The organism is Pseudomonas fragi, assembly GCF_002269505.1.
GTDB lineage: Bacteria > Pseudomonadota > Gammaproteobacteria > Pseudomonadales > Pseudomonadaceae > Aquipseudomonas > Aquipseudomonas fragi_D.
This window is the reverse complement of sequence record NZ_NQKQ01000004.1, coordinates 170,637-215,850: the sequence shown is the minus strand read 5'-3', so window position 1 is coordinate 215,850 and position 45,214 is coordinate 170,637. Positions and strand designations below refer to the sequence as shown.

Here is a 45,214-nt window from a genome sequence, read left to right as displayed (position 1 = left end):
AGGCGGGAATGCCCAGTTTCGTGATTAGCATGCTCAGAAAAATTAACTGACTGTTGCACTTGTTCCTTGAGACCGCCATACCGTAGGCGGCTCTCACAATTCGAGAGCGCAGGCTGAATTTGCGCTACTCAAAGAAATACAAGAACGTGAATATGAGGGCACTAACACCCTGACAAAAATCGATGGCGTGTTTTTGCTCATTTGGTTTGTGGCTCAAATCCTGCTTTTCGTCATAGCTTATAGCGCTTTCAAAGACTCATCATTACTAGCCGGATTCTTCTTTGGTGGCCTTGGCTTGCTTTTGTCATTTGCTGGTTTCAAATTCTTTTTTAGCACAATGCCGTCTTTCAGAGAGAAGATGTATTTTTTGATTGTCGGAATTATGATTGTTGCTTATTTCATTCAAAGAAATTTCAATCTAATTTAGAAACCCAACAAAATGGTATAATAAGAGCAATCAATAAATTTATATAAACATGAGCAAATCAAGAATAGAAAGAGAACTTGAAACGATAAAAATGGCGAATGGCTTTGCAAGAATTAGAATACTAAGCGATGAAGAATTAAACGTCCTACAAAATATACAAAAGCAAAGCTTTCATGCAGAAGACGAAATGATGACTTTCGATGAGTCAAACCAACATGAAAAAACGTAAAACAAATTTAAAGATTTTGACCGCAAATAAAAGTCTCTTTTGAGGCTTTATTTGTTTTCAGCGTACTATAATAATATACTTGACAAAGATATTTAATTCGATCTACATTTGGCACCTCATTACTGAATAGGTGAAAAATGAATGATCTGAATAAACAAATCGAATCTCTAAGAAAAACCATATTTAAAATTTACGAAAATCGTGCTGATAGCGACAGTACAAATCAGGATGATTCCTTCAAGCTTTTCGTTAAAGCAGCGCTCAACTGTCAGCTACAGCTATTCATTGCTCGTTACAAACGATATGGTTTGTCAGAAGCTGAAACCGTTCAATGCATCGTGATACGCCATCAAATATTTGATATTACTCAAAAACAGATGGACGATTGCGACACTAGCTCGCTTACCAATGCATTGCTTCAATACGTCGAAATAGTAGCCTCTAATCCCCCATACACAGACGTTCTTTCGTTTCTCTTAGAGAGCATCATGCTCGCTGGGAAACGTGCAAACAGACTAGAACAGTTCCTGACACCGCCTTGGCTGGCTGAATGTCTCGCTGAACTCATGCCAATTCAGAACACTGACAAGCCCTTCAAGCTTGGGGAAATTTGTTGCGGTGCAGGGACGTTGTTGTTGGCACCACTCGCGCTGATGATGAACAGAAACCCACGCCACGCTAAGAACGCCACGGTCATAGCGAACGACATTGACCCAATCATGTGTTGCACGACAGCCTTGCAAGTCATCACAAACACAGTGGTCCATGACGTAGATCTGTGCGAATTCACACAGCATTGTTCAGACGTGATTACCGAGTGGACCGAGGGAAAACTATACCCAATCAGGTTCAAAACCCCGGCAAAGGTATTTGAGGCACGCGAAAGGATTCGTCAGAAGAAGCTTCGTGAGTGTGGCTACTACGACCTCGTTGACGAACCAGTCAACGTGAAGGAATCACCCCTGATTGAAGCCCGTGCTGCCACCGCAAGTGAATTGGTAGGTGCCGGATCATCCAGATAATCAAAACACAGGACAATTACCGCTTAAAACTTGTATTTCAAAATAAAATGGTACGATGATTGAAACAACTGAGAAATCAATGAACGTCAATCAATATTATATTGCCATTAAAAATCTAGGCTACAACCTTGAATACAAGAGCGGCAAAAGAAATGAAGGGAAACTCTACGCACTGGACAGCCAAGGCAATCGGTTAACAAGATACGTTGAAGTGATACACAGCAATAGCAAAATAGAAATCATCAAGAAGCCTGTATTCGTCTCATTTACGAACAATTCAAATACAGATATTGATGTGTTCTTTGTAAAATCTGAAAGCACGCACTTATCTATTGCTACGAAAGAATTGCTCAAAGCGATTAAAGAAACATTAGAGCACAACAAAATCTTTATTGAATCCTTTGCAAAAGAGCAATTTAAAATATTTTAATAAAATACAGGATTATTTTGCGTTAAGCCCTGTATTTCAAAAAACAAATGGTACTATATTTATAAGGAAGGAAAACTTCTAAAACAAACAACAAAAACCGGAGAAACAAAATGAATACAATCAAAACAGAACCAACCTACACAAACAAAAATTTCACTGAATTAATGACGATGGGGTTTAAGATAGAAATTAGACATGGAAGAAATGGGCAAAGGAGAATTTATTTAAACAACAAATCTAATGAGCGAATAACAGACCCAGCAGAACCAAAAAAGTCGATTTTCATGGACTTCTACGACAACAAAGGGAAATCAATTACGCCAGAAACATCACGCAATAACTCACATCTAGACGCGGCTCTGAAATACCTTCTCGCAAAAGCAAAACAACTGTAAAAATATACGAACTAAAATTGCCCATCTGGGCTTTTTTTGTGACTGCAAATTTATTTAATAAATTACAGGATTATTTTGCGTTAAGCCCTGTATTTGAAAAATAAAATGGTACTATATTTATAAGGAAGAAAAACTTCTAAACCTAAAAACAATAATCGGAGAAAAATTATGACCAACATAAACATCACAACAATCAATGCTCAAAACCTAGCAGAAGAATTTAACGAAATTTCTACAATTCTAAAAAATGAATTCAGATCCGTTTTATGCACAAATATTAGCTGGATAAGAATGCACCCTGTATTACCAGCATTTATGATTGACCCAATGAATTGGGGGAATACATTCCCTGCCAGCATACGCCCGGTAGAATATGAAGACGGAATCCCACAACACCTATCCGTTTATAATGGCAGAAGTTACGACGAAGAAAATTCACTTTTAAGAGCATCAGCAAACTTTTGGGCTTTGGTGGAATACGTAGAAAGCAAATTATCAAGAGATTCTGAATTAAAGAAAATTGGCAGAGACTACTACAGCAGATTATTAAAGAAAGAAACCACGTCAAGTCATGAAGAATACCTCAGATACGAACTTTACGACAAAGCCGTAATATTCAAAATCAGCAAAACCCAATTTAACAAGGTAGAAAAAGCAGTTGCACGCGAAACACTTAACATCGTAAAAACAATCTAATAGAGAAATTACCATGAAAAACAATAACCACGAAATTTATCAGATAATCATGTCAGTTGGGAAAATCGAAATCCTGACTGAATCAGGCGAAACCACCTACACATTGAAACACAGCTACAAAGGGACAAGAAGCATCAGTGACTATTTCAGTAAGCGCTTCACATGCACGAAATCTCAGCTCGAAGCACTCACTTCACACTGAACACACCAAAGAACAAAATAGCCCTGATGGGCTTTTTTTTCGCCTGTAAATAAATTACAAATCACAGGGTTATTTTTCGTTAAGCCCTGCATTTGAATAATAAAATGGTAAAATTAGATTAATGGAGTAAATCCATATTAAATAATAAATCGGAGAAACAATTATGCAAATGTTATTAGACACACAAATCGCAGCATTTCTAAAAGAACACTTCTTAGCAGAAGACGAATACATAACAAGTATCGACCATGTGAGAGAGTTGATTTTTAGAGGCTACAATTCATATTCAGTAGAATACTCGTTCAAATCGACACTAAACAACTCAAAACCTACTGATATTATAGTATTCAAGAAATTCGAATTGAGAAACCATGCAGAGGGCTTTTACAGTAAAGAGGACAGATTGGAAGCAGAAAGGACTAAGAAATACTCGAAATACGAAGAAGACTACTACGGCGAAATCGCCTAACAGACCAAGCAACAGACCAAGCCCAAGAGGGCTTTTTTTGTACCCTAAGAATCGCTATGCGTGTAGGCAGAGTGAGTGAACCCAGTACCTGAACATCGAGTAGCTTTATGGTGGCCAAACGCTTGTGAGGGCTTAGGCAGAACGAGAATTGCCGGGACACCCTTAGCATCATCAACCTTCAAAAATTCAACAAGCGTGTCACCAAATTTATAGGCGAAATAGCGCTCATGTGTTTCCCCAAATTCGTACCTTCCTAAGCCATTCACATTGATTTCCGCTAAGGATAAATCAAAGCTAAAGCTTCGTCCTTCTCTTCTGATAGCAAGTGTGTTCTCACCACCAAATTGAATAGTCAAACGTAGATTATCGAAAACTAGCGATGATGAATCACAAAGGAAGTCATAGCGTCCCGAAAATCGAGAAAAGCGAAGGCCGAATTTGTCAAAAGAAATGATATTTTGAATCAAGGACATTAAAGTATTGGATTATTATAATGTCATTATACCAAATCGACTCATGCGTATTGACCTAATCACAAGCCAGCAACATGGAGAGGGTTAACGGCTTCTCCTAACAGAGCTTTGAGCACGTTGGTCTTCTCAGACTCTCTAAATACGAATGGGTTCTGACACACGTCAAAATCAGCAGCAGAAAGGGACTGTGAAACGTCCAGATTTCGCACAGGAGCGCCCTCTTTCAGAACCCGTGCATTGGTAAGGCTCGAAGCAGAACAGAGCACTACACATGCCACGGCAAGCCCTGCCATGCGTGGAAGGTGAAGACTCATTCTGCACCTTCGTTGAATTTCTTACGAACGTCATCAAGCGAATTGCCTTTGAGGGTATTAGCCAAATCTGTTTTATGCTCAATGGTTTCTTCCACCAATGCATTCCTCTTCATTAATTTCGCTTTTAATTTCCAAGCGATGAATATCCCACCAACACAAAGCAAAACAACTCCCGCGTAAGCGAGTGCAAGCATGAAAAAATCATTACGCATGAGCATAAATATGCCCCAAAAGAAAAGGATAATTAAAGGGAAACACGCGAAGAAAGTCTGTATAGGCGAAGCTTTGGTTGGTTTTGTTAATGACATAATGTGAGTGATTGATAGTTACCTCATATTATACCATTCTGAATGACTCAAAAATCAGACAACAAAAAACCCCATGATGGGGCTTTGTGAACGATTACGCTTCTTCTCTTTTTCTTCCTCCACCCGAATCTTGTGGATTAGGAATTTCATTGAAGCGCTTGCGATATTCAGCTTTATTGTGCGCTAATCCACCTACAGTAGCAGTTATTTTATGCGTAGTCTTATCAACGCTTTCTCTGATGATATTCATTAGCACGGCATTCTGAGCAACCTTTTGCAATTCTGACATAGCTGAATCGTCATAGTTATTCTTCGTATGAGTGAACACCTCCATAACTTCATTGTATTTATCTTTTATTGCTTTCAATTGCGCCCAGCAAATGGAAACGAGCATTGCAACACACATAAATCCAAGTAAAAGTTGGTCTATAAAGCCGCCATCACCTAGCGTTAAAATTGAGCGTATGAGATTCGAAGGGTCATAATTCGAAAGCATGTAATTTCCTGTGATGTAAATCACACCGAAAACCGTAAGAGCCATTCCTAATTTTAAGACCTGATTTCCGAATTGACTCATGAATTGAGCAGATGCGCGGTCATCAGATGCACACATTGCTCTAATTAAAAGATAAGGACCAGTTGCGAATTTGATAACCGCAATAGACCAACTCAACGGAATCAACACACCGATTATTATGAAAACTTTCATCATCGGAATAAAGAACTTACAGAAATATCCAAGCCCAAGCATAATGTATGCGAAAGGTTTCAATGTACCGAAATAGATTTTTGCACCATACGCCACAGCCATCAATAAAGCGGTTGAGGTGTTATAAGCAAATTTTAGAACTGGACCAAATTTCTCCATCCCGATTCCCGATGTTGCCGTTTCAACGGCACTACCTAGCAAATCCTTGCCCCCTACTATAATGTCAGCAGCAACAGAACCGCCAATAATCATATAAGCAAAATCAATATATTCATCCCCAAGCAATTTCATACCTGCTTGAAAACCGATTGTTGGATTTCCTTCACACGTTAAAGGTTCAGCTTTACACTCAACAGCACCTGCATAAGCACTTTTGTTTAGAGGTAATTTTGCCATCAGCTTCAACGAATCTAAATCCTGGCCTAACAATGACGTTAAAACTCTATTAATATCGAATAGTTTTTCAGTTGAAGAACTGTCTACTAATGAAGACGGAGTAATATTTGCAACAGAAGCAATGCTTAGATTATTAAAGTATTCACTCAGTGGAGGAAATGCGTTACTGACAGTATTGTATTCTTCTGATGACGTATCAATTTCTTTATCGCCAAAAAGCATTTTCTGGTTAACGTAGTTGTATTTATCAATTCCTGAATTCGCAAAAGTGAAGAACAGATTATTATTCAACGCACGAGACTTGACCAATTTAGCGTTTTGATAATTTGAAACCTCAATATCTGCTAATCCAGCTCCTAAAATTCCTTCTTTGTATTTCAACAATATTGAGTAATTCAAAGCAGCTTGATGACCTTTATCCTCAGAAACTGCATCTTTAACGCCTAGGTAAGCGCTCGCATCCCATCTGTCAGAAGCTAATTTAGTAGCCAATGCACGTTTGAAATTCTCAGTGATTTTTGATTGGTCATCTGAACCTAGAATGTCAATTTTGTGAGTCACAGCGTTTAGATTGCCGCACGCAAGGTTCAGAGGATAATCAGCACGAACTAAATGTTCCATAGGCACAGAACCGGGTAAATCATTGAAATTCGCTATTTGTTGTCTTTCTTGTTTGTAAGCATCCCAGTTGTCGGTGCAGTAAGCGTCTCTTATAGGTAAAGTGATATTTTTAACTGCATAATCTTGTTGCTGACGTAGCAAATCACCATCATCAGTCATGTCATGCCCACGCGCCCCGCTCATGAAATTCGCATAGGCGTATCCATTAACAATGTCGTAACTTGCCGGATTTTTCAGCCCTAACTCATCCAATTTCAAATTACTTTCGATGTTAGCTTTAACGCTCGCTTTAGCTTTTGCACGAATAGCATCATCAATGACTAAATCAGTTGATTGAAATGTACTGCTATTCATTTCGGCTAAGATTTTGTTTGTAAGCCCTTCAATCTGAGCAAGCCTTTGTTGACCCATTGTTTCAGCAGCTTGTTTCTGAATTGCTCTGAGATTATTGTTCAAGGTGCCGTCGTTCGCAGACTCATTAGATTGAGTTTCGATATTCCCGCCATTAGAAGCAATTTCAACCGTTCCATATGCCGATTTATAGCCCCAAATCGGTCTATCTTTCGCACTGTAATCTGCAAGCTTCAAAGCTGTATAACGCTGCCCAACTTTGTACGCATTGAGAATATTTGAAAGATTCGATGTTATGTCTACGTTTACTTCGCGATTTTTTGTCAACTGATAAGTCAATCGACCTTGCTTTACAGCCTCTTCAATCGCTTCATCTTTCGTTAAACTGCCAAATAATGCACCCGGCTCTTTAACCATTTTGGATTTGTTAAACATGAACAATGCGTTAGTCGTAACGTTTTCTTCCGTCGCTACGTTAAACTGAGCAGCAGAATTCGAGCTTAATACGAATTTCTCACTTTGCTCTAACTTAGATTTATTTGTGCAATCAGTCTGTGTATCTTCTGAGCAAGGAACTTCAATTATTGTCGCAAGATTGTTTGAGAGATTAGCATTGGCGACAAAGACATTTAATGAAAAAATCATCATTAGGAACGAGCCTGCCAATTTCACGAACATGTACGATAGAAGCATGGCTAACAATCTATTCTTGTAATTAATCAATGAAGCAACTGCATCACCAGACTTCACAACAGCGAATAGAAAATTAACCAACATGCAAGCACCGGCACAAATAAGCAGATAACTAATGCCAAGGATTATTACATTCCAAAATGATGAGAAAAATGCATTATCTTTTGATGGTCTGTCATATCCGACCTCTGCCAAGCCAGCCTTTAAAGGGGACACAGCATCAGCCGTTTGTTGGTCCATGACCAAATTCATTGCAGCGTCTTCGTTGCAGATGTACCCACCAGCGTTCAGATACGGCTTCACATCGAAATCGAGGACGTTTGAGAGATTGCTGGGAATAGAGCAGATTGGTGACACGTCCATTCCGAACCACCACCAAGTGGTACTGGGTGCAGCGTTTGCTTGTGTACCAGCGCAAAGAAGTACAACGAAAAGCAGGAATTGTTTAAGGCTTAACATAGGTAAAGGTATGTAGATATGCCTTTATTATACCAAATCAGAACAAGCAAATTTACACCTAATCAAATACTCCTCTGCGCTGCCAATATTTCCGCCAAAATTACTAAAATGTTAACATGAGATTTTCCAGCAGTCTTGAAAAAGCCAACAATGTTGGCTTTAAGATGATTTTAGAAAATTATATCTTTATTTTTTTCACGAATTGAAATTGGCTTTCTAATAGTTTCTTGCGGGGTCAAATACACAACATCTGTTGGTGATGTAATAATATAAACACGATTTTCACTATCTATACCTAAATCGAAGTCATAGGTATTTCTTTCGTCTCTATCCATCTTTTTGAAAAGAATAGCGCTTGAATATTCACTTGGTACGAAGGCAGTAGTTTGAGTCTGCATTTTCGTACCATTTATATAGATAGTCAGATTAAAAAACTTATAACCTGCAATATCTTCACGGTTGCCCGTGTATTGAAGTGCAGATTCATCAAGACGCTCAAATGCATAAGCGTATTCGGTGTTATCCGTATCCACTCTCACTTGGTAACGAGCAGATGAAGCGGCATCAAGAATCTTGTTCCCCATCCCTTGGATTTCGATGCTTCGCTGGTCTGAATTTCGGACGAAATTAGGATTTTTCCCGAGTGGTTCGAGTGGGGGTACGGCATAAGCCGCAGTAGCCACAGACAGAGCAAGCGTGATGAGAGTGAATTTGACAGCAGATTGAATGATTTTCATGCCTTCTTCCATGAGAGTCGTTGAGCCTTAATTGTCATCCAGAAGGCCAGCTAAAAGCCACTACGAGATGCAAGTGGGGAAGATTAAGCTGGCTTAAGGCCATACCATTGTGAAAAAATTGGCATCCAAACAACGCTGTGGATGGAACCCAAATGCAAGTTTTCCCCCGTAAAATATTAGCTACTGCTGTGCTCATCGCCTCTATGGCAATGCTTGCAGGCTGTGAAGACAAAATCGAAGCCACCTCCATGCCAATCATGAAGGCCAGCGTGCAGCAAGTGACCAAGGACATGGAGCCTGTCGAAAAGGTCAAGTTCCAACAAGCCTTCCAGACAGGCATGAACTACGCCTACGCCAAGCATCACGATGGCAGAACCCCAGAAGAGAATGTGATGGGCATTCTTGGCCAAATGATGGGTGGGATACAGGGCCGAAATGTTGACACCAGTGCTGATGACGCGACTGAACAAGAAATTCTGAAAATGATGGATGGTAAAACACCATCCAAAATTATCGCCCAACAAGAAGAATGGAATAAAGAACTCGCCAAGCTAAAAGAGCAATGGCAAAAAGCACAAGACGAAATCGCTGCAAACCGCCAACGCGAAATGGAAGAGCGCGCAAAAAATCAGAAACTAGAATTTGCTCGCCAACGCAAAATCCAAATATCTCAAAACATCGCGCAGCTTGAAAGCAATATTCCTGTTCTAGAAGCAAGAATCAGCGAAGCAGAAATCAAGAAAAAACCCTACACAGAAGCTGTGGCTGATTTTAAAAATGTAGAAATAAAAAATATCGGAATCAAGGCTGACGGTAAACGCAAGCGCTTTGTCGAATTTGACGTGATTAACAATACACAATTTACATTCAATCAAATCCTATTCGGAATTGATGTAAATGCTGGCTCGACAAACATAACTACTAAAAGTGGCAGTGACAATTTTCCGGGACAAGGTGTTACACCCGGCTCGACCCAACATGTTTCGTACAGCATTTCTGCATCAGGGGCTTACAAATATGCTCCTAGTGATTTAACCGTTGATGTTAAATTCATTGAAGCGGCTGACAAAGGTAAAAACGTTATCGTTGCTGAATCACTAGATGATGCAGGCTGGAAACGCTGGACAGAAAATTCATATGTTTCTGATAAAAACAACCTTGAACAAGTAAAAAAACGCATTGAAGATTTGAAAACGCAGCTAGTAGACATGGACAAGCCAGAAACCTCTGCTTAATTAATCAAGGAACGATTAAATGTCTATTATACGAAATTCATGCATAGCAATAGGTTTGAGCATCCTGCTCACTGGTTGTGGCAGCAGTGACGATAGTCCAGTAATCCACGGCAAAAACCTCCATGATATTGGGGAATTTGTCGAACGTAGCGAACTACTCACACCGGGACAGAAGAAAGACTTACAAATTGCCGTTCCTAATCTTATGAATCAGTGGGTTATAGACCATGGACTAGATGAAGATTACGAAAAAGACTTAGCCGAATATTTCGATGGCATGCACGTAAACGAAGTAATCAAGCTTGGTGGTACAAAACCAAACCTTGGCGCGAAAGCTGATGCCCAAGCTATTGGTCAGGAGTACCAGAGACAAAATCAGAAGTAAATCTATCAACCGCCTCTATTGGGGCGGTTTTTTTAGGGAGAGACCGCTAGGAGTGGTTAAGAAATGAACAGGGATTTGGAAGCACTGGAAGACCGCGTGTACGTCCTCCACAAGAAGCATTACCCGCACGGGAAAGCAGTAAGGTCTGGATTAAGCGCTCTTCAGTCAGAGCTACGCACGCTCATAGGTCAGTATCCAGAAGCCACAGCCCTTCTACTGTCGCGCAGCATCTACCGCCTGCACAGGCGAGTGTCGTCCGACCCTTTTACGTTGAAGCGCTACACACCACGTTCAGTCATGAGGCTTCGTCCGGCACGAACACAGACGTTTCACTTCGAGTCCCAACAAGACCTGACTCTTTCAATCCAGCACGTCATAAAGACCTCACAAGCGGTCCAAAGCCTCGACCAGCTCGCAACCTTCTTGTTCCAGACCGTCAACCAGCCATGTCTTAATATAATTGACAACGACCTACGTGATACGAGTGAATCAGTCGCAATAGCCATCCATCTATTCTCTACAAATAATCGCCATAACTAAGGCAATAAAAAAGGAATTTAATATGAATATTCAAGAAGAATTTGAAATGCTGGTTGCATCTGGTGAACTACCCATAGAGAGCATCAACCCACGAAATCAAGCAATCAATAGAATTCAAGTAATAAACGCTTCCGCATGGACGTTTGGGTTCACCAACTGCTTGCGTGTGCAAGCTGAAGAGATATTTATCTCATTAATCAAACTGGATGAGGATTTTCTTTCTAATCTAGGTGTATATGTTGCCGCATTCAAAATTGCGTCTGAAAAAATTGATAAGCATTTGGGCGTATTGCTAATTAAAAAAGACCGTCTCATTCGCACAGATGAGTTTGGGGAGACTATAACCTCTGGCTGGAATTCTTACATTGACGACTATTACAAAACAAAAATAGAACCCATCATTAATACAATTATTGAAAGCATGTCTGATGAAGACTTCAATGTTTTTGAAACCACAAGGATGAATTTTGCGTTTTGGTCAGCAGTAAACAAAGACAAAATTATGCAAGCGCTCTACAAGAACATGAATGTATATATTGAATTAAACAGAGAGGAATATCAAGGAGCAGCGCTAGACCTTACCGGCGTAGAATATGAGAATAAAATTGTGAGCATGATAAACAAAGAAACATCATGGACGGCAGAGCTAACAAAAGCATCAGGGGACCAAGGAGCCGACTTGTTATTAACAAAAGGCCCAATCAAAATCGTCATACAAACCAAATATCACAAAGCTGCGATTGGGAATTCAGCAGTTCAAGAAGCTTATGCAGCACAAAGGTTTTACAATTCAGACTTATCAATTGTAGTCTCAAATTCAGGATTCACTAAATCAGCAGAAGAACTCTCGCAGTCAACCGGCGTAAAACTTATGACGGACACTCAACTTCTCGACTTCCTGAAATAAATTTAAATAGTCATCTATGATAGAAAAAGCCGACTCATTTGGTCGGCTTGATTGGCTCAGGTTCAGGGACTGCATAAACCGTAACGCCAGATTCCGAATCTTCGAAAACAATATGACTCATGACAATTGATTTGTTTATAGCCTGAGAGCTTTCAGAGACACTGGTGCTGTGGTCAACAACTTCGATTGATGACATAGAATCTGATTGTGCAAATGCGCTGACTGACAAGAGTGATGCAAGGATTCCAAAAAGGATTTTTGATTTGTTCATGCGAATGGAGTTTATTATTTAAATACATTATACCATTCGCCACAAACCAAATATCTAACAAACAACATTACCTATTGCGCAAAGCAATTAGCTTGTCTGATATTTTATTGACCATTGAAAAGTTCGGACTATCAACTTTCATTTGTTGCAGATAATCACCCACCTCTTCTATGCAATCTTCAACCACCTCGTTTAATACTTCATCATCAGCAAGACCATTCACCAAATCAGCCGAACTGAAAATATTATTCAATGTTCGGAATGTGACAGGCAATAAAAATTCATTCTCTGAATCTCTCATACGAAAAGCTTGCCGATGAATGCTTTCAAGAGCTTTGATACCAAAGATGCTTGTAACAATCTCAATACGTTGATTGTCAACTGGGCGAAAATAATCATCCATCATGGCGTGACGTACAAATTTTGAATTTGCAAAAATTCGAGAACCATCAACCTCATTATTATTTGTGAATCGCAAAATATGATTTGAGATTTTTACAGCAGCACGTACAAACTCTTCAATCGAAAATATATTTATGAAATACGGAACTGAGTTGAATTCAATGTCACCATTTCTTTTAGCACCAACTGGCTCAACCATTAACACTCGGTCGTGGAAATTAATCAAACAACGCGCTAATAAATCGCCATAGCCTTTATTAAATTGTGAGACGTTAAATCTTTCGACTAGCTCTTCGAATCTGAAATATATCTCACTGATAAGATTTTCATAATCACCATTCGCATCAAATTTAGACTCCACAGAAAATTCACATTTGTGTGGGCCGTTCTCAGGAAAAATAGTTTTGTACAGAAGATTAGGGTCACAAAAATTGAATGCGTTCTTGTGAGCAATCTCCAAATCTTTCAATTGCTCGATGAAGAGCTTTCTGTGATTGATGTACCTCTCAAACGTCATCGAATCAAGCTGAGCCTGATTTACTTTTTGCATGTCCTTGTTCTGCTTAGCAAGAAAAAGTAACGTGGCAATTGTTGCCCCAGTAGCCGCAATGGTGAAGAAGCCAGCAAGCAATGATCCGAAGCTTCCCCATGCTGTATGCTCACCTGAAATCGGGCCAAGACTCATCCCGTAGGTAGTGAACAGAATCACCCCAGTAATGAACACAACGAACCCAATCCAGACCCAAGCAGTTTGAAGTCTGCCTTCCTTTTTATCGAAGCTCACAGACACATCCCTTCCATTTTTTAGATGGCTTCATGCTACCAGTAGCCTCGCTCACCCACACGTCTCATGCGTCACATCAGAGCGTCACTGACCAAGAAATTTGACGAACCTCTTCACAAAATTCAGAGCCAAAAAAACCAGACTCGATGATCTGGCTCAAAGGATTCTGGTCGGTCATCCGAGGCGCTTCACCTCTTCACCAGCTCTCGCCTTCATCTTGTTCACTGGCTTGTTGATGAGAGCCAACAGGACGACCAGAGGGATGAGCAAGTACACAATCTTGGTAGCGAACACACCACCAGTGGACATGAGTAAGTAGACGACCATGAAGACGATTGTAGGGCCGATCAAGCCGAGGATGAGATCCAAAATCAGGGCAGTGCGTTTGAGAAAATAGGGCGTGCCTACCGGGGACACGTTAGTCAAAACCGACCTGAGACTCACCTGTGTAGCTCTATCACTTTCAATCGTGATGTCAGATTCAAAAGCGATTTGGGCTTTGAGTAAATTGAAGGAGAAACACACAGCGACAGCAGTGAAGAAGAGACAGGACACGACAGACAGAATCGTCACAGCTATCGAAGCGTTAGCGAGAAGTGCAACGGCATTTCTGTACAGGAGGAAGCCAAGGACGCAGGGGATTATCAAATGTCTGATGATGTTGATGGGAAGGCCAGTGAGGTAGTCATAGCCGATTAATTTCTTGCTCCTCACGTTTTTCAATCGCTCAGATTTTGAATCATCCTCATCAATTTTATTCCAAATCTCGTTGAGTTCGGACGTGATTTTTTTGTCTTGCTCAGATTCTTCAGCAGGGTTTTCAATTTCTATTTTGTTGTGTGTCATGTGAGATTTAGATTGTTTGTTTCTCAATTATACCATTCCGCCTAATGCTAATTTCTCACTAAGAAGAAATTTATTATGAGCGGTAAATATTTCAAAAACCCTCCTCCAATTAATCAAACCAACCTCCTCAAATCAATGCCCTGTTAATGATTTCGACACCCCCAAATCAATGCCCTGTTAATAGTTTCGACCTACCAAAACGCACGCCCTGTTAAGGGTTTCGAGCCACGAAAAACGATGCCCTGTTAGTAATCTCGACCATCAAATACTTAAAATTTTAAAGCAAGCAAGGACGGAGTATTAACAGGGCAAGCCAGTTAAGTACTAAGGCTACGTGCTCCGCTTGTTTAATTCGTTATTTTTAGAGGCTTTCATACATAAAAATCAATGACTATAAAAGGCAGAATCAAGAACCAAAAATCAACAAAACTGAAAATGCTATAATAGACATATCAAACAACCAATCATAAAAATGACTGATACAAAATCACAAATTGAATTAACACCCAAAGAATCCGAACTTAACACCAAACAAAAAAAATATGATGAGATAAGAGAGCAAATCTCAAAGCTCACAACAAGCATTAACAACGACACAACAAAAGTAGGAAGGCTTGCAATTCTCAAAATTGATGGACACAGCACACCAAAACAAGACGAAGAATTCCTAAGACTGAAATCTATAATAGAAACACATAAAACGTCAATCAAAGATAAAACAGCAAGCAATGCGGCTCTATTGCGACAGATTAATGCACTAAAAAATCAAATCGAAAATGATGGTAAAGGCGAGGCTGCTACGGAGCAGGAAGTAATTCTCAAGTCGAAAATATCAGAGACGAACAAAGCCCTCTCATACCTTTTGAAAATCACTGACACTACAAATCTTCGCGACCTTATTGTGTACGTTGAAAAAACATTACCTTCGAATTCGTAAGGTGATGTATGAAAAAACCAGACGGAAAATTTCAATGCGAATGTCGATGCTCTAACGAGTTTCGACGCAAGCTGACCGACCTTGCCTATCGTGCAGGGTTCATGAAAAAGGTAAGAGTCTCTGACAATACAGAGGATGATTACAAAGTAGATGTATCGACTCTGACAGCAGATGAAAGATTTGCTTTTCTAGGAAATAAGAAAGGCGTATCCAACATGCTTATGAGCATTACTAAAAACAAAGGACTGATAATTAATGGCGCTGACAAATCAGACATGAGGGAAATCGAAAAGAAATTCACAAAGAATAATTCCAACATTTCACAACTGCAAAGTTTGTGTGAAGGACAAAGCATTAATCATAAGGGCAAGATACTGAAACACGAAACACTGTTCAAGGAATTCATTGAAGTCAAAATTATTCTTGGAAAAATCGTAAGCGAAATTCTATCTCACAAGACAACAAAAGAGGTCACTAACGGACCAGCGATAGAGGCGAAGTCAGAGTTTTTAAATGACATAGATTTTGCTGGAACACTAAAAGAGCACATGACATTTGTTACAGACGAAGACACCTATAACATTCTAAAAAGCGAAGGCGAGTGCATTAGAACCAACATAAAAAACTTAATTCGTGAACACAGTATTTTCAAAGAAGGAGCACCTACAAACCATCCTTTTATTTTAGAAGCCCTCGAAATTTATCAAAGGCTAAACAGAAACACAGAAGCGGCACACGTAGCGATTAAAGAAAATAAACCTCACCAAGCAATGCTCTACAAAAATATTTATGACAGGAAAAACGAAATGATAGCACTGATAAAGCAACACAAAAATCTATAACCACCGAGAAACAAATTGATAATCGACATTCAAAATGAGGAGTCTACTCAACCAACAACAGCGTCAGATGCGAAGCCCGCCAAGACAAGCAAAGGCTCACCAGAAATTCGCGGGAAGAAAAATCTCAAAGGCAATTCCATCTACCTCGTCTCGCCAAAATTCGACCTAAGCAAAAATGATGGAGTGGATTTACACGCCGGTCGGGAGTTCGCTGAATCCAACATTCCGATGGATATGATTCATCCTTCGACTGTCGAAAAAACGATGGTCGGAAAAAGGGAAATGACGAAATATCGCAAGGAGTACGCTACTGCCAAGGCTGATTTTTACTACGACCATGCGGCTGACGGAAGAAACAATAGCACCCGCTCCAAAGGCAAACAGATGGACGCTTTTCGCTTCATCATCTCTTGCAAGCCCGAAGAATTGAGTCACTGCCAAACTGACAAGGAGAAGGGAAAATTCCTGTGCTCGTTAGCCCGAGCCACGCTCCAAAAAATGTCAGGCAGCTCAGAAATCAACTTCTATTACGACTTCGTGCCGCACCTGAAAGACGGCAACCCGCACGTTCATATTATGATGAGCAGCTACACCATCGACGGCCAGTACTACGAGTTTTACAGGGGCAAACAAGACCACGGTCTAATCAAATTGTTTGACGATGTGAAGTACGAGCTTGAAGCGAAGCACCCTACCCTCTTGCGTATGGAGCACGAAAAAAGGGAGAAGAATCGCCTACAAATCGTCATCGACAAAGACACCAATGCAGTGACTGGCGAGCACGCCGAGATCTTCAACAAGCTCAACGCAATCCTGAACGCTCACGCGGGAGCGAACTACTCGCACCCCAAAATCCAACAGGAATTGGCTGATGCAGGGTTCGAATTCCGCTACACGAAAGCCAAGTCAAAATCGAAATTCAAGGACATTCAGATCTTCCATAAAGACGCTGGTGATTCGTTCCGCTCCTACGCAAACCTTCCCTTCGAAGCAAAGCGTGTCATCGAGAATTTTGAGACGTATCAGCACTTCGCAAAGGGATTAAAGATTCGCACAGACGTGTCAGCAGTCGTGTCGAAAGCGACGGCGCTAGTGAACATGTACCCTACGAAAAACGTCTCTGAACTCAACACAGTCCTCTATAAAGAGCTGGGCGTGATGCTCGTCCCGTCCTTCAAGAAGGACAAGGATACAGGCCGCAAATACGTTGGGAGCTGGTCGTTCTATTTGGTCAAAGAGAACGTGAAATTCCCTGTGCTGAAAGCTGGTGTGACTGAGCCAAAGCTTCTCACAGCAACGCAGGAAGAAGCCGTTGCTCTACACGAACAATGCGAAGACATGACTCACACAGCGACTCAAGCGCAGCAAGCGAAGGGTAAGGATAGGTACGCGAAGAAGGACTGGATTGAACCTATCCCATTCAGGTTCCAACCCAACGAGTCCACCCAGGATTTCATCGCAAGGATGCTGGCTTCTAGGGCGTACAAGCAGTCTCTGACCAGCCAAATAGCTTTGGGCAACTCACTCATCAGCACGTACAACAACCGCAAGATGATTGAATCCAACGGAGTGGACAGCCTTCAAGTTTTCCAAGCGAATCGTTCATCAGCAAAAGCAGCCATTCAGTGGTACGTGGCGCAAGGATTCATCAGCATCGAGTTCAAGGGCACGCAGAACCCGGCTATCCAGAAACTCATGTACATAGAGTCGGTTTTGCACGGGATTGAGATAGATAATTTCAAACCCTCGGCTGAACTCAAAGCAGAAGCTCAGGCTTTGCTGGACGCTGAAAGAGACAAAGTGAACGCCTCGAACAAGACCAAGATCCACGACTTCATCAAGTCAAATGGTCTAGGACCAGTCAAACCATCAGAGACTATGAATCTACGTTCGAATAGGAAGCTAGACGTTGACGTAGACCAGCGCCCAAAACTCCACAGCTTCCTATATGGCATCCATATGGGGCTTACACAAAGCCACTTTAAGCACATAGACAAGCTCACACTGACGAACGATGAGAAGAAAAAAGTCATAGAACACTTCGCTATCACGGAAAGGTTGAACGCTGCTCAAATGGCAGATGTGCTGAAACGTGCTGGTATATCGCTTGATGCAGAAGAACCGCCAGAAGCCACTCAGAAATCTCAGCAGATAGACCCAAGGCTTGCAGGACCACAGCCGGTGGTAGTGAACCCTAACTACGTTCCTGTGCCTGATAAAGATTCTCCAAGGACTGAGCAAACCAAGGCAGAACCTACACAACCTGTCAGCCAACCTATCCTAGGATTGGACCAAATTGACAAAACAAAGCCGTAAAAAAAAGCCCCTTCGTTGGGGCTTTGTTTTTTACAAATATCAGACAATCATCTATTGAATCCAGCTCTCTTTCGGGCACCATAAATACTCAATTCAGAAAATAATGTTTTATTTATTTCATTGTAACGTTTGCTAGGAATTATGGAAAACTCACTCAACCTAATATCACCTAAACTTCTAAACTTATCCCAACCACCTTTACCCTGACATAAATTATGCAGATATTGAACGAAATTCAAACCAGACTTATATAATACGTTGTGCGGATTAGCCAGCGAGAAAAGATTATGTAATGAGATTCTGAATGTACATGAATATTCAAAATCATACACCTCTTTAATCAATGTTATGCGTTTCTCGAACACGCAACTCCTATTATCAATGAAATAATTAGGTGCTTTTATGCATAATTCTTTAATTTCATCTTGATAGCCATATTCATTTAAAACATCTACAACAAATTTAGGGAGAAAGAAATCGCTATCATTGCTAGAAAAGTTTTTATCATCTTCTTGACACAATGTACCAAGGACATGCTTTACTCGAGATGCTTTATAACCTTTGATACTTGATATTAATTCTCGAATATCTTCACGCATATCCTGCATATGAATCAAAACCTCATCACAATCCTGATAATAGTGTTTAGCTGCACCGTAATCAGTCTCATTAAATATTTGCCCATCAGAAACCTCAGATTCAAAATCAAAAGAAGGAACATCTTTATCCTCATCAAGCTCAGCAAAAGATACTAAGGTTTCAACATCTGCACTGGAAACATCTTCGAAACTATAATCATTAAAATCATCTAAATCCAAATCTAAATCATCTAAATTCAGCTCATTCTTTATTTCAGATTCAGGTACAGACACTGGATTTATTGCAGTTTTACTTTTTTTCATGGAATTACTAGTTTGTTATAATCAACATTATACCATTTGAAAAATAAAACCCCCCATTAGGAGGCTAATAGTTCTCGCTCAACCAGCATTTTGATTTGCTTGTGAGTGACAACAAATCCCCCATGAAACAATTGAACCTCTTTGTTTTTGAAGCGACGTATAACAATGCCCACTTCTTTGACGAACGTAAGACTTACGTCAGACCTGATTCTTACGTCATAGCCTTCAACGCACATAATCGTTTCACCTAAACAATTTGTGAAAATATCGCCCTTGTCATGATAGCCATAGTCATTTGCGATTTGTGAAAGGGAGGTAAGTAGCGGAGCAAAAAATACTGCATAGTCTTCATCAGACTTGAATTTGATTTTATTCATGATTAACAATTTGGTTATGGAATCAATTATACCAAACCGATTAACCAAAATTCGCCGTTAATCAAAATTAATTCTTATGCAAACAAAAACAGAGCCTAGGCTCTGTGTTCGCAACTACATACTTACACGATATTTGTGAGAAACCCTTTAATGAACTCACACTACAAGCATAACATTTTAAAAACAAAAACAACTCAATAAGTCAATTAAAAATCAGATACCGTGCGAGCCGTAAAAAACCTTCCTAAATTCTTTCTTTTCTTTGTCATTCAACTGAACGAGCAATAGCGCATAATTTGCAGACTCAGCTTTCGTAGGCTCGACAAAAACTGGCTTGCCATCCAGCGTCATGTCGTATTCACCATGCTCATTGAGGTAGTTACTATAATATGCATGAGCATATTTTAGCGCAGAATCAATTTGCTCTAAATTCATCCCGCCAAAATCTTTAACGTGCTTTTGGACTTCTCTATTGAAAATATTCAAAGCAGCATACGCTTCACTATTTTTCACAACGCCTTTTAAATCAATTTCTTCATACATATAAAACTCTAATAATTTGGTTATTAATCGAATTATATCATTTCAATATCGCCAAATTTACCCTTAAAAATTACTGGCAAAAATAAACCAGCTCATGCTGGATTATTCCCCTCCTCTTTTTGCAGCTCATCCCACGTTGGTAGCTTTCTCAAACTCTTCAAGAATGGTCGAAGTCTTTTCATTTCCAACTGAGCTTTTTCGTAATTCTGATTAATCGTTATTGGTACACGCTCATCAGCTTCTCTTTTAGCTTTTATTCTCGCCTCTTCCTTGTCCTTTTCAATCTGCTGTTCCTTCAACCTAAATTCATAGGCAATTTTTTCTAGTTTTGTAATCATTTCCCCACCTTCAAATCATTGTTAATTAATGCATCAGAAACTTCGTTTAGTAAATTCAAACTCGTTGCATTCAGCGAAACCCAAAAACCCTTTTTCCATAATGGATACGGCGCGAATTCAATTGTTATTCGTTTCAGTTTCTTCGCAACATACACAATCGACTCACGACCAACCTGCCCATTGAATTTCACTTTAAGCCTCATTCCTTGCATTACTTCTTGCACATCAAAAACACCTTTCTCATTCAAAGCTTTTATTTCTTCTTTAGTGTCCATAAATTCATAGTTGTTTATTTCAACATATTATAGCATTTTGAGAATGGTATAATGATGTTAAACAAACAACTTACATATGAATCACATAACACTTAAACAAATACTGACAACGACTTTGTTCGCAGTATTGCTTTTATTATCGTTTGCATCATTCGCAGACAACGGCGTCACTACATTCCCCGTGGCTGACCTACCACCACTGGTTACTTCTGGCGGTTTAGGAAGCTCTCCGAATATCGCCGTTACGAGCGACGCTCAAGCGTATCGAGAAAAACTCGTTGCCGTAGCAATTCTTGTTGGGCAAGCACTTTCAATTTTTCTTGGCATGATTTTGCTTGTTTTAGCTTGTACTCGAGCAGCAGCATATTCAGAACAAAGTAGCTCAAACAAGCAAATAACCGTACCAAGCATCGTTATGTTATTCGTTTGTGGAGTAATGCTCGTTTCGTACACATCAACTTTAGGAACCTTAATTACTACAATTTCAGGCGAAAAAGGCGACGGTGTTTGTTACGTGGTTGAAAGCAGTACAGACGTAAAGATTAAATCTCAAAGTAGCTGCTGGACAAATGCAACGAGTGAAATATCAGGTTCACTAGACAAAACTATTTCAAGCAAGTTCGGAAATTCTGAGGCAACAGAAGCATTTCAAAACAACATGAAAGTGATAGTGGGATTATTTCAGGCAATAGGATTTTTCTTCTTCATCAGCAGCATCATGTCGTTAAAAGCAGTTGGCCACGGTTCATCAAGGGATGGATATGCAAAACCAGTCATTATTCTCATTGCATCGGCTCTAATAATCGACCTGCCCCATACCGCCTCGATGATTATGGAAACGGCAAAATTGGCCGGAGTGAATCTCTGAAACACAGACCAAAAAAAGCCCCATGAAGGGGTTTCTTTTTACACAGATTATTTGAAATACTTTCGTTCGAAACCTTCCCACAGAATATCCTTGGCTTGCTGCTTCGCGTCGAAAACCTCTTGCTTGCGAGCATTGGCTTGTTCTCGAACCACATTCAGCGCATCAATAGTCGCATTCACGCCATCCAGATTGTTATCCGAAAGCATGACGCCCAGTGCATCACTGAGGCTGCACGCATCTTCCATCGATTCTATATATCCCAAGCCAGCTTTGTAGCTCTCCTTCATGCACGCACGTAGGCGCTCACTATCTTTCGTAGACACGAAATCAGGCTTGTTGGCACGGTTGAGACTGCCTAAACGGTGCTGTCTGAGCATTTCGAGCGCTATTGCTAGCTGTGTAGGTTCAGGCGTTTTGACAGGCACGTAGACAGGGATAATGTCGTCATGGGCGAAGGTGTCTGGCTCGCTGAAAGGAACGTCCTCAAAGTGAGCAGGAAGAACAATGTCTTCGCTAGGCATAAAGGACTCATGCTCTGATTCTCCTTCGATGCAGGCCGGGATTGTGAGGTCGTCTGACTCGCAAGACTCAACACCTTCATCAGTCGCATCAGTAGGTGTGGATAGGTCAGACAATGCCTCTACAAACGTCTCAGCGTCGTCTGTACCAAAGGCTTCTTCAGCTATTGTTTCAATAATCTGCTGTTCCTGAACGACATACTCAGCTTCGTCTTCCTCTTCATCACCAGTCTCTACCCCGGCAAAAAACCCATCCAAATCTGACGCAGGCTGATTTAGTGCCTCAACCACTTCATCCAAATCTTGGGCTTCTTGGGCTTGCTGGGATTCGTGAGGAAGCACAATCACATCAGTTACTGGCGTGTCATGATGAATCTCTGGCAGTGCTCCTTTTGCTTCTAAACGCTGAAACTGGGAAGCAAAGTTTGCAGGGTAAAAATTCTTGGATTCAGAGGGAACAGAGCTAATCAGATTTGATAGTGAGTCAATTACTTTATTAGTGCTGTCAGTGACGACCGATTTGTTAGTTTCTCGCGTGTAATTGTCGAAATTGAATGTCAGATTATTCGACTCATCTTCTTTCTCATTGAAATTTAACGCAGGCATACCATTTATATTTTGTTCATTCATATGTTTTACAAGGTTTGTTTCTAATAATTGTAACATTTGTAAATGGTATAATAGACTTAAACCAAATTAAATCATAATGTCCAGCATTTACAACACTTTAGAAGAGCCTAATTTAGACATTAAGCTACCCAACTTCGTCGTTTCAATACCTCGAAAATGCAATCGCATCACTCAAACATTCATCAAGAATTATGCAAAGACATTAAAGTGCGACCCAAGAAACATTCTGATTTTTGAAAGATATTCAGATACAACAATATCTGAGTATGAATTCATCAGTTGTCACTACCTACACAACGAAAACATCGACACTCATCTAGACAGATTAGAAATCGGTTACAGAGTGAGCACGAAGGGGCACAGCCAATGGAGATTCAAGCGGAATATAGAGAAGGACAAAAACCTTTCAGATGGAGAGAAGTATTTTTCAGAATCATTCTGTCAATTATTCGAGAGGGCCGTTGACGTAACTAATGGGCACGAACATCTATCACGAAAAAACACCGAGTTTAACCCTGACAAAAGATACGACACACTTTATAAAAAGCCATTACAAACACCTGCAATCATTTACTCTACTGACTTATGCATAAAGCTGAAACACCTCACAGACCAGCTCATCAACCCTGTCATCGAGATTGCAGACGAGGCTGGTTTTCCGTTCAACACATTAAAAGCGGGGCTAATTACAACCAAGAAGCCACACGTCCTTGTAAAAATCAGGGAAGAAAAAAGCGATGATGTTATTTATTTAGCGATACTTAATTCGCAGAATTTAGCCATCAGCGGCATTGTACAAAGCAAGCACTCGCCAGAATGGAATAACTTTTTCATGATAATCAACGCCGAAAACGAAGATTATCAAAATGAAATGGTATAATTAGCATATTAATAATCACGAACCAAAATGACAACACTAAAAGAACATATTAACTCTTACAAAACAAACGCAAAGGACTTTACTGAAAAGCACACATTTCAAATAATTGCGAACATGACTATCTTCTTTGTAATGATTCAAAATGTGGGCCTTACAGCGAGCGGTTTGGTAAGCGTGGCAATATCAATGGTTATAGCCAATGGACTGTTTTACTTTTCAGATAGATATGACACAGAAAGCCTTGTAAAAATCTCATTCATTTCATTCTGCGCATTACTTTGTCTCAGTCAATTCTTTCAGCACGCATACAGTTTTTCATTTATTGACTGGCTAGTAACTTTAACAGAATTCAGCAAACAAGCGCCTTTGGCTTTACTTGGAATTCTCGCTTACATAGCACTGCCAATTGGCCTCGGAATTGGTATAACAAAAAAACTTAGCAAGACAACTAAAGAGGAGTAATTCATGAGCAATACCAAAGACATAAAAAACCTTATAACTGATGATTTTGACATAGATTCATTAGATTTAGGATTTAATGACTCGATAGGAAATCAACTAGATACATCTTTCGAAAGCTCACCATACAAGAATATGAATCAAAAAACCTATGAGGGTAAACAAAATGTCTTGATGGATTATTTACGCTTCTACAATGAAGACCTTTGCATAACAATCAACAACAAATACGCCTTTATGCCGCTCGAGCAAAACATGTCAATGTCAGTTTTCGATGAGGGCTTGAAATCGCTTATACATGGTAAGAGCAGAACGCCAAGAGAAATATTCGATTTAAAAATTAAACTCATGGAGTTTTTAAGAAACAAAGACGATAGATACAGCTTGTTTAGTCGCACGCTTTTAGAGCCGGAAGAGCAAAACCTGTTTTTTGACAAAAACTTATACGAACTAGACCAGAAATATTTCGGCCTTGGCATTTCCAGAAAGAAATTTAGCGTAATGCAGCCGTTTCAAATAATAGAACTATTGCATGGAAAAAATCTAAAAAAACACCATTTAAGCGAAATGTTCGATGAACTCAGATGCGACAGAATTAGCCAGCACTACCCTTCAGCAAAGCCTGACACCCCAAAATCATAAAAGCCCTTCACTGGGCTTCTTTTTTGAACGTGTTGGACGTGTCGCGTGTGTACAGGTCATCGAAAAGGACCGGCTTGTCCTTCTGCAGCGTCTTGTCTAAGAAGCTTTTAAGACTGCCTTCACTCACCTGAACAAGGTGCGAACCTCTCGAACCTTCCAATTTAGCGAGCGCGCTGGTAAGTCTTGGGTAGTCACGAAAGAAATCGGTCAAATCCTTCATCAAGAAACGACTCAGAAGCCCCGTGTAGGCTGACTTCATTGCTACTAGCCCTTCTACCTTAGATTCATCTGCAATGCCCTCCAAGGCTTCAAGCACCGCCTTGGAAAGCACAACCAAAAGGCTCGACCCTTCCACGTACTCACCAGACTCATCAACCTGGCCCTGTGCTTCATCCAGTAGGACAGACAAGCAGAACTGACCTTCATCAGTAGCGCTGATTTGAAATTCATCAGCCAAATTGACCAATAGGTTCTTCTGTAGCTGCGCTTGAAGCAGAGCAACGTCCCGGATGGCATAGCCCTCACCAGACGACAAAAGCCACTCCCGCCCGATGGGCGAGTGAAGGGATGACCTCTCAACAAGGATAGGCAAGTCGAGAGTACCTTTTAAACAGCATTTCAAGAGCCTTGTGTTGATGGTTTTGAGGAAAGCATCTGTCAAGACACTCTCATCAACCACCTTTTCAGTCTTACCATTTTTGCGGAACAAACTCAGGGGATTCATTTAAGCTTCTCCAAATTGCTCTTCACTTTCGATTCAGGCTCGAAGGTTTTCGCTGTTTCCATATCGTAAGGAAATGTACCCTTTTCATAAGCACTCTTGTCCTTTAATAATTTCATACCTGTACCAACCGTTGAAACTGCGATTTGAGCGTACTCTTCTTTTTCACCAAAGCGTTTTGCATGGATATTTCTATTATCAGCAGTGAATCCAATCTCAATCCCTTCGACCTTTTTAGCCTCAACAAGCTCTTTAAACTCAACGAAGTTATCGCTTTTTGTTACCAGCTCTTTCAATACGCTTTTAAGGTTTCCAGCCTCTTCCAACTGATTTTGGCGGTTATGATAAAGACCTACGCCCTCTTTCATTTCAAGACCGTTTTCTAATTTTTCAAGAGGAAAGGTTAAAACGTGGATATTGCCGTCCTCAACTGGCCTGACGTGCGATACGGAAACTAACTCGCCATTTTTGCTGAAATTTATTTCGAAATTACGCTTTGCAAAGCTCTCAGCCTGTTGCAGCAATTTGAACATTGCACCACCGCTATTCTGCATCGCTAGGAACAATTCTCCTTGCAGCGTTTTTGTATAGTCTTTCGCCACAACTGGTTTTAAGACAAGTCCATCCGTTTTTTTCACTACATCAGAAGCAATAATGGCAGGCTTCTCATCAACCTTATCCGCAACCACAGGCTTTTCAGGTTCGAACTTTTCAATCGTACCAAAAGGCTCAACCTTAGTAATTTTGTTTGGTTCAGGCTTGCCTGACTCACCAACCTCTACACCACCAATTTCAACTGGCTTTACTTGCTTAAATTCTTCCTTCTGCTTTAAAGCATATTCATCCATTAAATGCGCCCATTTCTTGCTTCTGATTTTGATGCGCTTCAATGGCACTTCATGTTCAAGCAATGTCTCAATCGCAATTCTCAATATTGCTTCTTGTTTGGAGTTTGGGATTGAAGGGTCATCCTCTTTAACGAAGGGGTATGCTGTCTTGTTATTCTTCGCAAATTGCCCCGCAGAAATCTCCATCATGGCCTTAAACTGAGTTTCATCAGCATTTGTATATTTGAAGTCGCCTGAACTTTTCACAGTGAATATTTCATTGCCAGCCTTATCAGTGATTTTGAAATTCTCATACATCAAGGAGCGATTGAAAGAATAGTCATGCTCTTCACAAAACTTCTTTATCTTCTCTTGAAACTCTAACTCGGCATGTTCAATTTCCCTTGCAGACAATTGGGGTTCTGACTTGCTGGACACAGCATGCACGCCTGATTTGTATTTATTCGAATCGAGCTGACCGTACTCCTCAGCAACATCATCAGCCTGCATACCATTCAGTTTCTCTTTATTCTCAGAGGGATTATTATAAAAATCATCATCTGTCAAAAAGTCTCCTTTGTGCGTGTAGACCTCTTTCAATTTATTCATCACACTTATTAGTGATTCTTTAATAGCCATTTTTAAGTACAGTTGTTATGTCCATATTTTACCATTTTTAGTAATTCATATTTTCACCAAAAATATCTCAATTGAAGTTACCAGCGTTTTTTGCTATATTAACCGACTCTTTCAAACACCCAATGCGAATCTAAATGACAAACTCTATTTCTGACAATATAGAAAGCCTTCCAGCGAAAGAACTGTACGAAGCCTCTATCAGTCGTTCAGAGCACGCTCCACAATCTAAAATTGTCAGTGAGTTTGTTCTTGATGCGTTAGTGAACAGCTCAGGCGAAAGCTCTCAAATTCGTGAATTGCGTGCATCTATTCGTAAAGCAATTGACGAAGCAGATGACGATAAAGCTCACGACCTAATGAGCGAGCTGAAAAAAATCAAAGATGCTGAACAAGAAAATGCTTCTGCCTTGGCTGAAATCAGCTCTAAATTCTCCATTGCTCAGATTTTGTCCAGCTTCCGTACTGACCCAGCCTTTGAAGAAATCGTGTATGGGTTGGCGTTGAAAGTCCTGAATCAGACAGACAAAGCTCTGAAAGAACCAGCGAGCAAAACCAAAACCCCGCGTGTAAAGAAAGAAGCTGAAATCTTCGTCATCACAAAGGACAGCGGCGAGTCAGCTATTCTGGCTATGCGGATGGGTCGAGGCGCTACCATCCTAAGTCAGGATGCGGAAGCCTTTGCCTTGCTAGGCTTTGCTATCGAGAAAGACGAGGATGGTAAAGAAGTGTTATCCCCATCTACCTTCACAGACAAGACTGGTGCAGAGCACGCCGCTTCACGTAAAGCCATTGTCACTGCCATCGAAAGCCAAATCGCATTTGAAGGCTACACAATCGCTGCTCAACAGTGATTTGATGCGAATCATAAAGCCCCTTCACTGGGGCTTTTTATTGCCTCGATTTTGTAAACAATCTGTAATGTCACATAATTTTGTTGACAACATCGTGATGGCACATTAGCTTCACATTCAAGCAATTGAACATTATTAATTTCAAGAAGGATTTTCGAAAATGGCTAACACTCATAAAGACCAAACCACAGCCAAGCACAGCTTTGAAGAAGCTCAGGCCGCTGATTCGCATGCAGAACAAGCTAAGAACCTTGGCACAGCCATTTTTAAGAAAATCACTTCGTTGAGCGACAACAATGCTCTTGCTGAAATTCACGCCAAAATTGCAGCAGCCGCAAACCAAGGTGACGACGCCTTACTCGAAAAGCTTTTTGCTCAACTGAACCAAGCTAAGCTGGACCAAAAAAATATTGCGGACCAGTACAAGGGTATTCGTGGCAACAACTCCTTCAAGACCATTCTTCAAGCGTACAGCGAAGAGTTTCGTGATCTGGCTTACAGCATCGCAACAGAAGTAATCAAAGGCACTAACGTCGCACTGAAAGAGGCTAGAACTCGTAGGTCTTCGACCGCAGCAACCAAGCGTGAAAAATCCCCTGCCGTTACTTACACAGTAACGAACCCGGATGGTAAGACAGCAGATGTGACTATGCGCAGCGGCCGTGCAGGTGCTGACCTGACCCAAGACAAAGAGTTTTTTGAGCTGCTAGGCTTCAAAATCGAAACAGACGAAGCTGGCAAAGAGCATACGAATCCTACACATTTCAAGCTCAGCAATGGCAAAGAAGTAGAAGCCAAACGAGCTGCTATCGTGAAAGCAATCAAAGAAACAACTGCTTTCGAAGGTTTCACCATCGCTCCGAAATAACCCCAAAACTTAAAAGCCCCTTCATTGGGGCTTTTTTGTGCCTGAGTGTTTTATATCTGAGTATGCTCCCGGAATATTACCGTAAGCACAAATTAGGCTTTTTCGAAATGTTACAATTAGGAGTATGAAACCAACAGAGACATTATGAGTAACAAACCCTATAACGATAGACACGCTCGCGCTATGCAAGCCGCTGCAATATCTGCGATTGCAAGAGCAGAACGAGCACAATTGAAAATAGATTCATTAAACTACATTGCTGATATTGAAGGCTTGGACATGACGTTTGAGCTAGCCAAGCGTTTGGCAAAGGGCATCTTCCCTAGTGGATTAAGCCACAGATTCATTTCTGAGCATTTCTCAACCACAGGCAGAAGCCCTGCAAGCAGAACCCCTGATTTATCGCGTGTGGGCGAGCTGGTCATGAAATACAAAGACATTGAGCTTCCTCTTCATACCGGGAGCAACATCAACGCAAGCCCCACCTGATCAAATATTGATCAACACCGTTGCTTGAGTGTCGCCGTTCGGCTACACTCGACCCATGAACACACTCATCCGAACCCACGAATTTGACGCATGGCTGAAAGGTCTTAAAGACGTACAGGCACGCCTTAGAATCATCAGCCGTATCATGTCAGCACAGGAAGGTAATTTCGGAGACTGTGAGCCGGTAGGAGAAGGCATTTCAGAAATGCGGATCTTCGTCGGACCCGGCTACCGCGTGTACTACACAAGGCGCGGTGAAGTGGTCTATCTGCTACTGTGTGGAGGCAACAAGTCCTCACAGAAACGTGACATTAAGCTTGCGAAGTCCATCCTCGATGAGATCGAGCAAGGAGATAGAAAATGAGAGAACTCAAAGTCTTTGAAGCATCTGACTATCTAACCAACGAGGACGAGATTGCTCAATTTTTGACCATTTCGTTGGAAGACCCAAACCCTGACGTTTTCCTTCGTGCGCTGCAAGAAGTCGCAAAGGCGCGTGGAATGAGTCAGCTTGCGAAGGATGCAGGTATCAACCGCGAAAGCCTCTATAAAGCGCTGGCACCGGGTGCAAAGCCCCGCTATGACACGGTATTGAAGCTGGTAAATGCTTTGGGTGTGAAATTGACTGCACAGCACGTATAACAAAGGAGCCAAAAGGCTCCTTTTTGTTTGCAGAATTTGTAGTCATTTAATTTTATCAATATTCGTACGTGACTTACACTCATTGATTAATATTTCAATTAATGCAGCAGAACTATTTTCAACGCGTTGATTTATTTCGTGCAACAAAACCCAAGCACTAAAAAGGTGGCATGCAGTAAACGCAATTATGATTTCATCTAGTGATGCGCCAAATAATACCGCTAGTAAAAATGGAGGAACATAGGCCAATGCACAATACTTGAGGATGTAAATTTGATACTCTCTATCATTTAATATATTCATTTTATTTCAGTTTATTTGATACTCGAATTATACCATTTCTATTTAACGAAATTTACCATTAGCGCCCTTTGTCTTTGAAAGGTGAAATGCAATATTGTCTGCAATCACAGTTCCGTATAAACTAGTTTTGACTTTATTAATCCAAAAATCATAATCGTCAAAGCCGTCGAATGGCTCGACACTAAAATAGCCACCAACTAATCCGTCGTGTGAAATATTGAGCTTTCTTTTTTCTGCACAAATCACATACCCTAACGAAGTATTTTTGAAAGTGTGCATATGGTAAGCAGCAATAGCTTTAATCATTTCACGAATTTCATATACGAGACTAGATTCATCCTCAGTAAAATCAGTTTCAGCGACAACAACCCCGCCTGTCCAAGGACGTTCTTCATTTACCTTATTGATAGGCTCCGCACTGAAAACATGATTTTGGGAATATATATTCTCAACAGAATCACTTGAATCAAATACTATTTCATTTATTCGCTCACCGCCAGAAGTCACCCGAGCGCTATCGTAGAACGATTTATCAGGGCTTGCACCCATTTCTTTTTCATTACACTCAATAAACTCTTTAAAGGCATTGATAAATTCTTGCGTTGTTAACCACTCGCCATCAAGAAAATACTTATCATGTTCTACGCCGTTTTTTTTAGTTTCCGACTTCATTTTAATTAATTTTGTTATGAGTCAATTATACCATTTAGGTAATCGACTTTATGAGATAAGCCCCTTTGTTACGCACATTTCCAACATCTTTACTCACCGGATACCATTCGAATTCATCCGCAGGCTCTCCACGGTCCCTAGCAATTTCCTTGGCCCTATCCTTGGTCAAATCAGGTTGTAGCCACTCCCGAGCAATCTCAGGGGAAAGCACAACGGGACGCCTGTCGTGTACGTCCACCATCCCACCCTCGGCATCAGCAGTGATAATCAAAAAGCCCGGCGGCTCATCTGGTGATGGTCCCGGCTCGACTTGTGCCAACCCAGCAAAGAACATTGGCTTGTGACTTCTGAGTCTTATAAAGAAAGGCTGCTTCTTCTCACCGGGCACTTCTTGCACCCATTCATACCACCCATCAGAGGGTATCAGCGCCCTGTGGTCAGGGAACAGATCCTTGTAGAACCTCCCCTTCGCAATCGTCTCTATGCGTGCATTAATAGGCTGAACCACCTTTGGCTTTGGCCATGTCACTTCACGCTTCCATCCCCAGTGAACTGATGAGATCTGAGGGCCGTCAGGGTGTGTATGGATGATTGGCACATCAGTAGAAGGCGCGATGTTGTAGCGCTCAACAGGCGTCTTGTCAGCCGCTTTGAAGAGGTCGTGTTTAGGGTCTAGCTCCTGAACGTACTCATCGAGGCTTCTGAACATCACGAATCGACCGCACATAGCGTTTCCTCCATATAAGGTAGGGTTTGTACGTGAGAGTGTAGCGAATCTACGGAGTTCAGATAACAAAAAAGAGCCTATGGCTCTCTTGTGATATTGCTTATGATTTTACATTTTTAGTTTCGGTTTAGACGCTTGCTTATCTTCGACCTTCAAATCAAGCTTGCTCTTGATTTCGAGCAAAGAGTCAGAGACATACTCACCAGCAATTTTCAAACCAGAAACCAAGTCTTGGGCGCGGATGGAGCCGCCGTGAAATGCTGGAATTGAAACGTCAAAGCCTTTACCAATTGGCTCATGATGAATGCTGCTCACTCTTAATAAAACATCGCTTGCAGCGTTTTTTATCAATTTTTCAGAATTCAACTTAAGAACTGAAGATGCATCAGACGCATCAATCTTAACATTACCATTTGAGATATGATTTTTTATCCCTCTTAACTCAGGGCTTTGATTTATCAAATCAGAAATCTGCTTGGCAACTAATATATTCTCAATATTAACATTGGTAGGAATAGCTGACTCATCAACACCAGCGCTTTTCAATATGTGTGATTTGTTGTTTGAATATCTTTCAAAATAAGTTTCATCCGCTTGAGCGCTTCCGCCCCTAGCTGTCAAAACCGCTTGCTCATTATTGAAATTCAACGAATCAACGACTGACTCTACTATAATGTCATTTAAATTTTCCTTCGTAAATTTTGTACTCATTTTCTTTTACCTTTTGTGGTGAACACACAATTGCATTCATTGAGATTATTATACCATTTTAAAAAATCGGATTTTGCACTTTAAAATACTGCCAACTAAGGCACTTCGATACTGAACACATTAAGCATTAAACGTCCAGCCTCAACTGACTTCGACTTAGAAAAGTTTCGAGTTTGCTTAAGGATAACGTTGTACATAATCAAATCACTATCAATCGCATCAGGATTATTTTTAATCGGCCTTAAAAATACTCTGCGATTAGTGAGCATGAAATAAATTGCCATGTGAGAAAGAAGTCCATAAGTTCGAATGGCATGACGCATAACACTAGCGTCAGTATTGATTAAAGATTTATTATATTTTGCTTCCACATTAGCAAATCGAGACAATGCTTTGTTGCAAACATCCTTCAAGAACTTTTCATGCTCATCAGACAATGAGCGGGATTCTATAAGCGCTATCTCCCGTCTTCTCACGCCATCAATATTCGCTTCCGAGGCATCAAAGCCCATTCTTACCTTTCCCATACAATCACCATTAAAAATTATCTGTCTCAGCAGAATTACTGAAACAGCAAATCAAAACCAACCTATGCACCATTACTAGTTAATTTAAATTAACAAAAAACTTATCCAGCCTTGTGCAATCATCTTAAAAACATCAGAATGGGTAATATTGCTTATTCATCCATTCATAAGAAAAATCGTAATCCTCATCTTCAACTCTGACTTTGAATCTGTCTCCAAACATAGTAATTGTCATTTTCTCAACATCAACTGCAGCCACATCAGAAAGCTCAAGCTCCCAACCTGTACACCCATGTTTTACAGAGCAGAATTGAAGTTTAGTTGTAAAATATATAGATCCATCTTCGAAACTTTCTCGATCTTCAATACCCCACAACTCTTCACACTCATAATTATCTTGAAACAGAAATACTCTTTTATCACCTTCCCCTGTCTCGTTATAAAGCTGACAAACCTTTGCCCAAAACTCATTAAACTCATTGATTGATACGTTCATAAATACACTCCGATTTTTGGCTTTCGCCTGTTAAGTTGTTGCGGTACTACATTTGGTATTCAACCAGCTTTGTGTAAAACATGCAGGTATTCCGTTACGGTTTCACCGCCTTCAGCATTCTTTTGCCCTTTCTTAGAACTGAACCTTTTATGTTCCATTTCATGAACTGAATATTTGCCATTTGCTGACATAATGTCGCCTACCAACTCAGACGGCATGAGGCTTTCGTTCGAATAGCTCATAACAAGAAATTCAAAATTTGCAGATTCAACAAGCGTCCTGAATTCGTCTTCTACTTTCTTTTTGCTAGACCACGGAGATCCAACCCTTCCAACTCGCTTGCCCGTGATTCCGGCAATTTCAGGTTTGTCGTTCTGCGCAATGGTGTTCAGCAGATGGTAATCACCGCTGTACTGGCGCTGGTTGTACGGAGGGTCGAGATACAAAATATCACCCGACACAGCCTTCACAAGGTCATTTGCATCGCCTAAATACACATCATTATCTGCCACGGAATCTTTGAGCTGAAAGCCCTTAAAAACAATAGGCTTAATTGATGAACCCTTGAATTCCTTCAAATAAGCCGTGTACAAACCAGTGGTATTCGATACCTTGTCAGCCCCTTCAAGAACAGAGCAAAGACAGTAATAAAACTGTTGTTCAGTCAGTTCTTTTTCGTTATACAAACGATAGACAAGTGATATACCGGCATCGATTTTCTTTGCGTTATCGTTTGTAAAGTACGTTCGGCCACCATCCTCGCTGTAATTCTGATAAATAAACCCTTGCTCACCATCCATGCAATAATTCATGTAATCCAAAATCGGCTTACATTCATATGCTGTTGAAGAATCGTTATTAAGCAAATTACACAAAGTAGCGTAACTATAATATTCAAGATCATTTGCTACGACCTTAAATCTATCTTTAAAGTGATTCGCCACTTTCCCCGATCCTGAAAACAGATCACAGAAAACAATCTCATCAGCGGGTTTGTTGATTTTAAATTGACACTCAGTAACAACAGTATCGATAAAGCCAAGCAGTTTTGTTTTAGACCCGAGATAATTCATGAAACACGAAGCTGTGCTACAACACCGGCTAATCCAATGAAGAGAAATAGACTTTAACTATTTTGGTATGCATTGCAGTATTCTTTAAAACTGCGGTTAGAAATGTGAAAGCATTTCAGATAATGCACGTAGGTGTTACTAATTGCGCATCAGTTTAATTCTTCTTAAACCGAGGATATAACTGATTCAAACCGATTACCGGAAGGGTCTTGCTCACATGAATCAGAAGGGGTAGTACTCCCGATTAGAACGTTCATGACCAAAATTATAATCTTCATATTCCACTCTGAATTTATATCTCGTACCGCCATCAACCGTAAGAATCATTTTTTCAGAATCGACACTAACTATTTCAGATAAACCATATTCCCAACATGTACAACCGTGATCATAGGAACACCATTGCAATTTTGTAACAAAGCTCAGCCCTACATCTTCGTCAATATCCCAATTATCAATACTCACAATTTCTTCGGCGTGATAATTGTCTTGAAAAATGAATAAACTTTTTTCCCTTGTAGATTCGTCGTACATCTGACACACCTTCGCCCAAAATTCGTTTACTTTCTTAATTTTCTTATTCATGGTATTACTCTCCGATTTAAGGCTTTCGCCTGTTAATATGTTGCAATATTACTTTTCACTCAACCAACCTTGTGAAGTACATGAAGATATTCCGTCACAGTATTTCCACCAACAGAATTTTCATTCCCCGCCTTGGATTTGAAGCGCTGGTGTTCCATTTTTCGAACAGTGTATTTTCCAAACGAACCCATCACATCCCTGATCAACTCAACAGGCATAATACTTTCGTTCGAATAGCTCATAATGAGGAATTCAAAATTTGCAGACTCAATCAGTGTTCTAAATTCAGCTTCAACATTTCGCTTGCTTGACCAACCTGAAATATTGCGTCCTTCCGGGCGCCCAGTAATCCCGTAAACTTGAGGTTGCTCATTCTTTGCCATCGTGTTCAACAAGTGATAAGCATTGCTGTACTGCGTTGCAGTGTACGGAGGATCGAGATAAAGAATGTCTCCGCTCGCTTCCTTTAAAAGCGCGTTAGCGTCTCCTAAATACACTTCATTGTTCGCCACGGGTTCAGTCAAATCAAAGCCTTTGAAGACGATTGGCTTTAAAGCACTTGTGGTAAATTTTTTGAGGTAAGCTAAGTACATTCCGGTCGTATTGCTCACTTTATCCGCCGCCTCCAACACTGAGCAAAGACAATAGTAAAACTGCTGGTCATTCAACTGCTTGTTTTCATACATCTCATATACCAAAGAAATCCCAGCATCAATCAACATGGCATTTTCATTTGTGAAGTACATCCGACCACCAGCCTCACTGTAATTCTGATAAATAAATCCTTGCATACCATCCATACAATAATTCATGTATTCTAAAATCGGCTTACATTCATATGCTGTTGAAGAATCGTTATTAAGCAGATTACACAAAGTAGCGTAACTATAATATTCAAGATCATTTGCTACGACCTTAAATCGATCCTTAAAGTGATTTGCTACCTTTCCAGATCCAGAAAATAAATCACAAAAAACGATCTGGTCAGACGGCTTATTGATTTTCGACTGGCATTCACTCACAACCGAATCTATAAATCCCAAAAGCTTTGTTTTCGAACCAATATATTTAATACTCAAAAAACACACGAAGCTGTGCTACAACACCGGCTAATCCAATGATGAGAAATAGACTTTAACTATTTTGGTATGCATTGCAGTATTGTTTAAAACTGCTTTTAGAAATGTGAAAGCATTTCAGTTAATGCATGTAAGTGTAACAATTACAGGCTAGTGTTATTTAGCCTTTTTGAATCTAGGGTTCAGATCACTAATGCCAGTTAGATTGAAAAGCCTTCTAATATATTGCCCACCACCAAGAGCAACCCTTGCTCATTGAGATTTGGGCTTTTCAAATATCCCGAAAGACGACAAGCGCATTTCTCAGTGCGTGGTTAAGCGAGTACTGCAGACTAATTAACGATTAGACATTCAGCGATTGTTTCATCAAGGGCTTTAATCGCATATTTCCGAATTTCTTTTTTCGACATAAACTTGAACATCCTCACCATCTCGTTGTATATAAATACCAGCTCATCACCTTCTACATGAGGTATAGATTTGAGTATTTTATGACGATCAGTAAGAGAGAAATACAGAAAACAAGCATATACATTAAAAGACTTCGCAATTGCCGCATGAATTAGATCTTCTGATTTCGAAAATTCCTCATCAGCCACAATATCTATTTCATTGAGCAAATCAACAATCGCATGATGCAGTGTTGACTGCAAAAATGATTTCACTTCAGGGGAATAAGTAAAGCTATCAATTACGTCATATTCTTTACGTACTGCTTTAATAATTTCTAGACCATTCATATTTTCCTATTCTCGTATAAGGAGGCTTTCGCCTGTTAAGTTGTTGCGGTAAAACTTTATTTCCGAAACTCAGTTGTTTCGACGAGGCAAAAGATATCTATTTCCGTTTTATCTGTCAAGGGCACAGAAAAACAGAAAATACAACCCTTTGAAAAGAAAATGCCAAAAAAAGGTATTTTAAAATCTATTAAAATCTTCAATTTAAATTTTCAATTTTCTTCAAAAAGCTGACAAGCCTTTAGATTAGAGGCTTGCAGACTTGCTGGTCATATTTTAATCAAAGGAAAAAGAGAAAGAAGAAGGACACTGGAAATATTAAAGGCTCATATCCTATAACATAACGATCTTAAGATTTGTATTTTGATAACTATTTAATCCTACAATATAGGAAAATAATTGTAATAAACCTGACTTTTAGTAAAATTTGTGATCGGGAATGACTTGAACCATCATGAATTTCTCAGCTTGGCTTGAAAGTCAGCTCACCTTTCCGCCATTTGACGACCTTCGAGATCGCCTTTTTGAGCACGGTGGTCATCCCTGTCTCTATTGACGCATGAGCACCGAACACCATCACAACCTTCTGCCCTTCCCTGTACACAAGCCCTTTTCCTTCTGGAACCATAACAGTGGCTGTGTCGTTGGTGCCGTATACGTCCAGCGCGACCGAACGGAAGCGGATCTCAAGTATTCCGCCATCGCGTGAAGGCTTCACTGAGGCTTTGAAGTCATCAAGCTTGATAGTCAGAGCTTGCTTGTCGTCTACGACCAGATTCGACTCTTTGTCGAGCTGGACCACGTACACGCCTTCTGCTGTCTGTTCACACATATAGATAGAGGAAAATGCCGTCAGGAGCTTCACAAGGTCATTTTTGAAGTCGCCAAGCGTGAAAAGCGCAACCGGATCGAGGTGATTCATAGACAGGATTGACTCAGTAATGCGGGGCAAAGGTGCTGTGGACTGATTGTACGTTGCCTTGCCTGCCCTACCTAATAGACACAGCACAGCCAAAGGCACGCTCAGACGCTACGCACGTACCATCAACCTGTCCCCCTTCACTCCATTTCAGAGAAATGGGGAGTGGCCTTCCCCGCTCATTGCAGCCTTCGCCTTGTGTCAAAAAGCAGTAACACCAAATGGTATAATGGATTGAAACTACTGCATCTTAAATGAAACGTTTAGCGCCTCTATTCCTTTTCCTCCTTGTCATTTTTTCCGGTTCGGCTTTCGCATCTGCTGAAAATTGCGGCATGAGTGTCGATGGTAAATCTTTAAAATCATTTGATTCTGAAATCTGCCCGCAAAATATTGCTCAAAAAATCAGAATTGCCTTTTTCGGGGAGTCGATTTACACGTCAATTTTGGAGAACAAAAATAACGATTCGAGCTATGAAGAGATTCAATCAGATTTAACTCAATCACAGAAAGACTTTAATACTCGTACCATTGAATCTTTTAGCACAATGAAAATTTTGATTTTTGGCGTAGTCTTAGTTTTTCTAATTGTAATAATATTCAACTCAGTTATCACATTGACAAAAGCAATTTTTGGCAAAGAATTCTCAACAGACGAGAGCGGAAACCCTCCCCGTTACAATTTCTTTGTGGCTATTGGCGTAATGGGTTTGGGCGCATTCAGTTTCATACCGGGTTTTTTCGGACATAACGGAAGCCTATCAGTCAGCGATTATTTCAACCTTGCAGCAGGGCAAGGAGCATTGCAGCTCGAAAACATGGTCATCTCTACATATCTTAGCAACCAGCTCTCAGGCGGCTTGGAAGTGCCCACAGTTGGTGAATCAGTAGCAGAAGCGAACAAAAGAAAAGAGAACAGCAATGTCTATTATTCAGCAAAAGCAACAATCGCAGGATTTGTATCAACATCGCTGGTCATTTCTTCATCGAGTGCTTTCAACAATTCAATCGAAAACCTACACAATCACACAACGGATTGGAGAGTAAGAGACAAGACAGTAGATGTATGGCAACCCAACAACAATGACGGCATTGATTTCGAGCACCGTTTTGCAGAAGACCCAAACCAAACAATGTGGTCAGCAGACCCTATTACCTTTGCGCAAAACCCTGAATCTATGGGGGAAAACCTTCCTTATTTAAAGGCCGTTGGGTACAACCAGAACTACCGTGATTACGCTGTTAAAGACAATCTTTACAATAAAGCTGAATTACTCAAAGTAGCAATCAAGGAGGCTTATTTTAAAGACAGTGAAGCTGGATTCAAAGAAGTAGCAAATACTGCAGTTTCTCATTTCTTCAAAGACGCTCAGGCCAACATCCTCAAAACTGAATTTTTAAACATGATGGCAAAGTCTGATGAAATTGCTTTGCAGAGAATAAACTACACTTGCTCATTAGAAGAAAGCCACAGGATAGAGGCGAAGAATTTCATTGACGCTCATACAGGAGCTGGTTCAGCAGGAGCTGGCTCATCTGAATGTGTATCAACAGATTGGAAAGTGATGGGTACAGAAGCATCTGATGTTTACGCAGCGAAAGTTAAAGAACTCACAATCGCGTTAATTGATGAATATTATAATATACGAATAGCTATAAATGCTCAGTTGCAACAAGCAATGTACTCAACTGACATTGTGAATCGAGTTAAAGAAACAAGACAAAAAGCGGCACTGAATTTCTTTTGGACTCATCCTAGTCTTACAAATGACTTGAATTTCACTCAGTCAGCACAAAGCCAATTCAACATCACGTCCCCGATTCAAACCATTCAAACGAAAGCAATGGGCACATTTGTCGATGACGATTGGGCTAAATCTCACGGGTATCCAGAGGCGACTTTGATGATTGGTGAAGATTTCAGAGACTTGAAAATCGACACACAAGATAAAGGCACTCCTACGCTAAAAGACTCAAAAGCTATCATGCAAAGCCTTTACAGCGAAAACGCAACATCGTCAGGACAGAATGCAGAGTTCATGCAAGCAACTGGCTTATCTCTTGCAAATCCACAAATAAAATTCGATGAGTGCCGCGCATCAACGATTTATCCAATCACTTGCGTACAGAAATATGGGCAACAAATCAGCGAAACTATGATTGACATTGCAGAAGTAGCAATCGCTATGAAGCTAATTGGTTACGGGGCTACGCATTTTGGTGACAAGAAAAAACAGAAACTGATGAGTGAGCAAGCAAAAGCTGACGAAAAAGCGGGCGTGTCGAAATCAAAACTTTCTAAGAAAGACAAAGCTAAAAGGAACCAACCAAACTTTCTCCAAAAGGTTGGTTCATTCATGTCAACGTTTGCAAATTTCTTCCTCAAAGCTTCTTTGTTTGGCTACATCTTTGCACTGGTTTTGAAATTCTTAATGACAACGCTAATGATTGGGCCATTCTATGTTCTTTACGTGCTCAACATGTTCTATTCTTTGCTTGTGTTTTTAACCTCGGCATTCGCACTGCTAGCATTTTTACGCTTCAACGACATGAACAATCTAAAACTGCTCGCAAAAACGGTTTGGTCTTTCTTCTTATCCAACCTTTTCTTCGGTCCTTTAATCCTTGTGTTCTACATAGTCAACTGGGAAATAGCTGCAATACTCGACAGAAATCTTTCAACGATAATTGCGTATGGATTCAGCTCGGCAATTGGTTCAGACACAAGCACTATAATGCAGCACCTAATAACACTTTTCGTTTCGTTCGTGTGCTTTATGGCTGTCAACATTGGCTGCTTAAGATATTCATTTATAGCAATGAATACAGTATTAGAGATTGTCGGCCTTGATATGCCGCATATTAAATACACACAAGAATTTATTGGTAGAATGATATTTGTGACAAACATAATCACTTTCTCAATGTTTCATTGGCTTGATGTAATAATCACAAGCCAAGCAAGACGTGCTTTCAAAAGAAAACCGAACTTTTTAAGCCACTTTGGGAGAAAAGGAAGAGGCTAAAAACAGAAGGCCCAAATGGTATAATAATCGTAGACTAATTCACTTACACAATGAAACGTTATCTCTATGTACTCTTATTATGCCTAACCTTTTCTTCACTCCCAGTCCATGCGGCTGACTGGAGTTTGACAAATCTAGGTGGCTTAAACACTCAAAGTAAAAATCTGGAAGCTAGCTACAATAAAGAAGAACGTACCCAAGCAACCATTTTTCCACTGCTTGAATCAATGATTGGCTGTCCTTTAACACAGGAAGTCAGAGCGTATCCCTTCGGAAAAAATTGGTTTTTTTCTGGCGATTATGAATGCTTGAAAGACTCAAATCGTTTCAATAGCTCCGTCTATAAATTGCTCAATGGGCCTATTCATTGGATGGCAGTAATTTTCAGCGCTTTATTATCTGCTGTGGTTTTACGAAAAGCGATTATGACTATCATCGAAGTCATGATTACAAAAACAAAAACAGTCGAGAAAAAAGCAACAGTTGGATACGTCTTACTAATCACAGTCGTTGTCTTGTTTTTAGTGCCGATTTACAAATCGGAAGAAAACGGCAAGAAAGACACGAATTTTATGATGATGAGTATTTACACATCATTCGCAGCAACCTATCAATATGGCTCATACATCTTGCACAAACTGAACGGTAAATCCGTCATTGAGCAGCCTTACGTGACCATACCCGTGCCGAAAAATCAGCGCACAAAAGAGATGCTAAACCTCATAGATTTCCAGCTCTGTACGAAGCAGCAGCCGGGCACAAACAAGGGAGCCGTCCAATTCAACTACTACGAAGGGCACATAACAGCCTTCTCCCAAGTGGGCAACTGCATTCTTGAAATTGAGCATGCGGTTGATGAGGGAACCATTGAGATTGCACGGTCGAACGGCTTACCTGACCTTTATCAATTGCAGGTGGAAGCACTCACAGACGCGTACACAGTGGCTATGGCTTCATCTGATGATGCAGCTACCAAGCTCTCCTTATATGAGCCAATTCCAGCAGGGATTTCAGCTATCGAATTCGATAGGGATATGAGCTGCGAGAACGTGAAAACCTACGCCATAGCAACCTTGGACACCAGCGGTGTGAAGCAGTACGCATATGCATACGCTAACTGCATCGGGGCTGAATTCGTTCACCGCCTAACAAGAGCACCCGGCGTAAGTGAACAAAGCCTTGTTGACGCTGGAAGCCGTCTCGTTCAGGTCTGTAAGACAGTCACTGACTCTGATGACACAGAAGCAACACAGAGAGCGTGTGCAGCGGAAATGTGCAGCAGCGAGTCATCGCCGTTCATGTGTTCAGCACAAATCAACAACTACAACCGCTTGCTTGGCAGCAGATTCATGTCTGACACGAACTACGCCACCTTGCCTTACTGGTTCATGACGAAATTCTACCCATCCTCGAAATTTCAAGATGCAGGGAAAATCCTCGTCAACAGCACGAGCATCGAGAGCACAGAGACTCAGGAGCTTGTCGAGCCTGTGTTGCAAGGAGAACCAGCGTTCGCTATCCCCTTCAACAAAACTGTCACAAGGGTCGAAAGGAACTGGTCAAAGGCTGAGTTGATGAACGCCTATCAAGCGGAATCGTCGCTCGATTTGGACGTACTGAGCATCATCACAAAGTACTTCACGATTGGAGACGGTGGCATTCTCGGGAATCAGTACACCCTAGATTGCCTGAACCACCCCTACGGCATTTCACCGAGCGGCAGACAGTGTTCAAGCCCGTACAAGACGTTGGACATACAGGCGAATCGTCTCTTGGCGTTCTCATCAGAAGTCATGGTTATGGCGAAGGCGGCATCTATGCTTTCTGTCTCCCCGGTCGAGAAAGCCAAGAGCAAGGCTGGTGTTGAGCTAGCATCGGCAACGATGAAGCAAACCGCCAAAATGTACGGAGGAACAGACGCGATGGTGACGTTCATTTTGGCATCAGCCGTCAACGCTTCTGTAAGTGACGTTTTCAGCGAATACGGGCAGGATTTTGGGCCAGAGGCTGCTTATGTAATCGCTGCAATTTACCTAAACCCTGAAATTGCATCCATTGCTAGCAGCACAGCAAATTATGCGTGGGCTTTGGGAATGTACATAAAATTTGGAATTCCAATCGCGTTTGCGCTGATTGTGATTTCTTTCTTCATGAACTCTCTAATCAAAATCACATCTACTCAAATCAAGATAATTCCTCACTTTATCCTTTTGTTAGGCAAGCAAGGCGTTAACAAAGAGAATGACACTTGGCAACCACTCGAAACCTTTCTCGTTACGGCTGCGAACTGGGCAACATTCGGAATAGGCATTTATCTAGCTCTCACATTCATTGATGCATTGTTTGTCTATCAAGCAATTCCATTCAATGTTTTTAGATACATTTTAGAAGAGTCACCAAATGCCTCTACGCTTTCGGCTGTAATGGACCTAATGTTTCAAATTTGCCTCTATATATTCTTCTTATCGTTTCTGATTGCAGCGATTTTGAAAACGGCGGCGTACATCATTGGAGGATTAATTCAGCGCTGGGCTTTCGGAACACAAAACAACGATGTTCATGATGAGCAAATTGAATCATCAAGAAGCATTTAATACAAAAGGGCTATACGCCCTTTTTTGCTGATATGAAATGGTATAATTGTAGAAACAAGCACATACACACATGTCATTTTTCAAAACAAAAGAACCTGATAGCGACGAAATTTTAATAGCCAAGTTTAAGCACTGGATGTTACAACTTAAAAATACATGGAAAATATACTTTTTGTGTTTAGCAGGTGGGGCATTTGCACCATTTTCATGGTTCGCATTATTTTATATTTCCGCTTTCTACATTAGAAAAAACCCTTACGCAAAAAACTATATGGCTCTCCCTCTCGTAATCATTGGCTTGGAAACAGCAGTTCAAGCAGCTCTACTTTGGGCAAGCATAATCATCGCGCAAACTAGCGTTGGAAGCAGTTCTAGCTTGCAATTCATGTACATTTGTACTGCATCGTCATTCATTGTATTTACTCTTCTATGCTATAAATTTCATTCGAGAAGAATTCGCAAAATCCAGCAAGGAATCTTGAACAGAGTGAACAATACAAATGTAAACACTGACGAAACCATTTTTGATAAAGGAAGTGAAAAAGCTAAGGAAGCATTTATCATCATCAAAAATAGAATCATGGAGGCAGGAAAATGAATTTCCTCACTTACAAGCCAATTATTGAAGGCATTGACTTACAGATTAAATCAAGAGGCAAGATTGGCAATGAGGCATGTAATCTCGACCCTTTCAGCGTATCGAGCAGTGAATATCAAGTCGAAAACACAGCAAGAAGCTATTTACAGTCAGTACAAAAACATGGATATACAAACCATTTAAAAACTGAACTGATATTTTTAAATAGCATTGAGGATGAAAATAATGAAAGGTCTTTCTATTTTCTAGTGAATTTTAAAGGCAGAAACGACCCTGACGGCAGCATCATTTTAATCGCTCGTTACGAAGACGAAACAGAACAAGAGCTAATCGTTGAATATCAGACATTGAAAATAACGCCCAAAACAAATCTTAAACTCATTAACGAAATAAATTATCACGATGCAGTGAGTGCATATTGCTTTGGACAAGCTGATTTGTCTTGTTTGTGCTTTTATGACTTCACTCAACATCCTGACTTTGGCCAAGCCGTAGAAATGCACATCCTTTTAAACTACTAAAACCACTTCCCCTGCTACGCAGGAGTGAGTTGTGCTTAAAACTAATGAGGAGATATGAAATTATACACAAGCGAAAAAGCATTTTTAGAGCAAGGAACTGGAATTGGCAAGGATTATTACCTATTGAATGGTGAACCACTGCCAGAAGACATTCTTACTGAACGCGCTATTGCTTCTTCTGAAAGGTATATTGGAAAGAAAACCCCTCAATTCACCAGACTTAATCTAGGCAAACTCATCGGCTTGGGGCTTTTTGACAGACACATCGTTACTTTCTCATCAGACGATTACGATGAATTCGGTCAATCACTTATTCATATTTTCGAACTCTACTACAAACCAAACGACCTTAATCCTATTGTTTTGTATCCTTTCAATGGCAGGTTGTTTCAAGACTCAGATTCATTCTTTTTCTACACAGAACAAGGAAAATATGACTTTCACGATTCAATCGCCACTTACATTTCATTCAAAGAACCCTACGAAACCAGCTTCATCGACTTCCTTAAATCCTCAGAATTTAGCGACCTCTACACCATTTACACATTAATCGAATATTAAATGTTATAATCAAAGCATAAACAAACATTTTAATATTATGTCAAAACCTTTATCACCAACAGACAAAAAGGACTACGCAAAAGACGCCAACGATAAAGTCTCTGATTTTCTATCTTCAAGAGTCGATAAAATCGTTTCAACGATGACTAACGATGACGAAAAATTCGTATGGAATAGCCCAGTCTTCTCAGTGAAGTACATGAACCCCATTTCCAAAACA

General features: G+C 40.5%; 52 protein-coding genes (1 of these 52 running past the window's edge). 26 read left to right on the top strand and 26 right to left on the bottom strand.

Annotated features, from left to right (window positions below; translation table 11 throughout):
* Window positions 1–476: 476 nt before the first annotated feature.
* The 5 genes from CJU81_RS23725 (at window position 477) to CJU81_RS06135 (ending at window position 3,199) form a co-directional block, all read left to right on the top strand.
* On the top strand, window positions 477–656 hold the full coding sequence (locus tag CJU81_RS23725; protein ID WP_141232582.1) for a hypothetical protein: 180 nt from the start codon (window positions 477–479) through the stop codon (window positions 654–656).
* Between the two features lie 137 nt (window positions 657–793).
* Entirely contained in the window at window positions 794–1,678 is an 885-nt protein-coding gene (locus tag CJU81_RS06150; protein ID WP_095035921.1) for a hypothetical protein, read from the top strand.
* Window positions 1,679–1,757: 79 nt separating this feature from the next.
* The gene (locus tag CJU81_RS06145; protein WP_095035920.1) at window positions 1,758–2,108 is read left to right on the top strand and encodes a hypothetical protein; all 351 of its coding nucleotides are present in this window, start codon (window positions 1,758–1,760) and stop codon (window positions 2,106–2,108) included.
* A gap of 110 nt (window positions 2,109–2,218) precedes the next feature.
* On the top strand, window positions 2,219–2,503 hold the full coding sequence (locus CJU81_RS06140) for a hypothetical protein (RefSeq protein ID WP_095035919.1): 285 nt from the start codon (window positions 2,219–2,221) through the stop codon (window positions 2,501–2,503).
* Between the two features lie 168 nt (window positions 2,504–2,671).
* Complete coding sequence (locus CJU81_RS06135) at window positions 2,672–3,199, top strand: hypothetical protein (protein WP_095035918.1); 528 nt, start codon at window positions 2,672–2,674, stop codon at window positions 3,197–3,199.
* Window positions 3,200–3,914: 715 nt separating this feature from the next.
* Here the strand turns inward: CJU81_RS06135 and CJU81_RS23720 are convergent.
* The 4 genes from CJU81_RS23720 to CJU81_RS06110 all read right to left on the bottom strand — a co-directional run bounded on the left by CJU81_RS23720 (window position 3,915) and on the right by CJU81_RS06110 (window position 8,931).
* On the bottom strand, window positions 3,915–4,343 hold the full coding sequence (locus CJU81_RS23720; RefSeq protein ID WP_141232581.1) for a hypothetical protein: 429 nt from the start codon (window positions 4,341–4,343) through the stop codon (window positions 3,915–3,917).
* Between the two features lie 310 nt (window positions 4,344–4,653).
* On the bottom strand, window positions 4,654–4,875 hold the full coding sequence (locus CJU81_RS06120; RefSeq protein ID WP_141232580.1) for a hypothetical protein: 222 nt from the start codon (window positions 4,873–4,875) through the stop codon (window positions 4,654–4,656).
* A 184-nt stretch (window positions 4,876–5,059) separates the two neighbouring features.
* A complete protein-coding gene (locus tag CJU81_RS06115; RefSeq protein WP_141232579.1) occupies window positions 5,060–7,975 on the bottom strand; it encodes a hypothetical protein in 2,916 nt (971 codons plus the stop codon).
* A 389-nt stretch (window positions 7,976–8,364) separates the two neighbouring features.
* Window positions 8,365–8,931, bottom strand: a complete 567-nt coding sequence (locus CJU81_RS06110) for a hypothetical protein (protein ID WP_095035913.1) — start codon at window positions 8,929–8,931, stop codon at window positions 8,365–8,367.
* Between the two features lie 152 nt (window positions 8,932–9,083).
* Between CJU81_RS06110 and CJU81_RS06105 the strand changes: the two genes are divergently transcribed.
* From CJU81_RS06105 to CJU81_RS06090, 3 genes are all read left to right on the top strand, one after another.
* The gene (locus CJU81_RS06105; protein WP_095035912.1) at window positions 9,084–10,166 is read left to right on the top strand and encodes a hypothetical protein; all 1,083 of its coding nucleotides are present in this window, start codon (window positions 9,084–9,086) and stop codon (window positions 10,164–10,166) included.
* Window positions 10,167–10,185: 19 nt separating this feature from the next.
* Window positions 10,186–10,551: a hypothetical protein gene (locus CJU81_RS06100; protein WP_095035911.1), complete on the top strand. Its 366-nt coding sequence runs from the start codon at window positions 10,186–10,188 to the stop codon at window positions 10,549–10,551.
* Window positions 10,552–11,113: 562 nt separating this feature from the next.
* Window positions 11,114–11,998 carry a restriction endonuclease gene (locus tag CJU81_RS06090; RefSeq protein ID WP_095035909.1) on the top strand — a complete coding sequence of 295 codons (885 nt, stop codon included), beginning with the start codon at window positions 11,114–11,116 and terminating at the stop codon, window positions 11,996–11,998.
* Between the two features lie 34 nt (window positions 11,999–12,032).
* On the opposite strand, the gene CJU81_RS23715 is transcribed toward CJU81_RS06090, so the two are convergent.
* From CJU81_RS23715 to CJU81_RS06080, 3 genes are all read right to left on the bottom strand, one after another.
* A complete protein-coding gene (locus tag CJU81_RS23715; protein ID WP_141232578.1) occupies window positions 12,033–12,269 on the bottom strand; it encodes a hypothetical protein in 237 nt (78 codons plus the stop codon).
* A gap of 67 nt (window positions 12,270–12,336) precedes the next feature.
* The gene (locus CJU81_RS06085; RefSeq protein ID WP_141232577.1) at window positions 12,337–13,455 is read right to left on the bottom strand and encodes a hypothetical protein; all 1,119 of its coding nucleotides are present in this window, start codon (window positions 13,453–13,455) and stop codon (window positions 12,337–12,339) included.
* 174 nt (window positions 13,456–13,629) lie between these two features.
* A complete protein-coding gene (locus CJU81_RS06080; RefSeq protein WP_141232576.1) occupies window positions 13,630–14,328 on the bottom strand; it encodes a hypothetical protein in 699 nt (232 codons plus the stop codon).
* Between the two features lie 445 nt (window positions 14,329–14,773).
* Between CJU81_RS06080 and CJU81_RS06075 the strand changes: the two genes are divergently transcribed.
* The 3 genes from CJU81_RS06075 to CJU81_RS06065 are packed head-to-tail and all read left to right on the top strand — an operon-like array spanning window position 14,774 to window position 18,396.
* Window positions 14,774–15,238 carry a hypothetical protein gene (locus CJU81_RS06075; RefSeq protein ID WP_095030226.1) on the top strand — a complete coding sequence of 155 codons (465 nt, stop codon included), beginning with the start codon at window positions 14,774–14,776 and terminating at the stop codon, window positions 15,236–15,238.
* Window positions 15,239–15,246: 8 nt separating this feature from the next.
* Complete coding sequence (locus CJU81_RS06070; RefSeq protein WP_095035906.1) at window positions 15,247–16,080, top strand: hypothetical protein; 834 nt, start codon at window positions 15,247–15,249, stop codon at window positions 16,078–16,080.
* Between the two features lie 15 nt (window positions 16,081–16,095).
* Window positions 16,096–18,396, top strand: coding sequence for a hypothetical protein (locus tag CJU81_RS06065; protein ID WP_095035905.1), 2,301 nt, complete (start codon window positions 16,096–16,098; stop codon window positions 18,394–18,396).
* Window positions 18,397–18,443: 47 nt separating this feature from the next.
* Here the strand turns inward: CJU81_RS06065 and CJU81_RS23710 are convergent, their stop codons facing one another.
* The 5 genes from CJU81_RS23710 to CJU81_RS06045 all read right to left on the bottom strand — a co-directional run bounded on the left by CJU81_RS23710 (window position 18,444) and on the right by CJU81_RS06045 (window position 20,831).
* The gene (locus CJU81_RS23710) at window positions 18,444–19,298 is read right to left on the bottom strand and encodes a hypothetical protein (protein ID WP_131652509.1); all 855 of its coding nucleotides are present in this window, start codon (window positions 19,296–19,298) and stop codon (window positions 18,444–18,446) included.
* A gap of 56 nt (window positions 19,299–19,354) precedes the next feature.
* A complete protein-coding gene (locus CJU81_RS06060) occupies window positions 19,355–19,675 on the bottom strand; it encodes a hypothetical protein (RefSeq protein WP_095035904.1) in 321 nt (106 codons plus the stop codon).
* A gap of 213 nt (window positions 19,676–19,888) precedes the next feature.
* The gene (locus CJU81_RS06055; protein ID WP_095030231.1) at window positions 19,889–20,218 is read right to left on the bottom strand and encodes a hypothetical protein; all 330 of its coding nucleotides are present in this window, start codon (window positions 20,216–20,218) and stop codon (window positions 19,889–19,891) included.
* 92 nt (window positions 20,219–20,310) lie between these two features.
* Window positions 20,311–20,556: a hypothetical protein gene (locus tag CJU81_RS06050; protein ID WP_095035903.1), complete on the bottom strand. Its 246-nt coding sequence runs from the start codon at window positions 20,554–20,556 to the stop codon at window positions 20,311–20,313.
* On the bottom strand, window positions 20,553–20,831 hold the full coding sequence (locus CJU81_RS06045) for a hypothetical protein (RefSeq protein WP_095030232.1): 279 nt from the start codon (window positions 20,829–20,831) through the stop codon (window positions 20,553–20,555). Before CJU81_RS06045 ends, CJU81_RS06050 begins: the two co-directional genes overlap by 4 nt.
* A 76-nt stretch (window positions 20,832–20,907) precedes the next feature.
* Here CJU81_RS06045 and CJU81_RS23705 point away from each other — a divergent pair, with 76 nt between their 5' ends.
* Window positions 20,908–21,699, top strand: coding sequence for a hypothetical protein (locus CJU81_RS23705; protein WP_141232575.1), 792 nt, complete (start codon window positions 20,908–20,910; stop codon window positions 21,697–21,699).
* 47 nt (window positions 21,700–21,746) lie between these two features.
* On the opposite strand, the gene CJU81_RS06035 is transcribed toward CJU81_RS23705, so the two are convergent.
* Window positions 21,747–22,847: a hypothetical protein gene (locus CJU81_RS06035; RefSeq protein WP_141232574.1), complete on the bottom strand. Its 1,101-nt coding sequence runs from the start codon at window positions 22,845–22,847 to the stop codon at window positions 21,747–21,749.
* Window positions 22,848–22,923: 76 nt separating this feature from the next.
* On the opposite strand from CJU81_RS06035, the gene CJU81_RS06030 reads away from it, so the two are divergent.
* Genes CJU81_RS06030 through CJU81_RS06020 form a run of 3 tightly spaced genes read left to right on the top strand, consistent with a single transcriptional unit; the run spans window position 22,924 to window position 24,828 of the window.
* Entirely contained in the window at window positions 22,924–23,727 is an 804-nt protein-coding gene (locus tag CJU81_RS06030; RefSeq protein WP_095035901.1) for a hypothetical protein, read from the top strand.
* Window positions 23,728–23,754: 27 nt separating this feature from the next.
* On the top strand, window positions 23,755–24,189 hold the full coding sequence (locus tag CJU81_RS06025; RefSeq protein WP_095035900.1) for a hypothetical protein: 435 nt from the start codon (window positions 23,755–23,757) through the stop codon (window positions 24,187–24,189).
* A gap of 3 nt (window positions 24,190–24,192) precedes the next feature.
* On the top strand, window positions 24,193–24,828 hold the full coding sequence (locus CJU81_RS06020) for a hypothetical protein (RefSeq protein ID WP_095035899.1): 636 nt from the start codon (window positions 24,193–24,195) through the stop codon (window positions 24,826–24,828).
* Between the two features lie 7 nt (window positions 24,829–24,835).
* On the opposite strand, the gene CJU81_RS06015 is transcribed toward CJU81_RS06020, so the two are convergent.
* Both CJU81_RS06015 and CJU81_RS06010 read right to left on the bottom strand, forming a co-directional pair.
* Window positions 24,836–25,552, bottom strand: a complete 717-nt coding sequence (locus CJU81_RS06015; protein WP_095035898.1) for a hypothetical protein — start codon at window positions 25,550–25,552, stop codon at window positions 24,836–24,838.
* Complete coding sequence (locus CJU81_RS06010) at window positions 25,549–27,015, bottom strand: hypothetical protein (RefSeq protein WP_141232573.1); 1,467 nt, start codon at window positions 27,013–27,015, stop codon at window positions 25,549–25,551. The genes CJU81_RS06015 and CJU81_RS06010 overlap by 4 nt, the downstream gene beginning before the upstream one ends.
* Before the next feature lie 134 nt (window positions 27,016–27,149).
* Between CJU81_RS06010 and CJU81_RS06005 the strand changes: the two genes are divergently transcribed.
* The 5 genes from CJU81_RS06005 to CJU81_RS05985 all read left to right on the top strand — a co-directional run bounded on the left by CJU81_RS06005 (window position 27,150) and on the right by CJU81_RS05985 (window position 29,865).
* On the top strand, window positions 27,150–27,866 hold the full coding sequence (locus tag CJU81_RS06005) for a hypothetical protein (RefSeq protein ID WP_095035896.1): 717 nt from the start codon (window positions 27,150–27,152) through the stop codon (window positions 27,864–27,866).
* A 160-nt stretch (window positions 27,867–28,026) separates the two neighbouring features.
* Window positions 28,027–28,734, top strand: coding sequence for a hypothetical protein (locus CJU81_RS06000; RefSeq protein WP_095035895.1), 708 nt, complete (start codon window positions 28,027–28,029; stop codon window positions 28,732–28,734).
* A gap of 144 nt (window positions 28,735–28,878) precedes the next feature.
* Complete coding sequence (locus tag CJU81_RS05995) at window positions 28,879–29,223, top strand: hypothetical protein (protein ID WP_095035894.1); 345 nt, start codon at window positions 28,879–28,881, stop codon at window positions 29,221–29,223.
* A gap of 55 nt (window positions 29,224–29,278) precedes the next feature.
* Window positions 29,279–29,587, top strand: a complete 309-nt coding sequence (locus CJU81_RS05990) for a type II toxin-antitoxin system RelE/ParE family toxin (protein WP_095035893.1) — start codon at window positions 29,279–29,281, stop codon at window positions 29,585–29,587.
* Window positions 29,584–29,865: an addiction module antidote protein gene (locus CJU81_RS05985; RefSeq protein ID WP_095035892.1), complete on the top strand. Its 282-nt coding sequence runs from the start codon at window positions 29,584–29,586 to the stop codon at window positions 29,863–29,865. Before CJU81_RS05990 ends, CJU81_RS05985 begins: the two co-directional genes overlap by 4 nt.
* A gap of 42 nt (window positions 29,866–29,907) precedes the next feature.
* Here the strand turns inward: CJU81_RS05985 and CJU81_RS23700 are convergent, their stop codons facing one another.
* The 11 genes from CJU81_RS23700 to CJU81_RS05940 all read right to left on the bottom strand — a co-directional run bounded on the left by CJU81_RS23700 (window position 29,908) and on the right by CJU81_RS05940 (window position 37,697).
* On the bottom strand, window positions 29,908–30,168 hold the full coding sequence (locus CJU81_RS23700; RefSeq protein ID WP_141232572.1) for a hypothetical protein: 261 nt from the start codon (window positions 30,166–30,168) through the stop codon (window positions 29,908–29,910).
* A gap of 42 nt (window positions 30,169–30,210) precedes the next feature.
* Window positions 30,211–30,840 carry a hypothetical protein gene (locus CJU81_RS05980; protein WP_095035891.1) on the bottom strand — a complete coding sequence of 210 codons (630 nt, stop codon included), beginning with the start codon at window positions 30,838–30,840 and terminating at the stop codon, window positions 30,211–30,213.
* A gap of 34 nt (window positions 30,841–30,874) precedes the next feature.
* A complete protein-coding gene (locus CJU81_RS05975) occupies window positions 30,875–31,567 on the bottom strand; it encodes an SOS response-associated peptidase (protein WP_095035890.1) in 693 nt (230 codons plus the stop codon).
* 108 nt (window positions 31,568–31,675) lie between these two features.
* A complete protein-coding gene (locus CJU81_RS05970; protein ID WP_095035889.1) occupies window positions 31,676–32,278 on the bottom strand; it encodes a hypothetical protein in 603 nt (200 codons plus the stop codon).
* A gap of 95 nt (window positions 32,279–32,373) precedes the next feature.
* A complete protein-coding gene (locus CJU81_RS05965; RefSeq protein ID WP_095035888.1) occupies window positions 32,374–32,805 on the bottom strand; it encodes a hypothetical protein in 432 nt (143 codons plus the stop codon).
* Between the two features lie 133 nt (window positions 32,806–32,938).
* The gene (locus CJU81_RS23695; RefSeq protein ID WP_141232571.1) at window positions 32,939–33,301 is read right to left on the bottom strand and encodes a hypothetical protein; all 363 of its coding nucleotides are present in this window, start codon (window positions 33,299–33,301) and stop codon (window positions 32,939–32,941) included.
* Window positions 33,302–33,360: 59 nt separating this feature from the next.
* Complete coding sequence (locus tag CJU81_RS05960; protein ID WP_095035887.1) at window positions 33,361–34,374, bottom strand: DNA adenine methylase; 1,014 nt, start codon at window positions 34,372–34,374, stop codon at window positions 33,361–33,363.
* Between the two features lie 222 nt (window positions 34,375–34,596).
* The gene (locus CJU81_RS05955; protein ID WP_095035886.1) at window positions 34,597–34,959 is read right to left on the bottom strand and encodes a hypothetical protein; all 363 of its coding nucleotides are present in this window, start codon (window positions 34,957–34,959) and stop codon (window positions 34,597–34,599) included.
* Window positions 34,960–35,018: 59 nt separating this feature from the next.
* Entirely contained in the window at window positions 35,019–36,038 is a 1,020-nt protein-coding gene (locus CJU81_RS05950; RefSeq protein ID WP_153404196.1) for a DNA adenine methylase, read from the bottom strand.
* Between the two features lie 332 nt (window positions 36,039–36,370).
* Window positions 36,371–36,778: a hypothetical protein gene (locus CJU81_RS05945; protein WP_095035885.1), complete on the bottom strand. Its 408-nt coding sequence runs from the start codon at window positions 36,776–36,778 to the stop codon at window positions 36,371–36,373.
* A 460-nt stretch (window positions 36,779–37,238) separates the two neighbouring features.
* On the bottom strand, window positions 37,239–37,697 hold the full coding sequence (locus CJU81_RS05940) for a hypothetical protein (RefSeq protein WP_441007404.1): 459 nt from the start codon (window positions 37,695–37,697) through the stop codon (window positions 37,239–37,241).
* Window positions 37,698–37,948: 251 nt separating this feature from the next.
* Here CJU81_RS05940 and CJU81_RS05935 point away from each other — a divergent pair, with 251 nt between their 5' ends.
* The 6 genes from CJU81_RS05935 to CJU81_RS05910 form a co-directional block, all read left to right on the top strand.
* Window positions 37,949–40,720 (top strand): DUF805 domain-containing protein, encoded by a 2,772-nt coding sequence (locus tag CJU81_RS05935; RefSeq protein ID WP_095035884.1) that lies wholly within the window; start codon window positions 37,949–37,951, stop codon window positions 40,718–40,720.
* Between the two features lie 50 nt (window positions 40,721–40,770).
* The gene (locus CJU81_RS05930) at window positions 40,771–43,314 is read left to right on the top strand and encodes a hypothetical protein (protein WP_141232570.1); all 2,544 of its coding nucleotides are present in this window, start codon (window positions 40,771–40,773) and stop codon (window positions 43,312–43,314) included.
* A gap of 70 nt (window positions 43,315–43,384) precedes the next feature.
* Window positions 43,385–43,912, top strand: coding sequence for a hypothetical protein (locus CJU81_RS05925; RefSeq protein ID WP_095035882.1), 528 nt, complete (start codon window positions 43,385–43,387; stop codon window positions 43,910–43,912).
* Complete coding sequence (locus CJU81_RS05920; RefSeq protein WP_095035881.1) at window positions 43,909–44,433, top strand: hypothetical protein; 525 nt, start codon at window positions 43,909–43,911, stop codon at window positions 44,431–44,433. Before CJU81_RS05925 ends, CJU81_RS05920 begins: the two co-directional genes overlap by 4 nt.
* A gap of 54 nt (window positions 44,434–44,487) precedes the next feature.
* Complete coding sequence (locus CJU81_RS05915; protein ID WP_095035880.1) at window positions 44,488–44,994, top strand: hypothetical protein; 507 nt, start codon at window positions 44,488–44,490, stop codon at window positions 44,992–44,994.
* A gap of 37 nt (window positions 44,995–45,031) precedes the next feature.
* Window positions 45,032–45,214 carry the 5' portion of a zincin-like metallopeptidase domain-containing protein gene (locus tag CJU81_RS05910; protein ID WP_141232569.1) on the top strand. Its footprint extends 948 nt past the window's final position, so 183 of the gene's 1,131 nt are visible here — the first part of the coding sequence; its start codon is at window positions 45,032–45,034; its stop codon lies beyond the right edge, outside the window.

What these genes read in the sequence shown, in the direction of transcription:
- CJU81_RS05970 (WP_095035889.1), bottom strand. Translation starts at nt 32,278, where the DNA reads ATGAGTACAAAATTTACGAAGGAAAATTTAAATGACATTATAGTAGAG.
- CJU81_RS23695 (WP_141232571.1), bottom strand. Translation starts at nt 33,301, where the DNA reads ATGAACGTATCAATCAATGAGTTTAATGAGTTTTGGGCAAAGGTTTGT.
- CJU81_RS06020 (WP_095035899.1), top strand. Translation starts at nt 24,193, where the DNA reads ATGAGCAATACCAAAGACATAAAAAACCTTATAACTGATGATTTTGAC.
- CJU81_RS05990 (WP_095035893.1), top strand. Translation starts at nt 29,279, where the DNA reads ATGAACACACTCATCCGAACCCACGAATTTGACGCATGGCTGAAAGGT.
- CJU81_RS06090 (WP_095035909.1), top strand. Translation starts at nt 11,114, where the DNA reads ATGAATATTCAAGAAGAATTTGAAATGCTGGTTGCATCTGGTGAACTA.
- CJU81_RS06075 (WP_095030226.1), top strand. Translation starts at nt 14,774, where the DNA reads ATGACTGATACAAAATCACAAATTGAATTAACACCCAAAGAATCCGAA.
- CJU81_RS23715 (WP_141232578.1), bottom strand. Translation starts at nt 12,269, where the DNA reads ATGAACAAATCAAAAATCCTTTTTGGAATCCTTGCATCACTCTTGTCA.
- CJU81_RS05965 (WP_095035888.1), bottom strand. Translation starts at nt 32,805, where the DNA reads ATGGGAAAGGTAAGAATGGGCTTTGATGCCTCGGAAGCGAATATTGAT.
- CJU81_RS05995 (WP_095035894.1), top strand. Translation starts at nt 28,879, where the DNA reads ATGAGTAACAAACCCTATAACGATAGACACGCTCGCGCTATGCAAGCC.
- CJU81_RS06000 (WP_095035895.1), top strand. Translation starts at nt 28,027, where the DNA reads ATGGCTAACACTCATAAAGACCAAACCACAGCCAAGCACAGCTTTGAA.
- CJU81_RS06100 (WP_095035911.1), top strand. Translation starts at nt 10,186, where the DNA reads ATGTCTATTATACGAAATTCATGCATAGCAATAGGTTTGAGCATCCTG.
- CJU81_RS06120 (WP_141232580.1), bottom strand. Translation starts at nt 4,875, where the DNA reads ATGCTCATGCGTAATGATTTTTTCATGCTTGCACTCGCTTACGCGGGA.
- CJU81_RS23700 (WP_141232572.1), bottom strand. Translation starts at nt 30,168, where the DNA reads ATGAATATATTAAATGATAGAGAGTATCAAATTTACATCCTCAAGTAT.
- CJU81_RS06030 (WP_095035901.1), top strand. Translation starts at nt 22,924, where the DNA reads ATGTCCAGCATTTACAACACTTTAGAAGAGCCTAATTTAGACATTAAG.
- CJU81_RS06005 (WP_095035896.1), top strand. Translation starts at nt 27,150, where the DNA reads ATGACAAACTCTATTTCTGACAATATAGAAAGCCTTCCAGCGAAAGAA.
- CJU81_RS05915 (WP_095035880.1), top strand. Translation starts at nt 44,488, where the DNA reads ATGAAATTATACACAAGCGAAAAAGCATTTTTAGAGCAAGGAACTGGA.
- CJU81_RS06135 (WP_095035918.1), top strand. Translation starts at nt 2,672, where the DNA reads ATGACCAACATAAACATCACAACAATCAATGCTCAAAACCTAGCAGAA.
- CJU81_RS23720 (WP_141232581.1), bottom strand. Translation starts at nt 4,343, where the DNA reads ATGTCCTTGATTCAAAATATCATTTCTTTTGACAAATTCGGCCTTCGC.
- CJU81_RS05985 (WP_095035892.1), top strand. Translation starts at nt 29,584, where the DNA reads ATGAGAGAACTCAAAGTCTTTGAAGCATCTGACTATCTAACCAACGAG.
- CJU81_RS06055 (WP_095030231.1), bottom strand. Translation starts at nt 20,218, where the DNA reads ATGTATGAAGAAATTGATTTAAAAGGCGTTGTGAAAAATAGTGAAGCG.
- CJU81_RS06050 (WP_095035903.1), bottom strand. Translation starts at nt 20,556, where the DNA reads ATGATTACAAAACTAGAAAAAATTGCCTATGAATTTAGGTTGAAGGAA.
- CJU81_RS23725 (WP_141232582.1), top strand. Translation starts at nt 477, where the DNA reads ATGAGCAAATCAAGAATAGAAAGAGAACTTGAAACGATAAAAATGGCG.
- CJU81_RS06110 (WP_095035913.1), bottom strand. Translation starts at nt 8,931, where the DNA reads ATGAAAATCATTCAATCTGCTGTCAAATTCACTCTCATCACGCTTGCT.
- CJU81_RS05925 (WP_095035882.1), top strand. Translation starts at nt 43,385, where the DNA reads ATGTCATTTTTCAAAACAAAAGAACCTGATAGCGACGAAATTTTAATA.
- CJU81_RS06010 (WP_141232573.1), bottom strand. Translation starts at nt 27,015, where the DNA reads ATGGCTATTAAAGAATCACTAATAAGTGTGATGAATAAATTGAAAGAG.
- CJU81_RS05945 (WP_095035885.1), bottom strand. Translation starts at nt 36,778, where the DNA reads ATGAATGGTCTAGAAATTATTAAAGCAGTACGTAAAGAATATGACGTA.
- CJU81_RS23705 (WP_141232575.1), top strand. Translation starts at nt 20,908, where the DNA reads ATGAATCACATAACACTTAAACAAATACTGACAACGACTTTGTTCGCA.
- CJU81_RS05920 (WP_095035881.1), top strand. Translation starts at nt 43,909, where the DNA reads ATGAATTTCCTCACTTACAAGCCAATTATTGAAGGCATTGACTTACAG.
- CJU81_RS05930 (WP_141232570.1), top strand. Translation starts at nt 40,771, where the DNA reads ATGAAACGTTATCTCTATGTACTCTTATTATGCCTAACCTTTTCTTCA.
- CJU81_RS06145 (WP_095035920.1), top strand. Translation starts at nt 1,758, where the DNA reads ATGAACGTCAATCAATATTATATTGCCATTAAAAATCTAGGCTACAAC.
- CJU81_RS06150 (WP_095035921.1), top strand. Translation starts at nt 794, where the DNA reads ATGAATGATCTGAATAAACAAATCGAATCTCTAAGAAAAACCATATTT.
- CJU81_RS05955 (WP_095035886.1), bottom strand. Translation starts at nt 34,959, where the DNA reads ATGAATAAGAAAATTAAGAAAGTAAACGAATTTTGGGCGAAGGTGTGT.
- CJU81_RS05940 (WP_441007404.1), bottom strand. Translation starts at nt 37,697, where the DNA reads ATGAATCACCTCGATCCGGTTGCGCTTTTCACGCTTGGCGACTTCAAA.
- CJU81_RS05980 (WP_095035891.1), bottom strand. Translation starts at nt 30,840, where the DNA reads ATGAAGTCGGAAACTAAAAAAAACGGCGTAGAACATGATAAGTATTTT.
- CJU81_RS06115 (WP_141232579.1), bottom strand. Translation starts at nt 7,975, where the DNA reads ATGGACCAACAAACGGCTGATGCTGTGTCCCCTTTAAAGGCTGGCTTG.
- CJU81_RS06070 (WP_095035906.1), top strand. Translation starts at nt 15,247, where the DNA reads ATGAAAAAACCAGACGGAAAATTTCAATGCGAATGTCGATGCTCTAAC.
- CJU81_RS05975 (WP_095035890.1), bottom strand. Translation starts at nt 31,567, where the DNA reads ATGTGCGGTCGATTCGTGATGTTCAGAAGCCTCGATGAGTACGTTCAG.
- CJU81_RS06140 (WP_095035919.1), top strand. Translation starts at nt 2,219, where the DNA reads ATGAATACAATCAAAACAGAACCAACCTACACAAACAAAAATTTCACT.
- CJU81_RS05960 (WP_095035887.1), bottom strand. Translation starts at nt 34,374, where the DNA reads ATGAATTATCTCGGGTCTAAAACAAAACTGCTTGGCTTTATCGATACT.
- CJU81_RS05935 (WP_095035884.1), top strand. Translation starts at nt 37,949, where the DNA reads ATGAAACGTTTAGCGCCTCTATTCCTTTTCCTCCTTGTCATTTTTTCC.
- CJU81_RS06035 (WP_141232574.1), bottom strand. Translation starts at nt 22,847, where the DNA reads ATGAATGAACAAAATATAAATGGTATGCCTGCGTTAAATTTCAATGAG.
- CJU81_RS06105 (WP_095035912.1), top strand. Translation starts at nt 9,084, where the DNA reads ATGCAAGTTTTCCCCCGTAAAATATTAGCTACTGCTGTGCTCATCGCC.
- CJU81_RS23710 (WP_131652509.1), bottom strand. Translation starts at nt 19,298, where the DNA reads ATGAAAAAAAGTAAAACTGCAATAAATCCAGTGTCTGTACCTGAATCT.
- CJU81_RS06060 (WP_095035904.1), bottom strand. Translation starts at nt 19,675, where the DNA reads ATGAATAAAATCAAATTCAAGTCTGATGAAGACTATGCAGTATTTTTT.
- CJU81_RS06015 (WP_095035898.1), bottom strand. Translation starts at nt 25,552, where the DNA reads ATGAATCCCCTGAGTTTGTTCCGCAAAAATGGTAAGACTGAAAAGGTG.
- CJU81_RS06045 (WP_095030232.1), bottom strand. Translation starts at nt 20,831, where the DNA reads ATGGACACTAAAGAAGAAATAAAAGCTTTGAATGAGAAAGGTGTTTTT.
- CJU81_RS06025 (WP_095035900.1), top strand. Translation starts at nt 23,755, where the DNA reads ATGACAACACTAAAAGAACATATTAACTCTTACAAAACAAACGCAAAG.